Here is a 57,671-nt window from a genome sequence, read left to right as displayed (position 1 = left end):
GCGCTCGCCCGGCTGCTGCGCCGCCGCACCGGTCTGCGGCTGCGCGACCTGGGGCCGCTGCGCGCCGCCCGGCGCGAGCCGCTGCTCGCCCTCGGGCTGACGGACCGGCGCAGCGGCTATCCCCTGCAGATGGTGGTGCGGGCGGCCGACGCGGGCTGGCGGATCGCCGAGCACGACGTGCCGTACCACCCGCGCACCGGCGCATCGAAGGTGACGGGCACCTGGCGGGGCACCTGGCAGGCGGTGCGGGACATGAGCAACGTCCTGAACGAGGCGGAGGTGCGCGCGTGACCACGCTGCTCGTCATCGCCAAGGAGCCGAGGCCGGGGCGGGTGAAGACCCGGCTCACCCCGCCTTTCACTCCCGAGGAGGCGGCCGCGCTGGCCGAGGCGTCCCTCGCGGACACCCTCGACGTCGTGGCCCGCACCCCGGCCCGGCGCCGCGTCCTGGTCCTGGAGGGCGCGCCGGGCCCCTGGCTGCCGCCCGGTTTCGAGGTCGTACGGCAGTGCGCGGGCGGCCTCGACGAACGGCTGGCCGCGGCCTTCGCGGGCTGCGACGGCCCGGCCCTGCTCATCGGCATGGACACGCCCCAGGTGACTCCGGAGCTGCTCACGGTGGACTTCGCCGACTGCGACGCGTACTTCGGGCCCGCCGAGGACGGCGGCTTCTGGGCGCTGGGTCTGGCGGCACCGGACCCGTCCCGGCTGCGCGGGGTCCCCATGTCGACGCCCCACACCGGTGCGGCCCAGCGCGCCCGGCTGACCGGACTGCGGGTACGGGAACTGCCGCCGCTGCGGGACGTGGACACGGCGTCCGACGCGGAACTGGTCGCGCGGGCGGCACCGGACGGACGGTTCGCGGCGCGACTGGCACGGCTGGCGGGGGTGGTGCGGTGAGGGGGCCGCGGGCCGGCGTCGCGACACGGCCCACGACGGACACGGCACCCGGGCGGCGGGACGGCGAGACGGGGGCCGGGCCCGAGGCGGGCGAACCTCCCGCACGCGGCGGTGCCGACAGCCGGCGGCCGGGGACGGACGGGATCGGGCACCAGCGGCGGGACACCGGCCCGACGCCCCGAGAACCCGGCTCGACCACCGGAAACAGTGACGCGGTCCTCGGGCCGCAGGCGACGGACGGCACCCGCGACGACGGCACCTGGTCCGCCGACCCCTATGCCCGGGCTCTCCGCGCCGGCCGGGGGCCGCTCTTCCTGCGTCGCTCCGACGGATGGCTGCTCCCGCTCGAACTGGAGCGCTGGTGCGCCGCCGCGGACGCGGCGGACCTGGAGGTGTTGCGGCGCTGCGAGGGTGCGGTACTGGACGTCGGCTGCGGTCCGGGGCGGCTCGTCGCCGCGCTCGGGGCCCGTGGCCGGCGGGTGCTCGGCATCGACGTGAGCGAGGCGGCGGTCGCGCGGACCGTCGCGCTCGGCGGGCAGGCTCTGCGCCGGTCCGTCTTCGAGTCCCTGCCCGGGGAGGGCCGTTGGGGCACCGCGCTGCTGATCGACGGCAACGTCGGCATCGGCGGCGACCCACCGGCCCTGCTCGACCGGACGGCCCAACTCCTGACGCCAGGAGGCCTGTTGATCGCCGAGACAGTCACCGGTCCGGACCTCGACGAGCGCGTCCAGGTGCATGTCACCGACGCCCGGGGCGCCGTCGGCAGCCCGTTCCCGTGGGCCCGGCTCGGCACCCCCGCCCTGCTGCGGCACGCGGACCGCACCGGCTGGGCGCCCGTGGATCAGTGGACGGCGGGCGGCCGTTCCTTCGTCGCCCTGCGCCGCCGTACGACGAGGACGACCGCCGAGCCGCCGAAGAGCGCGGCCGTCACCAGCAGCCAGCGGGCCAGGAACCCGTCCGGGGACAGGCCGGTCGCCGAGGCGTAGCGGTCCGCGACCTGTCCTCTGATCAGCGGGAACCACACGAGCAGGAGCAGCAGGGAGAGGGCGGCGGGGACCCGGACGTACAGGACGTGCCGCCCCGCCGTCCTCACCAGTGCCCGGTCCGCCGCCGCGTACAGCGGCAGCAGCACCAGGTCGTGCAGGACGGCCGCCCCCACGAACCACAGCGCGACCCCGAAGAGGTCCCCTGCCAGCAGCCGCACCCCCGCATATCCGGCGAGGGCGAACGAGCAGACGAGCAGCAGGAGTTGGAGAGGACTGCCGAGAGGGATCCGCATCACAGGTCTCCGAACGTCAGCCGCGCCACCCACTTGGTGTTGAGCACACCGGGCGCCGCGGGCACGATGATCCGGGCCGGGTGGCCGTGGTCGGGGGTCAGGTCCTCGCCGTTCACGGACAGGGCCAGCAGGGACCGCGGGTCGGCGACCTGGTTGGCGCGCAGGGCGGCCCGCCGGAAGGCGCCGTGCCGTTGCAGCGACTCCACGAAGAGGTCCGGCGGATCGTCCTCGTACCCGACGAGCGCCGCGAGGTCCCGCAGCCGCACCCCGCGCCACCACTGGTCGGAGGTCGACCAGCCCTCCACACAGGCGATGGGCAACGCCGAGCTGTGCAACGGGAGTTGGAGGAGCTGGGCGCGAGCGAGGCGCACGGTACGGCCGTCGCGCCCGGTGACGACCAGCCGCCACGCCTCCTCACCCGTCTCCGCCGGGTCGATCCCCGCGTACGCGGCGGTCTTGTTGATCTGGAAGCCGGCAGGGCCGGATGCCGGCTCGGCGCCGCCGTGCGGGGCGAGGAGGGCGGTCCGGCGCAGGACGCCGTCGAAGCTCCGCCCGGCCGTGGTGACGAACAGCAGCAGCGAGGCACCGCCGACGAACCAGAGCGCCCCGCGCCGCGACACGGTCGGCTCGGCGAGAGGGTTCGGTGACACCAACTCGGATTTCTCCTCGCGGAGTTGACGCAGGTTGCGGAGCGCGAGCGGCGTCTTCAGCACGGCGTGGGCGACGAACGCGGTGAAGAACACCCACGCCCCGTAGAAGTGCAGCGGGTAGAAGGAGCCCGGGAAGACGTAGTCCAGCTGGACGTTGAGCACCCCGGTCACGAACTCGAACAGGGCCCCGCCGACCAGCAGCAGCAGCGAGAGCCGCTCCAGGGCGTGCGCGAGCGAGCGCGCGGGCGGCAGCGTGAACAGCTTCGGGACCACCGACCACAGCTTGGCCAGCAGGACGGGGATCAGGGTGATGCCGAGGGTGACGTGGACACCCTGGGTCAGCCTGTACAGCCAGTGCGGGTCGGTCGGCCAGGAGAAGAGGTAGAAGCCGAGGATCCCCTTGTCGGGGGTCTTGTCGTTCACCGGCGACAGGTCCGGGTTGTAGGCGGCGTACGACAGCAGCCCCGTCACGAACAGCAGCGTGATGCCGCCGAGGAGCACGACACCGAGGACCGAGGTGAGCCAGGGGCCGCGCAGCGGGCTGCGCCAGAAGGAGGGGGCGAAGGGAGACCGTGCCATGCCCCGACGGTAGGTCCGCGGGACCCCGGAAACGGGTCCGCGAACCATGACGAAAGTCTGACGTCGTCGCATGTCAGCCGTCCGGAGGTGAGTGTGCGGCCTAGCGTCGTCCGCGTGAACCGGGACCTCCTTCGTGACCTGTACGCGGCCGTGTGCGCCGCGATCCTCGTGCTGGCCGCCGTACTGGTCGGCCGGGCGATCCAGCACCGGAACGGCTCCTTGCGCGTCGACTGGCCGCCTCTGCTGGCGAGTTGGAGCCCGCATGTCGGTCCCGGCACCCCGGCCGCGGTGGTCGTCGCGGCCGTCCTGGTGGCGTACGGCCCCTCGCTCGCCGCCCGTCTGTCCTGGCGCCCGCTGCTGCTCGCCGTCTGGGGCGCGGGGCTGGCCTGGACGTGGTCCCTGGCCCTCGTGGACGGCTGGCAGCGGGGCGTCGCCGGGCAGTTGACCACCAGGAACGAGTACCTTCCGGCCGTCGGTCGCTTCCACGACATCCCGGCCGCCCTGCGGGACTTCACCCGGCACATCCTGATCGAGGCGCCGGACAACTGGGGCGCCCATGTCGCCGGGCATCCGCCGGGAGCGACCCTCACCTTCGTCCTGCTCGACCGGATCGGGCTCGGCGGCGGGGGCTGGGCGGGGACCTGGTGCGTCACCGTCGGCACGACCGCGGCGGTCGCGGTCCTGGTCACCGTACGGACCCTCGCCGACGAGTCGCTCGCCCGCCGCGCCGCGCCCTTCCTGGTCCTGGCCCCGGCCGCGGTCTGGGTGGGCACGTCGGCCGACGGGTACTTCGCGGCGGTGGCCGCGTGGGCGGTGGCCCTGCTCGCCCTGGCGGTGCGCGGGATACGGCCGGTGCTGTACGGCTTCGGTTCGGGGCTGCTGTTCGGGCTGACCGTGTATCTGTCGTACGGCCTGACGCTCATGGTCGTCGTGGCGGGGGCGGTGCTGCTGCTGGGTTCCTCGCGCCGGCCCCTGGTGTTCGCCCTGGCCGGTTTCGTGGTCGTGCCGGTGCTGTTCACCGTGTCGGGGTTCGCTTGGTGGGAGGGGTACCGGCTCCTGGTGACGCGGTACCACCAGGGAGCGGGCGGGGTGCGGCCGTACGGGTACTGGGTGTGGGCGAACCTCGCGTGCACGGTGCTGATCGTGGGGCCTGCGACGGTGGCGGGGGTGCGGCGGGCTGTCGTTCGGCTGCTGCACGGTGGGGGCTGGTCGCGCAGTTCCCCGCGCCCCTGGAGCCAGTGGCCGGACCGTGGCGATCTCCGGCTCTGTCTGCTGGTGATCAGCGCTCTCCTCGCCCTTCTCCTCGCCGACCTGTCCGGGATGAGCAAGGCGGAGACCGAGCGGATCTGGCTGCCGTTCGCTGTGTGGCTGCTGCCCACGTGCGCCTTTCTGACGCGCCCGCGTGCATGGCTCGTGGGCCAGGCCGTCCTGGCGCTGCTCCTCAACCACCTGTTGCTCACCGGGTGGTGACGGCCCTGTTCGGGCCGGCCGTGCACGGCCGGCCCGAACAGGTGGGGGGTGGGGTCAGCAGGTGGCGACGCCGTCCAGCCAGGCCGGGCCCTTGATGTAGATGTTGGTCAGCCACGAGCCGTCGGTCAGCTTCGACCAGGCGTCGTTGGTGTAGCCGTCGGCCGTGACCTCCTGGGCGTGCTTCTGGCAGACCACGTTGACCGTGGTCGGCTGGGCGAAGTAGTCGACCACGCCGGCGTTGACGTTCGGCTCGCTGTGGGTGCGCACCCCGGTGCCCCAGGTCTGGAACGCCTTGCTGCCGCCGGACGGCGGCGGGGTGCTGCTGCCGCCGCAGTCCGGGATGCCGGGCAGCCAGGCCGGGCCCTTGATGTAGATGTTGGTGACCCATGAGCCGTCGTCGAGCTTGGCCCAGGCGTCGTTGGTGTACCCCTCGGCGGTCACGGTCTCCGCGTGCTGCTGGCACTGGACGGACACCTGGGTCGGTCCGGCGAAGGTGTCGACGACGGCGGAACCCACGCTCGGCGACCGGTGGGTACGCACGCCGGTGCCCCAGGTCTCGAAGACCGTGCCGCCGTTCGCGGGCGGCGGGACGGGGGTGCCGGAGCCGTTGACGCGGATCGCGCCCGCGTAGTCGCCGCCGGTGCGCACGGCTGTGACCCTGATGTGGGTGCCGGACTCGTAGGCCTCGACCATCTGTCCGCCGCCCAGGTAGATGGCGACATGGTGGATGTGGCCGTTGCCCCAGAACATCAGGTCGCCCGGCAGCAGCGGGGCGGTGCCCTGCCCGGCGGAGAACCGGGCGGCGGCCTGCGAGCTGTTGAACTGGTCGTTGGCCGTGCCGTTGAGCAGGTCCTTGCCGGTCGCCCGGTAGTAGGCGTACCGCACCAGGCCCGAGCAGTCGAAGCCTTTGCGCTCGCCGTCGTGGAGGCTGTCCGGGTCGGAGCCGTCGTAGAAGCCGTAGCTGGCGCCGGGTGTGGCCGCGTGGCCGCCGCCCCAGCTGTACCAGACGCCGACCTGCGAACAGGCCGCGTCGACGGCGGCCTGCGCGGTGGCCGAGGCGCCGGGTGCGAGGACACCGCAGGTGGCGTCCGCGGCCGCCGGGGCGGCGTGGGCCGGGGCGGAGAAGAACGCGGTGAGCGCCAGCGCCGAGGCGCCCAGGATCGCGCCGCTGGTCCGACGGCGCGTGCTGATGGTCTGCAAGGGACTCTTCCTTCGTCGAGGTGGCGTCGGCGGGAGGCCGGCGACGCCGGTGGGAGACGCGGTGGGAAACCCGGGTGGCACACCCCACCCCCGTGGAGGTGTGCCACCCGGGCCAGGGTCTGTCCGGCGGATCAGGCCGGCTGCAAGAAACGGTGCTGCTCGGTGCAGGTGAGCGGGGCTGGGTGCGTCTGGCTGCAAGGCGGAGGAGGGAGTCGACGCGGAGCGTCGGCGAGTGACGACAACGCGGCAGACGGGCGTGCCCAGCCCCGCGACGCCGGCATGATCCGCCGGACAGGCCCTAGTGGTGGAGGGCGGCGCGCATCTTGGCGAGGCCGCGCAGGCGGTTGCGCTGGACCGTGCCGCGGTGGGCGCCGAGTCGCTCCCCGGCCGTGTCGTGGGTGAGTCCCTCCAGGTCCACGAGGATCACCGCGGCGGCCTCCTTCTCGGAGAGCATGCCGAGCAGCGCGAGCGCCGTCGCCGAGGCCTCGTAGGAGGCGAGTCCGCCGTCCCAGCCGGCTTCCGGCAGCTGGTCCGTGGTGCGCTCGCGACGGGAGGGGTGCTGCCAGGAGTCGCGCAGCAGGTTGAGGGCGACGGCGCAGGTGTAGGCGTACGGGTGCTGCTGCCGTGTCAGGCTCTGGGAGCGGGCCCGCCGGGAGAGCCGCAGATAGGTCTCCTGGAGCAGGTCGTCGGCGTCGTGCGGATTGCCCGTCAGGGCCAGCAGCCGCTTTCGCAGGCGTGGCATGTCGGCCGTGAAGGACGCGTCGAAGTCCCCCGGGCTCATCCGGTTGTCGGTCTCGCGCGGTGGTGGTGGACAGGTGGCATGGCTGTGGTGCATCTGTTTCCCCCTTGTGGTGCATCCCTGTGGTGATCCCTGAGTGATCCCCGGTGTTCCCTGCGGTGGTCAGGCCGGAGGGCGGGGCGGGGCGGCGGGGCCGTAGCGGGCGGCCGGTACGCGGCGCAGCAGGGCCCAGTACCGGTCGCCGTACGACCAGTGCCACCACTCGGTCGGGTAGTTGACGAACCCGGTCGCGGTGAGCACATGGCCCAGCAGGGCCCGGTGCTCACGTGCCTCGGCTCCGATGCCGGGGGCGTCGGTGCGGCAGGCGCCCGCACTCTCCTCCGGGGTGGCGTTGACCTCCGTGCCGAGCGGCAGTTCACGGCCCGCGTGGTCGCACAGGGTCAGGTCGACCGCGCCGCCGCTGACGTGCGGGGCGACCTCCGGCGGCGAGATGTACGCGCTCGCCAGCTCGCGGATCCGCTCGGGAAGCGCGTCCGGGTGCGCCTGCCGCATGGTCGCCGCGTACTGCTCGAAGTACCGGCGCTGGAGGTCGGGCGGCCGGTACCCCTCCACCACCAGCAACCGGATCCCCGGGGGCAGCAGCCGCTGCGCCCGCACGAGCCGCTGCAGCGCGCCGGCCCTCAGATGGGCGTAGCTCCCCGCGTCGTCGGCCTGCCGGGAGTCGACGAGCAACTGCCCGTCCTCCCGCAGGTCGACGAGCGGTTCGCCGCACTCGTCGTGCGTCACCGCGGCAACCCTGGGGTCCGCGAGCGTGATGATGTCTGTCACGGGAAGAGCGTCTCGGGGTCCTCTGCAAATGCTCTGCAGATCGCCTGCAAGCGCCGGCCCAGGGGTTCTGCAGGGCCTCGCGGCACCCACGTCTCCCGTCTACGCCGGTCCTGCGCCTCCCGGTCCTCCCCCGGCTACCGGTCCCGGTCCTGCTGGTCCTCCCGCGCCTCCCCCGACTCCCGGTCGCGCGCCTCCCGGTCCTCCCGCGCCTCCCGGTCCTGCCGTGCTTCCCCCGACTCCCGGTCGCGCGCCTCCCGCGCCCCCGACTCCCGGAAGACGCGCATCGCCTCGGCACGGGCCCCCGCGGCCGCGCCCGGCTCCCCGGTGGTCTCCCACACCCGCGCCAGGTCCCACAGCGTCCGCGCCCGCCACAGCGGAAGCCGCAACGCCTCCCAGAGCGACAGGGCCCGCTCCAGCGGGTCGCGTGCGCTTCCGGCGTCACCGGCGGCCAGATGCCACTCGCCGAGTGTCCGCAGCACCAGTGCCTCGCCGAACCGGTCCTGGCGCTCCCGGGCCAGTTCCAGACACCGCCCGAGCCGTTCGCGCGACACGTCCAGGAGGCCCCGCCGCAGCTCCACCTTGGCCAGGGACTGCTCCGTGTACATCATGCCGAAGGTGTCGTGGAGGTCGGCGAAGACCCGCAGCACGTCCCGCAGCAGCCGCTCGGCGTCCGCGTACTCCCCCTCCGCCCGGTGGCACAGGGCCACCGCGCGCAGCACCAGCGCCTCGCCGTGCCGGTCGTCCTCCGCCCGGTACAGCTCCAGGGCCTGCGCGAAGGCCTCGCGGGCGGCTGGGTCGTCGCCCTGTTCCCGGTACACGTAGCCGAGGCCGTAGAGCGCCCGGGCCCGTGCACCGCGGTCGTCGAGCCGCCCGTAATGCTCCAGTGCCGCGCCGAGCAGCTCCGCCGCCTCGGCGTAGCAGGCCTGTTCGCGCCGGGCCGTGGCCATGCCGAGGAGGGCCTGGGCCTTTCCCTGCGGTACGTCGTCATGGGCCTCGAACAGCCGCAGGGCGTCCCGGAAGTAGGCGTAGGACTCCTCGAACTCGTCCTGTTCGTAGCGCAGTTGCCCGAGTCCGGTGAGCAGCCACGCCTCGCCCTCGCCGTCTCCGCTGCGCCGCACCGCCGCCATGGCCGCGGTGTGGGAGCGGGACCAGGCGTCGAACTGGTTGTACAGCGCGACCGAGCTCGCGATCAGCGCGCCGGCGAGGTCCCGGGCGGCGCGGTCCATGCCGTGGTCGGCGCAGTACTCCACCGCCGCCAGCAGATTGGCCTGTTCGGCGGCGAACCAGGCGTTGGGCCGCCTGAGCAGCTCCTCCTCCGCCTGCGGATCGAGCGGGTCCAGGGGCCGTACGGCGGCCGGTTCGGGGAAGTACCGTGCCGTGCCGCCGGGGCCCCGCGCCGCGGCCTTCGCGGCCAGCCCCAGCCAGCACCCCACCAACCGCCCCACGGAGGCCGCCCGTTCCTCGGCGCTCTCCTCCGACAGGCAGCGCTCGCGGGCGTGTTCCCGGGCCAGGTCGTGGATGCGGTACCGGCCACGGCCCGTGCCGTCCACGCCGATCACATCGATGAAGTGGCAGTCCACCAGCCGCTCGACGGCCTCCTCGGCCTCTTCCGTGCCGATGTCCAGCAGGGGCGCGGCGATCCAGGCCGCGAAGTCGGGCAGGTCGAGCAGGGCCAGCCGGCGCAGGGCCCGCCGCTCCTGCGGATCTAGGTCGGCGTAGCCGAGTTCCAGGCTGGTGCGCAACTCCAGGTCGCCTGCGCGTAGTTCGTTGAGCCGCAGCCGCTCGTCCCGCAGGCGGGCGGCGAGCCGGCCGGGCACCCAGTGGGGCCGGGCCGCGAGCCGGGCTCCGGCGATGCGCACCGCGAGCGGCAGCCGGCCGCACAGGGAGACGATCTCGGCGGTCTGTTCCGGCTCCGCGCGGACCCGGTCCGCTCCGGCGACCCGTCTGAGGAGTTCCAGTGCCTCCTCCTCGTCCGGGACGGTCAGATCGAGGTGGGCCGCACCCTCCAGGGCCACGAGACGGCGCCGGCTCGTGACGAGCACCGCGGAGCCGGGACCGGGCGGCAGCAGCGGCCGCACATGTGCCTCGCCGGCGGCGTTGTCGAGGATCAGCAGAATGCGGCGGTGCCCCGTGTACGTGCGGTACAGACCTGTCAGTTCCTCGACGGAGCTCGGCAGCGTCGCCGGTTCGGCGCCCATGGCCCGCAGCAGCCGGGCGAGGGCGTCGGCGGGTTGCAGCGGGGCGGTGTCGGCGGCCCGCAGGTCCACGAACAGGCGGCCGTCGGGGAAGAGTTCGGCGGTGCGGTGGCCGACGTGGACGGCGAGCGCGGTCTTGCCCGTTCCGGAGCGGCCGGAGATCACCCCGATCGGCGGGGCGGTGCGGCCGGGGTCGTCGACCCGGCCCAGCAGCGAGACGGCCCAGTCGACCTGGTCCGACCGGCCGACGAAGTCGGCTATGTCCGGGGGGAGGTGGGAGGGGGCGGGGCTCGGGACCGGCGCGCCCGGCCCGGTGCCCGCCGCCGCGGCAGGGCCCGTGGTCCGCTGCCGGTCCCTCGCAGCGGCGGCTTGCCCGGCAGGGGGGCGCGGGCCGGGGTCCGGCGGTGCGGGGTCGCGGGGGCGGGGGCGGGAGCCGGTGCCCAGCAGCACGGGGTCGTCGGTGAGGACGGCCTTGTGCAGGGCCCGCAGTTCCGGGCCGGCGTCGATGCCCAGTTCCTCGCGCAGGACCTCCCGGCCCTCCTGGTAGGTGCGCAGGGCGTCGGAGACCCGTCCGGTGCGGAACAGGGCGGTCATCAGCTGGCCGCGCGGCCGTTCCCTGAGGGGGTGGGCGGCGACGTGTGCGAGCAGGGGCGCGATCGTGCGGTCCGCGCGGCCGAGCTCCAGCTGGAGCCCGAAGGACTCCTCCTGGGCGACCAGCCGCAGTTCGGTCAGCCGGGCCGCCTCGATCCGGGCGAACGACTGGTTGAGCCCTTCGAGGGCGTCCTGCCCCCGCCACAGCCCCAGCGCCTCGGACAGCAGCTCGGCGGCCTCTTCCGCGCGTCCCCGGGCGGCCTCGGCCCGGCCGGAGCCGAGCAGTTCCTCGAAGCGGCGGGCGTCGACCTGGGAGGCGTCGAGATCGGCGACGTATCCCGGCGGGCGGGTGCGGATCACCTCCGCCTCGCCGACGCGGGCCAGGGCGCGGCGTACCGCGGAGACGTGGGTGGCGACGAGGGCGCTGGCGGTGGCGGGCGCCTGCTCGTCCCAGACACAGTCCACGAGCCGTTCCGTGGAGAGCACCTCGCCCAGGTGGACGACGAGTGCGGACAGGACCGCCAGGGGTCTGACCCCGCCGAGCGGGGCCCGCCGGTTCCCCTCCCACACCTCCACCGGACCGAGAAGACGTACCTGGAGCATCGTTCCCCGATCGCCGTACCGCCCGCCCCACGGATGCGTGTTCGACGATATCGACGGGCGGTGTCCGCGGACGACGGGACCGGTGCGGACCTGGCCGGATCCGGCCAGGCGGCAGCCCTGGGACGACCGCTCGCAAGGGCCTGGCACCCGGCGTGGAGGAGCCTGCCTCCCGGCTTCTCCCAGAACGGCGGTTGACTGGATTTCGACGGTGCGCAGAGATGCCCCTCACCTGAGGGACGGCCGGCCGGGGGCGCCCGTATGAGGGTTCCGCGGAATTTTTCGCACGGGCGGGAAACGTCTGTGCGTCACGGGTCTTACGGACTCGGGGCGGACCTGCTTCCCACCGGCGCCCCACCCCGTCCTCGCCCACCCGCCCGCGCTCCTTCGACTGCCGGACATTTGAACGTCACACCGAGCGGGAACGTTTCCCTCGTCCCCTCTGCATCGCCTTGCCTCCGTCATGCCCCGTGTCCCGCACGGGGCATGACGCGAAAGGACGACGTGCGCCGTGTCCCTGCTTCCGCTCGAAGGTCCCCCGGGGCCGCTCCCCGCCCCCGCCCCGGCCCCGCTCCCGGCCTGCGCCTCGAATCCCGTTCCCGCCGGTTCCCGCCGCTCGCTGACCCGTCTCACCCGCCGCCTGCTCACCGCGCTCCCCCTCGTGTTCATCGGCATATGGGCGGTGCTGGACTGGCGTGCCCTGTACGACGGCGCCGCGCGGCTGACCTCGGCCGACCCCGGCTGGCTGCTCGTCGGGCTCTTGTACACCTGCCTGGGCTGGATCTCCGCCTCCGTCGTACGGCAGGGCGCGCTGCCCGAGCGGCTGCCGCCGGGGCTCCTGGTGGCCTCGCAGTTCGCCGCCGGTGCCGCCAACCACGTGCTGCCAGCGAGCCTCGGCGCCCACGCCGTCACCCTGCGCTTCCTCCAGGGGCAGGGCATCCCGCTGGCCCGCGCCACCGCCTCGCTCGCCCTGTACGCGCTGGTCAGGCCGATCGCCAAGACGCTCGTCCTGATCGGCTTCCTCATCGCGCTGCCCGGTCTGCTGCGGCTCGGTGATCTCGTCCCGGACCGCCGCATGCTGTTCCTGCCCCTGGTGGCCGCGGGGCTCGGACTCGGCGCCACGCTCCTGCTGCTGACCCTCGTCCGCCCGCTGCGCCGCCCGGCGGTCACGTTCGTGCGCACCGCCCTGACCGACGCCCGCCGTCTGCACACGATGCCCAGCCGGATCCTCGCCCTGTGGGGCGGCGCGGCCGCCGCGCCACTGCTCCAGGCGAGCGTGATCCACGCGGTCGGCGCCTCGCTCGGGGTGACGCTGTCCTGGGCGCAGGTCGCGTTCGCGTACCTCGCCGCGAGCAGCGCGGTCGGGTCGGTGCCCGCGCCCGGCGGCATCGGCCCGGTCGACGCGGCCATGGTCTTCACCCTCGCCGTCTACGGCGTCCCGGTGAGCCTCGGCACGGCGACCCTCATCGGCTACCGCGTCCTGACGGTGTGGCTGCCCCTGTTGCCCGGGGTGCTGTGCATGTCGGCCCTCGTGCACCGGAAATTTCTGTGAACACCCGGCGACCTCCGCCCCATTGAATGATGCATTCAACACTTCTAGCATCCTCAGGTGGATTCATTCATCAATCTCAGATGTATGGCCGCCGCCCTGCTGCTGGCGCTCGGCCTCGCGGCCCCCGCGGCCCCCGCCTCGGCCGCGCCCCGGCAGTCCGTGCCGGAGGTATGGCCGACGCCTCAGAAGATCACCGTCGGACCCGGTCGGCTCCCCGTCCCCGACCGGGTCGTCGAGGTCGTCGGACCCGGCACCGATCCGTCCGCCCGAAGGGTCGTCGAGGCGGCTCTCCGGGCGGCCGGAGCCGGCCACGTCACGAAGGTCGACGCCGGTGACCGGCCGCCCCTCTCGGGCCTGACCGTCTACCTCGGCGGCCCCGGTGAGAACAGCGCCACCGCCCGGGCCCTCACCCGCCTGGGCGCCGCCTCCCCGTCCGGCCTCGCCTCCGGCGGCTACGTCCTGGCCGCCGGCCGCAGCCACGGCCGGGCCCTGCTGGCCCTCTCCGCCGTCGACACCACCGGCACCTTCTACGCCGCCCAGACCCTGCGCCAACTCCTCGACGGCAGGCGTGAGTTGCCCGTGGTGAAAGTCCGCGACTGGCCCACCGCCGCCCTCCGCGGAGTCATCGAGGGCTTCTACGGCACGCCCTGGACGCACGCTGAGCGGCTCGCCCAGCTCGACTTCTACGGCCGTACGAAGCAGAACGTCTACGTCTACTCCCCCAAGGACGACGACTACCTGCGCGCACGCTGGCGTGACGAGTACCCGGCGGCGGCGCTGGCTCAGCTGAAGGAACTGGTCGACCGGGCGGACGCCGACCACGTCCGCTTCACCTACGCCCTCTCCCCCGGCCTGTCCGTCTGCTACTCCTCCGACGCCGACGTCAAGGCGCTCACCGCCAAGTTCGACTCGCTGTACGCCATCGGCGTCCGCTCCTTCGCGATCCCGCTGGACGACATCAGCTACGCGAAGTGGAACTGCCCCGAGGACGAGCGGGAGTTCGGCACGGGCGGCGCTGCGGCCGGGGCCGCGCAGGCCCATCTGCTGAACACCGTCTGGAAGCGGTTCTCCGCCGCACACACCGGACTTCAGCCCCTGGAGATGGTCCCCACCGAGTACTCCGACCTCGCCGACTCCCCGTACAAGAAGGCCCTCAGGGAGCAGCTGGACCCGTCCGTGGTCGTGGAGTGGACCGGCGTCGGCGTCATCGCGCCCACCCTCACCACCGACCAGCTGAAACAGGCACGCGAGGTCTACGGCCACCCGATCCTGGTCTGGGACAACTACCCGGTCAACGACTACGTCACCAGCCGCCTCCTCCTCGGCCCCTACACGGGCCGCGAACCGGGCGTGGCGAGCGCGGCCACGGGCGTGACCGCCAACCCGATGGTCCAGGGCGAGGCGAGCCGGATCGCCCTGTTCACCTCGGCCGCCTATCTGTGGAACCCGAACGCCTACGACCCGCGCAGGGCGTTCCTCGCCTCGGTCCGGGACCTCGCCGGACCCGGGTCGGCCAAGTGGCTGCGGATCTTCGCCGAGAACAACTACTCGTCCCAGCTGGACTCCACCGAGTCCCCGACCCTCACGAAGCTGATCGCCGCCTTCCGCGCGGCCTACGAGCAGGACCGCGGGCTCGATCAGGCCGCGGGGGCGCTCTCGGACTACTTCGCCGACATGGCGGCCACGCCCACCGAGCTGCGCGCGAACCTCGACAACCCCGGGTTCCTGGACGAGACCTCCGCCTGGCTCGACAAGCTGGGACGCTACGGCAGCGCGGGCGAGACGGCCGTAAGACTGCTGCTGGCCCACAAGGCCGGTGACGCGGAGGCGGTCTCGACGTACTGGAACCAGCTCAAGCAGGACCGCAAGGAGTTGGACGCCGTCCCTCAGCAGGTCTCGCCCGGCGTCATGGACCAGTTCCTCTACACGACGACGCTGGAGAACGCCCCCGACCCCGGCGTGGACGCCTCCTTCTCACCCAGGGCGATCTCGCTGAAGCCCGGAGCCTCCGCCACGGTCACCCTGAAGCTGTCCGACACGCAGACCGGAACGGTCCGTTGGAAGCTCGACGTGCCCGAGGGCGTCACCGCCACCCCCTCCGAGGGCACGGCGACCACCCCGGCCTCGGTCACCGTCACCGTCACCGTCACCGTCACGGGCGGGACCGAGGGCGTGCACTCGATCGTGGCCGAAGGAACCGGCGTTCTCGACCGCGCCCTCCCCGTCCAGGTCACCGACGGCACCGGCATGCCCCGGGCTCTGACCGCGAACTTCAGTGGTGCGTCGGTGAGTTCGATCGACCTGAGCTCCGGCACGACGACGAACATCGCCGTCGGCGCCAACCCCGGTGAGGTCGTGGTGAGCGCGGACGGCCGTACGGCGTACACGGCCGGCCAGGGCTCGAACTCGGTCAGTGTGATCGACGTGGCGAGCGGCAAGGTCACGGCGACCGTCGCCGTCGGCAAGGTCCCCGCCGGTCTCGCGCTCACCCCGGACTGCGGAACCCTCTGGGTCGCCAACTACACGGACGGCACAGTGCAGTCGATCGACACGGGCACCCTGAAGCCGGGCACACCGATCCCGGTCGGCGCCGGCCCCGAGAACCTGGCCATCACCCCTGACGGCAGAACCCTGTACGTGGCGAACATCCACGACAACACGGTCAGCCCCGTCGACCTCACCACAGGCAAGGCCGGTACGGCGATCCGGGTCGGCCCGAGCCCGTTCAACGTCGTGGCCGCACCTGACGGAAAGACGGTGTACGTCTCCAACTCGGGCGGCTCGACGGTGACTCCGATCGACACGGCGACCAACGAGCCCGACGCGACCCTCCTGGTCACTGGCCAGGCGTACGGCCTCGGTCTCTCACCGGACGGCCGCACCCTGTGGGTGAGCCCCAGCAACGGCGACACCATCACCCCGGTGGACACGGTGACGGGCGCCCCGGGCACCCCGGTGAAGGTCGGCAGGTCCGCCTTCGACGTGACCCTCGACTGGAACGGCAGCACGGCCTACGTCACCACGGCGGACGGCAACGCTCTCATCCCCGTGGACACGGCAACGAACGCCACCGAGTCACCACTGACGACGGGCGCGTATCCCCTGGCGGTCGCCCTGACACCAGTACCTGTGGAGTGACGGCAGAGCACCACACATAGGGGCGCGGGGAACTGCGCGACCAGCCCCCACCGGCCCGCAGCTCCCCGCGATACCCCAGAAACCCCTACGTGGCGGTACGCCGAACCCGCCCCGCGTACCGCTTCTCCAACTCCAAGTTGCCCTCAAAACCACCAGGCACGTTGGCCGACACATAGACCGGCGGCCGCTCCCCCGCAGCAAGCAACAACCCGGAAGCCTCGGCCACCACCATCTGCACCAGCATCACCCCGGTCAGCGTGGACAGCGCCCCCACCGCCCCACCCCCCGGCAACGACACCAACGCGTCCCCGACCGGCGCCGCGTTGTCCAGCACCACATCCGCCAGGTCCACGAGCTTCTTCCCGCTCTCGTGCCCCGCGGGCACCGCCCCCGTGTGCGTGAGGGAGGTGATCGCGAGGATCTTGTGTCCCCGCGACTTCGCGTGCAGGGCCATCTCCACGATGACGTTGTTGACACCGGAGTTGGAGATGATCACGAAGAGGTCCTGGGCCTGGGGGGCGGCGAGGTCGTACAGACGGACCGCCACCCCCGGCTCGCGCTCCAGCAGCGGGTCGTCGAGCACGCTCGGCGCGTCACCGCCGTAGAGGACCAGGTCGGACATCTGGAGCCGGTTCGTGGGCACGAGCCCGCCCGCGCGGCCCGCGACCTCCAGGACCATGGCCTGGGAGTGGCCGGTACCGAAGGCCTGGATCACACCGTCGGCGCGGATGCAGTCGGCGATCAGTTCGGCGGCGCGGCGCACGTCCTCGCGGGCGGACTCGGTGACGTGACGGAGGACGTCCAGGCTCTCTTCGGCGAAGCGCTGGGCGCTGACTGACTCGACGGACACACGACACTCCCCACTGATGGATTGAACCACCATTCAACCACCCATCGGTGAATCAATAAACCGCATCGCGGTCCTGGTATTCAATCAGCGGCACTAAGGGTGGCTGATACCTTCTTTCCATGCCTCCGACCGACGTCACCACACTGATCCGCACCGAGCTGCCCCGGCTGGCCGGTTCCCTGCGGAAGGTCGGCGAGCTGATCCTGGAGGATCCGGCCGCCGTCACCCACTGCTCCGCCGCCGAGCTGGGCCGCCGCACCGGAACCTCGCAGGCCACGGTGACCCGGTTCTGCCGGGCCATCGGGCTCGACTCCTACCAGCATCTGCTGATCGAGCTGGCCCAGGAGCGCGGTCGCGGCGAGGTCTCCGACTGGGGCTCGGCCGAGATCGGTCCCGACATCTCCCCGGACGACAGTCTGGAGCGGGTGGTCCAGGTGGTCGGCAGCGCGGATCTGCGCGCGATCCAGCAGACCATCGAGCGCATCGACCTCGACGCCCTGGAGCGCGCGGCCCAGGCGCTGGCCAAGGCCCGCCGTATCGACGTGTACGGCGTCGGCGGCAGCGGCGCGGTCGCGCAGGAGACCGAGACCCGACTGTTCCGTATCGGCTGCCAGGTGCGGGGCTGGACCGAGGTGCACGGCGCGGCCACCTCCGCGGCCCTGCTCACCCCGGCCGACGTGGCCATCGGCATCTCCCACTCGGGCGCCACCCGCGAGACGCTCGAACCCTTCGAGATGGCCAAGGAGCGGGGCGCGACCACCATCGCCATCACCACCGACGCGCGCTCCCCGCTGGCCAAGGCCGCCGACATCCGGCTGATCTCCGCCACCTCGGAGACCAGTTTCCGCACCGGCAGCATCGGCGGCCGGCACTCCGTCCTGATGATCGTCGACTGCCTGTACGTCCGGGTCGGCCAGGTCGCCTACCAGCGGGCCAGCTCCTCCCTCGCCCTCACCGACCACATCACCCCGCAGCATGCGGTGAAGTCGCGCCGCACGCGGTGACCGTGTCCGATCGTGCATGGATGAACCACCGAGATCACGCGAAGATGGTTGTTTGAATCATCCTCTCGATGCCAGGATGGGGCTCCCCCGAGTCATCTCGTAGGAGCCCCATGCGTGTCACCTCTGTTGAGTCGACCGAGCTGTTCGTCGGTACACCCGAGCGACCGCTCCAGGTGGTGGCGGCCGGGATCGAGCACGTCCCGGGCCGCTCGGTCCGCGTGACGGTCGGGGGACGCGGCGGCATCGGGGAGACCGTCGTCACCGTCGGCGAGGACGGCACCGTACGCGCCGAGATACCCGTGACCGGCGCCGGCGGACCGATCACGGTCACCGCGACCGACGGGGACGAAACCGCCGACGGCACCGGCGAGTTCACGGTCGCCGAGCCCGGCTGGACCATGTTCATGGTCAGCCACTTCCACTACGACCCGGTCTGGTGGAACACCCAGGGCGCCTACACCGAGACCTGGGACGTCGCCGACGACCCGGCCGGTACCGGCCTGCCCGCCCGCACCTTCGACTCGCGCGGCCAGTCCGGGATGAGCCTGGTCCGGGCCCACTCCGACCTGGCCCGGCGCGACCCGGCGTACACCTTCGTGCTCGCCGAGGTCGACTACCTCAAGCCGTACTGGAACGCCTTCCCCGAGGAGCGCGGCTTCCTGCGCGAGCTGATCCGCACCGGCCGCGTCGAGATCATGGGCGGCACCTACAACGAGCCGAACACCAACCTCACCGGCGCCGAGGCGACCGTACGCAACGCCCTGTACGGCGACGGGTACCAGCGCGCGATCCTCGGGGCGTCCCCGCAGACCGCCTGGCAGCTGGACGCCTTCGGGCACGACCCGCAGTTCCCCGGGCTGATGGCAGACGCCGGCGTGACCTCCAGCTCCTGGGCGCGCGGACCCTTCCACCAGTGGGGCCCCACCCTCTCCGTGTTCGGCGAGGAGCCGCGGGATCCGCGGCGGATGCAGTTCCCGGCCGAGTTCGACTGGATCGCCCCATCGGGGCGCGGAATCCTCACCGCGTACATGGTCAACCACTACGGCGTCGGCTGGCGGATCGACAACGCGCCGACGCTGCCCGAGGCGGAGGCGGAGGCGTACAAGCTGTTCCAGGGGCTCAAGAAGGTCGCCCTCACCCGCAACGTGCTGCTCCCGGTCGGCGGGGACTACGCGCCGCCGTGCCGCTGGGTGATGGACATCCACCGGGACTGGAACTCCCGTTACGTCTGGCCGCGCTTCGTCTCCGGTATCCCGCGGGACTTCTTCGCCGCCGTGCGCGCGGAGCTGGACGCCGAAGGCCGCAGGGCCTCGCCGCAGACCCGGGACATGAACCCGGTCTACACCGGCAAGGACGTCTCCTACATCGACACCAAGCAGGCCCAGCGGTACGGCGAGACCCTGCTCGCCGACGCGGAGGCCTGGGCGACGCTCGCCTCCCTCGTCACCGGCCACCCCTACCCGGACGCGGCCCTCGACAAGGCGTGGCGGCAGCTGGTCTACGGCGCCCACCACGACGCCATCACCGGCTCGGAGTCGGACCAGGTGTACATCGATCTCCTCACCGGCTGGCGGGAGTTGGCCGATCTGGCCGAGACCGTGCACGCCGACGCGACGAAGGCGCTGGCCGACCGGGTCGAGCCGGGCACCGGCCCGGACCTGGTGGTCTTCAACTCCGTCACCTGGGAACGACAGGACGTCCTGACCGTCGACGACCCGGGCCTGGTACCGGTCGGCGACGACTTCCAGCCGCTGCCCGCCGTACGCGAGGAGGACGGCACCCTGCGGGTCGTCGTCCCGCAGGTCCCCGGCATGGGCCTCAAGGCGCTGCCCCTGGCGGCCGGTTCGCTCCCCGAGTGGACCCCCGCCGAGGGCACGTCCATCCGCAACGAGTTCTACGAGGTGACGGTCGACCCCGGGCGCGGGGGCGCCGTGAGCAGTCTGCGGGCCGTGACCGAGGGCGGCCGGGAACTCCTGCCCGCCGGGGACATCGGCAACGAGCTCGTCGTCCAGGAGGAGTTCCCGAGGCACCCGCGCTTCGGCGAGGGCCCCTGGCACCTCACCCCGACCGGCACGACGGCCGCCCGCAGCGGGGAGGTGCCCGCCGACATCGACGTCGAGCACTCCCCGGCCGGGTCCCGGATCACCGTCCGCGCCGATCTCGGGCTGTTCAGATACACGCAGAAGCTCACCCTCTGGACCGGCGTCGACCGGCTCGACGTCTCCACGACGATCGACGGCTACGACGGCGAGGACCGCCTCATCCGGGTCCGCTGGCCCTCCGACGTGCGGGGCGGGCTGCCCGTGCACGAGGTCGCCGACGCGGTGATCGGGCGGGGCTTCGGATTCGTGGAGGTGGACAGCGAGCGGTTCCCGTGGACGCTGGACAACCCGGCCAACACCTGGTTCGCCCTGGGGTCCACGGCCCGGGTGGCGCTGCGGGACGACTCCGGCGCGCTGCTGGGCCGACGGGCCGTCGGTGTGGCCGAGTTGGTGTACGCCGACTGGGACGAGGCGGGTGAGCTGGGCGCCCCGCTCGCGGCGGCCCTGGTCCGCGCGGGCGTCACCGCGACCTCGACCATCGCCGGTGGCCCCCGCTACGGCGACCTCGAAGTCGACTCCAACCTTCCCGACCTCCGGATCGCCGTCGGCGGCCCCGCGCGCAACTCCCTGGTCGCCGAGGCGCTCGCCATGGACCCGGCCGCCGACCGCGAGCTGCGCCGCCAGATCGCCGCACAGGGTGTGGCGTCCGTGTGGGTCGCGCCACGGGCCTCGCTGCGCGAGGAGTGGGTGCCCGGCGCCGACCTGCGCGACCTGGAGCGGCTGCCGTTGCTGGTGATCGCCGGCGCCGATCCTTCGGGGGACGCGAAGGCCGTCGACACGCTGATCGCCGATCTGGCGGACTTCACCGTCACGGCCACGGCGGCGGGCGGCGGCGAGGCACTTCCGCCCGGTGACGCCTGGGACGGACGCGGCTTCGCCGTCCTGAACCGGGGCACGCCCGGCTGTGTGGTCACCACCTCGGGCGACCTCTACATGTCCCTGATGCGCTCCTGCACCGGCTGGCCGTCCGGCATCTGGGTCGACCCGCCCCGCCGCACGACCCCCGACGGCTCGGGCTTCCAGCTCCAGCGCTGGTCGCACACCTTCGAGTACGCGGTCGTCGCGGGCGAGGGCGACTGGCGGGACCTGCAACTGCCCGCGCGGGGCCATGAGTTCAACCATCCGCTCACGGCCAGGGTGCGCGGCGGCAGCGAGTCCGCGCTCCTGCCCCGCAAGCTGTCCCTCCTGGAGGTGGAACCGGCCCGCGAGGTGCTCCTCGACGCCCTCAAGCCGCTCGGCTCCCCGCTGGCCCGGGGCAGTGTGGCACCGGCGGATCCGGGACGCGGGGTCGTGGTCCGCGTGCACGAGGTCAACGGACGGCCGGTGCGGGCCCGGGTGCGCGGGCCGGTCGCCTGGACCGAGGGCGCCCGGGCGGACGTACTGGAAAGGCCCGGCGAGTCCCTGACGCCGGACAACAAGGGAGCGCTGGAGGCCGGGCTCACCGGCTTCGAGGTGGCCACCGTCCTGGCCACGCCCCCACAGGCACCCGAGCCGACGACGGACCCCGGCATCGCCGCCCACGAACCGGCCCAGCCCGTCCACACCCGCTACTGGCTGCACAACTCCGGACCGGCCCCGCGCGGCAACATGCCGGTGTCCGTCTACGTCTCCCCCACCGCCCTCACGGCGACCGGCCCCGTCACCGCGACGGTCCGGATCGGTTCGGAGCTCACGGACACCTCGACGAACGGCACGGTCGTCTTCGACGTACCGCCCGGCTGGTCGACCGAGCCCGCCGAACTGCCGTACGCGCTGGGCCCCGGCGGCTTCTCGCTGGCCGAGGTCACGGTGACCCCGCCACCGGACGCCGAGCCCGGCCGCCACTGGCTCACGGCCCGGCTGACGTACGGCGGCCAGACCTACGAGGACGTCGTCGGCCTCGACGTGCCGGGCTCCCCCCCGGCCGGTCCGGGACTGACGTGCGAGCTGAACGCCGACCGGGTCACCGTGCGTCGCGGTGAGCGGGCTCAGGTTCCGGTGAGCCTGCGCAACACCACGCTGGGCCCGGTCGGCGGGCAGCTGTGGGCGGTGTCGTCCTGGGGCACGTGGCCGGGCGTGACACCGGGCCTCCAGGGCTTCACGGTGCCGGGCGGTGAGCAGCGGGAGTCCGTGATCGAGGTGGACGGTTCGTCGATCCCACCGGGTTCGTACTGGCTGATGGCGAAAGCGGCGTGGAACGGCCAGGTGGCGTACACGAAAACCGTCGTACTGGAGGTGACGGAGTGACGGAACACGCGGCACTGGTGGCCGGCGACCCGATCCCGACAGAACGGGTGAACTCCTTCCTGGGAAGTGCGCCCCTCAGGGGCGCGGGGCTGTATCAATTTGCGGCTCCGCCGCGGGGCGCGACCAGCCACAACGAACCCGCACCCGCCAGACGACAGACGGAACCCCCCTCTGTCGCGAGACAACGACGCCGCTGGGCCACACAAGTGATCGTCACCGACGAGCTCGCCCGAAGGGCATGCGCGGCCCGAGGCCTGAAACCCCCACCCGAAGTTTCCCCGGCCAAGCCTCTCACCCTGGCCGAATCCGACGTCGCAGACCTCGGCAGCATCGTCGCCGCAGCCCTCGCCCACTCCCAAGCCGCCCGTGCCCTCCTCGCCGCCCTGGAGTCCGAACAGACGGTCCCGGAGACCGCCGTACAGGACTACTACGCCCGCAACCAGGACCGCTTCCTCACCCCGGACGCGCTGAGGCGAGGCGTCACCCCCTTCGACGGGGCGGCCCCGGAGGACCTGCTGCCCTACGACGCGGTCCGCGAGGGCATCTCGCGCGAGCTCCGCAAGGCGGCCGGGCGCCGGGCGTTCTTCGGTTGGCTGGACCAGGCGAGAGGCACTGTCGTGTACTCCCACGGGCACGAACACCCCGCAGACCCGTCCCACCCGGACCACGAACACCGTCACTGATCTCCTACGGAACCTAAAAGCAACACGGGAAACCATTGACCTCCGATGAATTCTGGTCCACCTTTTCATCAATCGGAGTCGGAGTTGGTTCATTGAACCAGCCGTGGAGGGGCATCACATGCGCGCAAAGAGACTGACCCGCACCCTGACCTGTATCGCCGTCCTGTCACTGACGGCCGCGGGCTGCGGACTGTCCGGCGGAGGATCCGACAGCGGTGACGCCACCGCCGGCGGCTGCAAGGTCGACAAGGGCAACGTCGGATCGGGCAAGCTCACCGGCGAGGTCAAGGGCGACATCACCTTCCAGACCACCAACCTGAAGAAAGACTTCGGGGACTTCTTCAACGGGGTGATCAGCGACTTCGAGAAGGCCCACCCCGGCACCAAGGTCAAGTGGATCGACGACCCCGGTGACAACACCTTCACCAGCCGGACCGTCGCCGACGCCCAGGCCTGCACGATGGCCGACGTCATCAACGTCAACGCGCCGACGGCGACCGCCCTCACCAAGGCCGGCTACCTGCTCGACATCGGCACCAAGGACCCGGACGCCGTCAAGCCCTTCGTCCCGTCGTTCTGGAAGACCGCCACCTTCGCCGACGCCTCCGGCAAGTCGATCCACACCACGCTGCCCTGGTACACCGGTGGCGTCCTGCTGACGTACAACAAGGACCTCCTCGCGAAGGCGGGGGTCGACCCGGCGAAGCCTCCGACCAGCATCTTCGGGCTTTTCGCCGACTACGAGAAGGTCGCGAAGGCCGCCGACGGCAAGTACTTCGCCACGATGGCCAACCCGATCTGGCGCATCCCCGCCGACTTCGACCAGATGGGCATCAAGGTCCTCTCCGCCGACGGCAAGTCCGCCGTCTTCGCCGACGACCCGCGCACCACCCAGTGGGTCGCGTGGATGGCGAAGCTGTACAAGGAGGGCGCGATGCCGAAGGACTCGCTGTCCTCCAGCAACGACCCGTCCACGCTCTACAGCCAGGGCAAGGTGGCCTACGGTTCGACGAACCCGAGCTTCGTGCGGTTCGTGAAGCAGAACAGCCCCTCCGTCTACGACAAGACGGCCGTCGGCCAGCAGCCCTACGACGCGCTCGGCCGCGCCTCCGCCGGCGCCCCGCAGTACATCTCGGTCGCCGCGACCAGCAAGCACGCGCCGGTGGCGCTGTCGTTCGCGGAGTTCCTCACCAACGCCGAGAACCAGACGGCCTGGTGCAAGGATCCGGACGTGGTGATCTTCCCGACCACCACCAAGTCGCTGGACGACCCGTTCTTCCAGAACGTCACCGGCAGCGACCCGTTCTCGCAGGCCCGCAAGCTGGTCGCCGACCAGCTCAAGACGGCCTCCACCAACCAGACCAACCTCTCCCCGGCCGTGCAGAACGCCATCGTGTCCCAGGTGCAGCTGGCCATGCAGGGCAAGAAGAGCGCCGCGGACGCCGTGAAGGACGCCCAGGAGAAGTCGAACGAGCTGCTGAAGCAGGGCAGCTGACGGTGACGGCACAGATCATGAAGCCGGTGCCCGACGTGGAATTCCCGACCCCCACGCCGGGCCCGGCCCCGTCCCGCCTCCGCCGGCTCGCCAGGGCCGCGCTGCCCGGCCCCGCTCCCGGCGCCAACGGAGCGGCCATGTACCGCCGTTGGTGGCTGCCGTGGCTGTGGACCGCCCCCGCGATCGCGTGCGCGGTCATCTTCGGGGTGTTCCCGTTCCTGAACACCGTCCTGCTGTCGTTCACCGACGCCAAGCCGCTCGGCGGCACCGCGGGTTTCGTCGGACTCGACAACTACACGCGGATGCTCCAGGACGACGACTTCTGGCTCGCCACCCGCAACAGCATCCTGTACGCGGTGATCGTCGTGCCGCTGATGGTGCTGCTGCCGCTGATGCTGGCCGTCCTGGTGGAGAAGAACCTCCCGGGCATCGGCTTCTTCCGCTCCGCCTTCTACACGCCGGTGCTCGCCTCCAGCGTGGTCGTGGGCCTGAGCTGGCAGTGGCTGCTCGCGGACGACGGACTGGTCAACACCTGGCTCCAGAAAGCCCACTTGATCAGGTCGGCGATCCCGTTCCTCTCGGACTCCTGGCTGATCCTGCTGTCCGCGATGGGCCTGACCCTGTGGAAGGGCCTCGGCTGGTACATGGTCTTCTATCTGGCCGCACTCGGGAACGTGCCCAAGGAACTGCACGAGGCCGCGCAGATGGACGGCGCCGGTGCGGTGCGCCGCTTCTGGCACATCACGATCCCGGGAGTCCGGCAGGCCATGATGCTCGTCGGCACCCTCACCGGCATCGGCTCGCTCAGGGTCTTCACCGAGATCTACATGCTCGGCAGCTCCACCGGCGGCCCCGGCGGCGCCGACCGCACCCTGCCGTTCTACATCCGGGACGTCGGACTGGACCCGATCACCGGCAACGCGGGATACGGCTCGGCCGTCAGCGTGGCCCTGTTCGCGCTGACGCTGGGGCTGACCCTGCTGGCGCAGCGTCTGACCAAGGAGGACGAGTCATGACGACGAGCGCCGTCGAGACCAAGGGCCGTCGCCTGATGCCGCGTTGGCGTGACTACGGCCGCCCGCGCGAGCTCGTCGTCCGCTATCTGCTGCTCCTCCTGGTGCTCGGCCTCACCGTGGGCCCGCTGCTGTGGCAGCTGCTGGCCTCCTTGAAGGGCACGAGCGAGGACGTCTTCGGCGCGGACGCCACCCTGCTGCCGCACCACCCGACGCTGCGCGCCTACCGGACGGTCTTCGACCAGGTTCCGGTGTGGTCGTACATCAGGAACAGCCTGACCGTGGTCGCCCTGTCGGTCACCAGCCAGCTGGTCTTCTCCACGACGGCCGGCTACATGCTCTCCAAGCCCGCCTGGAAGGGCCGCAAGGCGGTCTGGGTGGTGCTGGTCGCCTCCATGATGTTCCCCTTCGAGTCGATCATGGTCTCGCTGTTCATCAGCATCCGCGACCTGGGGCTGGTCGACAGCCTGGCCGGCGTGTGGCTGCCCGGGTTCGTCGGCGCCATCAACGTCCTCCTCATGCGCGGCGCGTTCCTCGCGGTCCCGCGCGAGATCGAGGACTCGGCGATGCTGGACGGCGCGAACGAGTGGCAGCGCTTCCGCCATCTGTATCTTCCGTCCGCGTGGGGCGCGATCATGGTGGTCGTCATCAACACGTTCATCAGCGCCTGGGACGACTTCCTGTGGCCGCTGATCGTGCTGCGCTCGGAGAGCAACATGACGCTGACCCTGGGCCTTTCACGGCTCCAGTCGTCGTCGTTCGGCTACGACCAGCGGATGGTGATGGCCGGTTCGGTGATCTCGGTGGTCCCGGTGCTGGTGCTGTTCGTGATCACCCAGCGGTGGTTCTACAAGGGCGTGTCGTCGGGGGCCGTCAAGATCTGACCCCGGGCTCCGAGCGCCTCCCGTGCGGACGCGGCGACCCTGATCTCGACCGTGCCGTGGATGCCGTCCAGCGGCAGGGTCACCGTACGGCGCTCGCCCGGGGCCAGGCCGACACCCTCGAACGCGCACAGTTCGAGGGTGCGCGGCCAGGTGGGCGTGATCAGGCGGCGCAGGTAGACCTGGACGACCGAACGCCCGTACCGCCGACCCGTGTTGGTGACGTCCACCTCGACCGTGCGTCCCGTGAGGCGTGGCTCGCCGTACGCGAAACTCGTGTACGACATCCCGTGCCCGAAGGAGTACCGCGGCTCGGCGCTCTCGTCGACGTATCCGCCGTACTCGGTGTCCTTGTGGTTGTAGTGGACGGGGAGCTGGGCGGCCGAGCGGGGGACGGACAGGGGCAGGCGGCCCGCCGGTTCCGTGAGTCCGAGCAGCACCTCGGCGATCGCCTCGCCGCCCCAGGGGCCGGGGTACCAGGCGGTCAGCAGGGCGGGCGCGGTGTCCGGGACGACGTGCGGGCGCCCTTGGACCAGCACGACCGCGGTCGGCGTGCCCGTCGCCACGACGGCGTCCAGCAGTGCGTACTGGGCTGCTCCGAGCCGCAGTCCGGCCAGGTCGACGCCCTCGCCGCAGGTCATCTCGGAGACCGCTTTGAGCGCGGCCCCGTTGGCGTCGAACTCGGTCCCCGGGGTACGGGCGCTGCTGCCGCCCAGCACCAGCACGGCGAGGTCGGACGCGGCGGCGTGGGCGATCGCCGCCGGGATGCCGGAGCGGTCGTCGCCGGTGAGGGAGCAGCCGGGGGCGTGGCGGATGTCGAGGCCGGGCGGGGCGAGCCCGCGCAGGGCGTCGAGGACGCTGCTGCCGGTGCCGGGGCGCTGCGGGGCCGTGTAGTCGCCCAACTGGTGGGCGGTGGTGGCGGCTTGGGGGCCGAGCACGGCGATCCGGGAGACGTGGCCGCCGATGGGGAGCACCCCGTCGTTGCGCAGGAGGGTGACGGCGGCCCGGGCCACCTCCTTGCTGAGCTGCTCTCCACCGGCCGGCGCAGCGGCCGTCACGGGCTGCGGCTCGAACAGCCCCAGCCGGAACTTGAGGCGCAGGACGCGGGCGACGGCCGTGTCGAGGTCGGTCTCCTTGACCAGCCCTCGTTCGACCGCCTCCTCCAGGTGGGTGAAGCCCTCGTCCCAAAGGCTCAGATCCACACCGGAGTTGAGCGCGAGGGCGCCCGCGGAGACCTTGTCGCCGGTGATCCGGGCCAGCCGGTCGACGGCGAGTCCGTCGGCCATGACGAGCCCGTCGAAGCCCCACTCCTCGCGCAACAGACCGGTGAGCAGGGCGCGGTTGCCGGAGCAGGGCAGGCCGTCGACCTCGTTGTACGCGGCCATCACGGCGGCGGCACCGGCGCGCACGCCGGCCCGGGCGGCGGGGAGGTGGATCTCCTGCAGTTCACGCCAACCCAGCTCCGACTCCGCGGAGTTGCGGCCGCCGACGGTGGCTCCCTGCCCTGCGAAGTGCTTGAGGACGACGGGGGCCTTGTCGGGAGCGAAGTCGGTGCCCGGGCCCTGCATCCCCCTGACGAGCGCTTCGGTCAGCCGGGCGGCCAGGTACGGGTCCTCGCCGAAGCACTCCTCGGTACGGCCCCAGCGCGGGTCACGGACGATGTCCAGCGCCGAGACGAGGGCCACGTGGCCGCCCCGGGCACGCAGTTCGGCGGCGGCGTGGGCGGCGGCGCGCTCGTACAGGCCGGGGTCCCAGCCGGCGCCGACCGCCAGGTTGACCGGGAGGACCGTCCCGTCGAGGGCCATGAGACCGTGCGGGACCTCCTCGACGAACAGCGCCGGGATGCCGAGCCGGCTCCGGGCCACGACGTGCCGCTGCACCAGCTCGGCGAGAGCGGCCCCGTCCTGGGCGCCCGGTCCGCTCCCGTGGTCCACGCCGGACCAGGCGTCGGCGCGCTGGAGGCCGTACAGGGCGCCGAGTCCCTCGAAGCGGTCGGTCTCGGCGTGCAGGGCCTCGGTGAGCTCGAAGCCGCCGTCGGGGGTGCGGCGGTAGGCGTCCCAGCCGTACATCCGCTGGTTGAGCTGGCCGACCTTCTCGCGCAGGGTCATCCGGGAGAGGAGGTCCTGCACGCGGGCGTCGGTCGGCGCGGTGGGGTCGCGGTAGACGGCGTCGCTCATGACAGGTGCGCCAGCCGTGCGAGGGCGACCGCTCCGGCGCAGCCGTCGGCCACCCAGTCCAGGCTCAGGCCGTGCGCGCGGAGGCGTTCTGCCAGCGGGCCGGTGAGCGGCCCGTCGGGACCGAGGAGCCCGCCCGTGGCGACGATCCGCTCACCGGGGCGCGGTTCCAGCGCCCGTACGGCCTCCAGCAGGTGGTCCGCCGCCTCGCTGAGGATCGCCTGCGCCACGGCGTCCTTCTCGGCGGCGGCCTCGGCCACCAGCGGGGCGAAGCGGGCCAGCCGGATCGGCGGGTCGGCCATGACGGCGGGCAGCAGATGGCGGCGGAAGTCCTCACGCCGGGCGCGTTCCCAGCCGGGGACGCCGGTCGGGTGGGCTCCGGTATCGCTCGGCGGGACGGCGCCGCCACGGTCGTACGAAGGGATTCCGCCCTTCGGGAGGACGTCGACGGGCAGGTTCAGGGTGCGGCCGACCCAGCCGGCGAGGACCGTCGGGCGGCCGCGGCCGTCGGCCATGCGCAGGGCGGCGCGGACCGCGCTGCGGCCGATCCAGAAGCCGCTGCCCTCGTCGCCGAGGAGCCAGCCGTCGCCGTCCACGGTGGTCGTGGCGTGCCGGTCGGTGATGCGCATGGCGACCGCGCCCGTGCCCGCGACCAGGGCGAGGCCCTCGGAGGGGGTGCCGGGGGCGGCGGCGAAGGCGGCCTCGATGTCGCTGCAGACGCCGACGCGGACGGCCGGTACGCCGAGGCGGCGCAGGGCCTCGGTGAGGGCCGTGCGGGCCCTGCCGGTGCCGGGGTCGTCCTCGGAGGCCGCCGTGGCGCCCGCGAAACCGCCGGTCACGGCCACCACCCGGGCGCGGGCCTCCTCGGGCACCACCCGGGCGAGCGCCTCGGTGAGGTGGTCGGTGAGCTGCGGGACCGGGACCGTCATGGCGTTGCCGGGTCCGCCGGCGCCCTCGCCCAGCACACGGCCGTCGTCGGCGTCGGCGAGGACCACGCGGGTGCGGGTGCCGCCGGCGTCGAGGCCGATGACCAGGTCGCGCCGGTCGCGCGGATCGTGGTTCAAATCATTACCCATCGATGACTATGGTGATTGATACATTCGCGCAGGACAAGAGCTGGACAAGAGCAGGACCCGAGGAGGATCCCATTCCCACGCTCCGCTTCGGCGTCAACTACACGCCCCGCCACGGCTGGTTCCACGCCTGGCACGACTTCGATCCGGTCCGCACCCGCGAGGATCTGGCCCAGATAGCCGGGCTCGGCCTCGACCACGTCCGGGTCTTCCACCTCTGGCCGCTCCTGCAGCCCAACCGCACGCTGATCCGCACCGCGGCCGTGGACCAGCTGGCGCAGCTGGTCGACCTGGCCGCCGAGGCGGGCCTCGACGTGCTGGTGGACGGCGTGCAGGGCCATCTGTCGAGCTTCGACTTCTATCCGGAGTGGACCCGCAGCTGGCACCACCGCAACGTCTTCACCGACCCGGAGGCGATCGCCGCCCAGGCGGACCTGCTCCGCACCCTCGGCCGGGCCCTGTCCGGCCGCCCGAATCTCATCGGCCTCCAGCTGGGCAACGAGCTCAACAACCTCGTCGAGCACAACCCGGTGACGCCGGCGGAGGTCGACCACTACCTGGACTCGCTGCTGGCGGCCGCCCGGGACGGCCTCGGCGCCGACGGCGGCCTGGTCACGCACTCCGCGTACGACGCGGCCTGGTACGGCGACGACCACCCCTTCACCCCGGAGGCCTCGGCCCGCAAGGGCGACGTCACCACGGTCCACCCCTGGGTCTTCTCCGGTGGCTGCGCGAGCCTGTACGGCCCCCGTTCCCCCCAGGTCCTGCACCTCGCCGAGTACGGCACGGAACTCGCCACGGCCTACGCCGAGGACCCCTCCCGCCCTGTCTGGATCCAGGAGACGGGCGCCCCCGAACCCCACATCCCGGCCGCCGACGCCCCGCACTTCGCCCGCGAGACGATCCTGAACGCGGCGGGGTGCGCGGGCCTGTGGGGCGTGACCTGGTGGTGTTCCCACGACGTGAGCCGGTCCCTGGCGGACTTCCCGGAGCTGGAGTACACGCTGGGGCTGTTCGACGCGGAGGGGCGGCCCAAGCCGATCGCGGAGGCGGTGGCGGCGACGGTCTCCGAACTGCGCGCGGGTTCGCCGTCGGTCGAGCCGCGCGACACGGCCCTGGTCCTGGACTGCACGCCGCACACGCGCTCGGTGTCGGGTCCGGGCGGGGCGTACTTCGAGGAGTGGATGCGGTTGCGTCAGCAGGGGGTGCGCCCGGCGGTGGTACGAGCGGAACGGGCGGGGGACGAGACCTACCTGTCGGCGAGAGGAATCAAGGAGCTCATAGCCCTTCCGTGACGGTGAGCCCCTTCAGGGGAAGGCAGATCACCGCGCCACGGCCAGTACTTCGGCCACCGCCCGCAGATTGACCTTCCCCCGCCCGTAGGAACACACCGCCCCGTCCTCCGCCAGCCCCGTGGCGACCCGCACCGCGCCCGGCCTGCGGACCAGCAGCTCATCCCGCACGCGGGCCTGCCACGGGTACAGGCCCGCATCACACGTGGCCACGACCAGCGGCGCACTCCGGGCCTCGGCCAGAATCACCTCGACGAGCGCGGAGGGGTCGACCGGCTCCCCGGCCACCGCCGTCCCCGTGGCCGTCGGGTCAACGGCCAGCACCTGGGTCAGCAGATCCTCCCCACCCCAGTTCAGCGCGGGATGCGGCGCCGGAAACAGGTCGACGACGTGTGCGCCGGCCACGGGTACCGGGAGCGCCTGCGCGCGCACCGCCCGCCGAGCCGCCTCCAGCCCCGCCCCCCAGTCCCACACGGCGACCTCGGCGGTCGGCGTCGCGTACCGCTCGACCAGCCGCTGAACCCGCCCGGCGGCCTCCAGCACCCGCTCCTCGCCCAGCACCCCGTCCCGCAACGCCTCCAGCAGCGCGTCCCGGCACTCCAGGGTGACCCCGAGATCCGCCACGGCGACGATGACCTGGTCCGCCCCGGCGGCCAGGGCGATCCGCGCGCCCGCCGCCTCCCCGTACAGGTCGGAGATCGCCTTCATCTCCAGCGCGTCGCTGACCAGCACCCCGTCGAAGTCCAGCTCGCGACGCAGCAGGTCCCCGAGGATGCGCCGGCTGAGCGTGGCCGGCCGGTTGGCGTCCAGTGCCGGAAAGACGACATGCGCGCTCATCAGCATCGGCACGCCCGCGGCGATCGCGGCCCGGAAGGGGTCGAGGTCGAGTTCGTCGTACGGCCGCGGGTCGACGGCGAGTTCGCGGTGGCTGTCGGTGAGCGTGCCGCCGTGCCCGGGGAAGTGCTTGGCGCAGGACGCGATGCCCCGCGCCTCGGTGGCCGCGATCCAGGCGCCGAGGTGCCGGGACACCAGCGCGGTCTCCTCGCCGAAGGCACGCGTGCGCACGATCGGGTTGTCGGCCTGTCGCTGGACGTCGGCGACGGGGGCGTAGGAGGCGGTGATGCCCAGCGTGGCCAGGTGCCCGGCGAGGGCGTCGGCGCAGCGGGCGGTGAGGTCCGGGTCGTCGACGACGCCGAGGGCGTAGGAGCCGGGGACCTCCGGGGCGCCCACGGCGTCCAGGTGGCCGATGCCGCCGCCCTCGTTGTCGATGGCGACGAGCAGGTCGGGGCGCAGGGCCCGCAGCGTGTCGGTGAGCCGGCGCACCTGTTCCGCGTCGCGCACGTTGCGGGTGAACAGGATGACCCCGCCGAGACCGCGGTCGATGAGCCGCTTCAGGGTGTCGGGGACGGCCGTGGTGCCTTCGAAACCGGCGACGAGACAGCGGTGGGCGGCCTCGTCGAGGTCGACGGGGAGGGCGGTGCGGGCAGACGGGCGGTCGGTGTGGGTCACCCCCGGAATCCTCTGGCTCGCTCAGCCGAAAGTCAACAGACCAATGGTTCGGTCATTCATCCCCCACCTGTTCCTGGAGGTTGTTCCTCGCACGGTCACCCGGTCAGCCAGGCGCGGATCGCCGCGGCCGTGGAGTCGGCGTCCTGGTGGACGAGGGAGTAGTGGTCGCCGGGGACGTCGGCGGTGTCGTGGGGCAGCGGCCAGTGCGGCAACCAGTCGCCGTCGGGGTCGGCGCGCCGCATCTCTGTGGTCGGGTGGCCGCGAAGCAGCAGCGTCGGCACGGGCGGGGCCTCGGCGGCCGGCTCGAGATTCCAGCCCTCGAGCACGCGCGCATAGCCACCGCCCGCGATGAGCAACGAGTCGTCGAACTCCTCGACCACGTCCTCCGGCAGGGCGGCACCCGCGGCCATCAGGGCGAGTGCGCGGGCGTCTCCGCGCTGGAGGACACCCACGTGGGAGTCGAGCAGCACCAGCCCGGCCGGCGGCTCTCCGGTGTTCGCCAGGTGGCGGGCCACCTCGTGCGCGATCACACCGCCGGCGCAGTAGCCGACCAGTACGACCGGGCCGCCCCGGGCGATCTCGCGCACCGCGTCGGCGTGCGCCCGTGACAGCGTCCGCATCGAGTCCGGAACCGCCCTGCGGGCGCCGAATCCGGGGTGCTCCAGCAGGTACAGGTCCCGTTCCCCGTCGAACTGTCCGGCCAGCCCGGTGGGGACCCGGTGGAAGGGCGCCAGGTAGTCGGGGAGGTAGGCGAGGGCCGCGGCGCGTCCCCGTCCGCCGGTGCCGCCGTGGGCGAGCCGGACGGGTCCGACGACGTGCCGGGCGCGGTCGTCCGCGGTGAAGGACGGCAGGGCGTACGAGGCGACGTACCGCAGGGTCATCGCCTCCAGCGGACCCTGCTCGCGCAGGACGCGGTGGTAGAGGGTGCTGAACCGGTAGGCGGGTGACGGCACTTGGGCCGCCGTGTCCGTCACCTCAGCGTCATCGGTGTCCTCCGGCAGCGCGCCCGCCTCTCCCAACCTGCCGAGGAGGTGCGCCGACAGCCCCTCCAGCGTCGGGTGTTCGAGGACCACCGTCGGCGCCAGCCGCACCCGGGTGAACGCGCTGAGCCGGTTGCGGAACTGAAGGGCGGTCAGCGAGTCGAAGCCGAGCTGCCCGAACTCCCGGTCGGCGGGGAACGCGTCCGCGTCGGGGAAGCCGAGTACCGCCGCCAGTTCGGCGCGGAGCAGACCGGCCAACACGCCCACGCGGTCGGCCTCGGGAGTCGCGGCGAGCTTCTCGCGCCAGGCACCGGGAGCCTGGTCGGCCGCCGGTGACACGGCAACCGGGGCCGGGCGCGCCGGGCCCCGGTCCGCGAGCAACGGCAGCGGCGAGCCGCCCTGCGGGGCGCGGGCGAACGGGACGGGCACCAGCACCGGTGCCGCCGTGCGCAGCGCGGAGTCCAGCAGTTCGACGCCCTCGCGCTCGGTGATCGCGGGCACCCCGCCCTCGGCCGACAGGTGCGGTGCGACCCGGCCCGCCATGCCGTCGTCGTGCGCGGTGCTCCACGGACCCCAGGCGAGCGACCGCGCGGGCAGCCCGCGGGCGGCCCGGTACTCGGCGAGCGCGTCGAGGAAGCCGTTGGCGGCCGCGTAGTTGGACTGTCCCGGCCTGCCCAGCACTCCCGCGGCCGAGGAGTACAGCACGAACGCGGACAGTCCCAGGTCCGCGGTCGCCTCGTGCAGATGCCAGGCGGCGTCCGCCTTGGGCGCCAGCACTTCGGCCACCCGCTCCGGCGTCATGCCGTCCACCACGCCGTCGGCCACGACCCCGGCGAGATGGAACACGCCGGTCAGGGGCGGCTCGCAGGAGTCGACCAGCGCGTCGACGGCCCTCCGGTCGCTCACGTCACAGGCCACCACCCGTACGCCCGCGGCGAGTTCGGCGGCCCAGTCGGGGGTACGGCCGCCTCGGCTCGCCAACAGCAGGTGCCGGACCCGGTGTTCGGTCACGAGGTACCGGGCGAGGCTCGCGCCGAGCGCTCCGGTGCCGCCGGTGATCAGTACGGTGCCGTCGGGGTCGAGGGCGGGGGGAGCGGCACTCGCGGGACCCGTGGTGACCAGCCTGGGCACGAGGACCGTGCCGTCGTGCACGGCGAGTTGGGGTTCTCCGGTGCGCAGGGCGGCGTCCAGTGCCGCGGGCGTGGCGGTGCCGCCGCGCAGGTCGACCTGCGCGATCCGGCCGGGGTGCTCGGACTGGGCGCTGCGCAGGAACCCGGCGACCGCGGCCTGCGCCGGGTCCGGGTCGTCCCCGGTGGCGTGGTGGGTGAGCACCAGCAGCCGGCCCGGACGGGTGTCGGCGACCCAGTCGTGTACCCGGGCGAGGACGGCCGTGACGAGGTCCCGGGTCCGGCCCGGCATGTCGTCACGGGCCCGGCTCGACAGGTCCGCCGCATCGAGCAGTTCGTGCTCGGTGCCGGCGTGCCCGGCTTCCGCGGCACGTCGCCAGGCCACCTTGTACAGCTCGGTGGGCCGGACCTTCGTCACCCGGGTGACCAGGGACTCGACGGTGGCCAGCGGCCGCCCGTCCACGCCGGTCAGCGTCACCCGTACCTCGTCGGCCCCGAGACGCTCCAGACGTACCCGCGCGGCGGCGGCGCCGGTCGCGTGCACGGTCACGCCGGTGCAGGCGAGCGGAACCCGCGCCTCGCCCGGCCCCTCGACCAGCAGCGCGGCGTGCAGGGCGGCGTCGAACAGCGCGGGGTGCAGGGTGTACGAGCCGGCGTCCGCCGCCTCCTGAGGCCGCAGCGCCACCTCGGCGAACGTCTCGTCGCCGCGCCGCCAGAGCCTGGTGACCGCGCGGAAGGCGGGCCCGTAGTGGTGCCCGTACGCGGCGAGTCGCTGATAGTCGACGGCGAGCTCCTCGGCGCCGGCGGGTGGCCACGGCGTGTCCTGAGCGGCTTCGGGAGGCGTACCGACCGGGGCGACCGACGCGCCGGCATGGCGGGTCCACGTCTCGTCCGTTCGCGCCCACACGGTGACCGGACGGTTCCCCTCCCGGTCCGGGGCGTCCGCGACCACCTGGATCCGCACCTGCTCGGACCCCGGCAGCACCAGCGGCTCGTGGAGGACCAGCTCGGACAGCCGTAGCGGCCCCTCCGCCACGTCCGCCCCCGCCGCCCGGAAGGCCAGCTCGGCGAAGACCGTCGCGGGCACCAGCACCCGGTCGCCGATCACATGGTCCGCGAGCCAGGGCTGCCGCGCGGTGGACAGCACGCCGCTGTACCGGGTGCCGGGCCCGTCGGCGTCCGGCTGTGCCTCGCCGACCAGCTTCCGGTCGTCACCGCCACGGTGGTCGCGGGCGTCGAGCCAGTAACGCTGCCGCTGGAAGGGGTACGTCGGCAGCGGCCGCCGCCGGGCGCCGGTTCCGGCGTACCGGGACCGCCAGTCCACCGGCACCCCGTGGACGTGCAGCTCCGCCAGAGCGACGGCCGCCTCGGCACCGGACGTGAACAGGGCTCCGGAGTCCGGTTCGACGCACTCCTCGGCCGCCGTGATCAAGGCCGCCGACGGCCCGGCCTCCACGTACGCCGTGACCCCCGTCCGCGCCAGCCATTCCACCGCGTCGGCGAACCGCACGGTCTCCCGCGCCTGCCGTACCCAGTACTCGGCGGTCCGGATCGCGTCCGGCTCCGGGCGGCCGGTCAGCGTCGACACCACCGGTACGGACGGCCGGTGGTAGGTGACCGACTCGGCGACCTCCCGAAACCCGTCCAGCACGGGGTCGAGCAGCGGCGAGTGGAAGGCGTGGCTGACCTTCAACCGGGTCGCGGTACGCCCGAGCCGGTCGGCCAGAGCGGACACCGCCTCCTCGTCGCCGGACAGCACCACGGACTCGGGTCCGTTGACCGCCGCGACGGCGACCCGGGCACCGGGCACCTCGTCGAGCCGCTTCAGCACGTCGGCCGGCGACGCCCGTACGGCCACCATCGCGCCGCCTGCGGGCAGTTCGGCCATCAGACGGCCCCGCGCGGCCACCAGCCGTACCGCGTCGGCCCGCGAGAACACGCCCGCGATGTGCGCGGCGGCCAGTTCGCCGATCGAGTGGCCCACCAGGAAGTCCGGCCGCACACCGCAGTCGGCGAGGAGGGTGTGGAGGGCGACCTCGTAGGCGAACAGGGCGGGTTGGGCGTAGTCGGTGCGGTGCAGGAGGTCGCTGTCGGGGTCGTCGATCACCTCCCGCAGGGGCCGGTCGAGCAATGGGGCGAAGGCGTCGCACAGTTCGCCGAAGGCGCGGGCGAACACGGGAAAGTCCGAAGCCAGTGCACGGCCCATGCCGGTCCGCTGGGCCCCCTGGCCCGCGCAGAGCAGCGCCACCTTGGAGGTGCCGCGTGCGGTGCCCTTGCGCAGCGCGGGGCTGTCCGCACCTTCGGCCAACTCCCTGAGGCCGGCGAGGAGTCCGCCGGTGCCGGTGGCCAGTACGGCGGCGCGGCGCTGGAGCGGGGCGCGGGTGGTCGCGAGCGAGTACGCGACGTCCAGGGCCGCCGCTTCCCCGTCGACTTCGGCCAGCGCGGTGGCCAACTCCCGGGCGTGGGCGCGCAGTCCGGCCTGGTCGCTGCCGCCGACGAGCCAGGAAGTGACGGTGCGCGGGCCCGAGCGGACGCTCCGGGGCTCCTCCTCGGCCGTCGCCGGCTCCTCGATGATCACGTGCGCGTTGGTGCCGCCGATCCCGAACGACGAGACCGCCGCCCGGCGCGGCCGTTCGCGTTCCGGCCAGGACCGGGCCCGGTCCAGCAGCCGTACCGCCCCGTCCGACCAGTCGACGTGCGGCGACGGCTGCTCCGCGTACAGCGACCTGGGCAGTTCGCCGTGGCGCATCGCCTCGATCATCTTGATGACGCCGGCCACCCCGGCCGCGGCCTGGGTGTGCCCGAAGTTCGACTTGACCGAGCCGAGCCACACCGGGTCGCCGGGGTCGCGGCCCTGGCCGTACGTGGCGAGCAGGGCGCCCGCCTCGATGGGGTCGCCGAGCGCGGTCCCGGTGCCGTGGCCCTCGACGACGTCGACGTCGTCCGTGTTCAGCCCGGCATCGGCCAACGCCAGCCGGATCAGCTCTCGTTGGGCTTCGCCGTTCGGGGCGGTGAGGCCGTTGGACGCGCCGTCCTGGTTCACGGCCGAGCCGCGCAGCACCGCCAGGACCGGATGGCCGTTGCGCCGGGCGTCCGACAGCTTCTCCAGCAGCACCAGGCCGACCCCCTCGGCCCACGCGGTGCCGTCGGCGCCGTCGGCGAAAGACCGGCAGCGGCCGTCCGGCGACAGCCCGCGCTGCCGGCTGAACGCCACGAACGGCTTCGGACTGGCCAGCACGGTCACCCCGCCGGCCAGCGCGAGGGTGCACTCTCCGGCGCGCAGGGCGGCCGCGGCCAGGTCCATGGCGACGAGGGAGGACGAGCAGGCCGTGTCGACGGTCAGGGCCGGGCCGCGCAGGCCCAGCACGTAGGAGATCCGCCCGGAGGCCACACTGCCGGACGAGCCGACGGCGATGTGCGACTCCAGCGCGTGTGCCGAGGCCTCGGCGCCGTATCCGCCGTGCATCAGACCGACGTAGACGCCGGTGGCGCTGCCGCGCAGCGAGGGCGCGGGGATGCCCGCGCGCTCCAGCGTCTCCCAGGCGACTTCGAGCAGCAGCCGGTGCTGCGGGTCGGTGGCCGTGGCCTCGCGCGGCGAGATGCCGAAGAACAGCGGGTCGAAGTCGGCCGCGTCGGTGAGGAAGCCGCCGCGTCGGGTGTACGTCGTCCCGAGCCGGTCGGGGTCGGGGTGGTACAGGGCGTCGACGTCCCAGCCCCGGTCGGCCGGGAACTCCCCGGTGGCGTCCACCTCGTCGGACACCAGCCGCCAGAGGTCCTCGGGCGAGCGCACCCCGCCCGGGTAACGGCAGCCGACGGCCACGATCGCGATGGGCTCGGCGGCGGGGCCCCGGCGGGGGTGTGCCGTCTCGCGGGCACCGCCGTGCAGGCGCTCGTCCAGGTGTGCGGCGACGGCGGCGGGGGTCGGGTGGTCCCAGACCAGGGTGGCGGGCAGCCGCAGTCCGGTACGGAGGCTGAGCCGGTGCCACAGGGTCATCGCACCCATGGAGGTGAGCCCGAGGTCGGCGAAGGCGGTGTGCGGGTCGATCGCCGCGGCGTCGGTGACGGGCGCCTCGGGGCGGGCGGTTGCCTCACGGCCGACGGACCGGTCACGGCCCACGGTCTGTTCACGGTCGGCCGCGGCTTCCCGCCCCTCGACCGCCGTCTCTCGCCCGGCAGCGTTCCACCGGGGCCCCGGGGCCCCGAAAGCCGGGGCTCCCGCGGCCGTCACACCCCCGTCGGCGGCGCCACCGATCGCCGCCGTCTCCACGCACACCAGCTCGGTCAGCACCGCCCGACGCTCCGCCGGGATCCGGTCGGCGAGGCCCGCGAGGGCCTCCTCGGACGGGCGCGCGGCCAGGCCCTCCCTGAGGACCGCCCGCCGGGGCTTGCCGGCCGCGGTGCGGGGGATGGCCGGCGTGAACAGGACGTCCTCGGGCACCTTGTGCGCGGAGAGCACCTCGGCGCAGGCCCGCAGCAGTCCGCCCGTGTCGAGGTCCCGCTGCGCCGGTACGACGAACGCGACCGGGACCTCGCCGAGCAGCGGATGCGGCCGCGCCACCACGGCCGCGTCCAGCACCCCGGGCAGCCCGCGCAGCACCTGCTCGACCTCGACGGGGTCGACGTTCTCCCCGCCCCGGACGATCCGGTCGTTCGCGCGCCCGGTGACGGTCAGGTACCCGTGCTCGCCCAGCCGCCCGAGGTCGCCGGTGCGGTACCAGCCGTCGCCGTCCACCCCCGTCCCGTCGTGGTGGCCGAGCATGAGGCCGGGCCCGCGCACCCAGATCTCCCCCTCGGCGCCCACGACCTCCGCCCCGGTCCCGGGATCGACGAGCCGCACCTCCATGCCGGGCAGTACCGCGCCGCTACTGCCCCGTACCCGCGGCCCGGACAGGGACTCCATCGCGATCTTGCCGCAGGTCTCGGTACTGCCGTACCCGTCGAGAAGCGGTGCCCCGAGCCGGCCCTCGACCCGCTCCCGCAGCTCCGGCTCGCTCGGTGCCCCGGCCGTGACACAGACCCGCAGCGAGGGCACCTCACCGAGTCCGGCGTCCAGCAACTGCTCGTAGGTGAGCGGCACTCCGCCCAGCACGGTCGGCTCGAACTCCTGGACCATCCGCACCAGCGCGGCCGGTTCGCGCATCGCGGTGATCCGCGCGCTGCCGCCCGCCACGGTCGTTCCGAGTACGCAGAGCGAGTGGGCGTAGGTATGTGCGAGCGGCAGCGGCCACAGCAGCCGGTCGGCCGCCGACAGTCCCAGCCGGGGCACATAGCAGGTGACCGGCGACCAGAGCGCGGAGCGCTGACTGGCGACGGCGGCCCTGGGGGTGCCCGAGGTGCCGGAGGTGTAGAGCAGCCAGGCGGGCTCGTCCAGGCCGAGGTCGTCGCGGGGTTCGGGTGAACGGCCGTCCGCCACCAGGTCGTCGAAGTGCGCGACTCCTTCCGGCGCCGGGCCGTCCCCGGTCACCACCAGGCGCGGTGACCGCTCCCCGACCACGCTGGCGATCCGCGCCAACTGCCGCCGGTCGACGACCAGTACGTCCGGATCGCAGTCGGCGAGCAGCGCCGCGAGCTCGGCATGGGTGCCCCGCGGACTCAACGGCACCCCGACCGCGGCGGCCCGGACGGTGGCGAGCAGCCCCTCGACCAGCTCCACGCTGTTGTCGAGGCAGAACGCCACCCTGGCCCCACGCCCCACCCCGAGCGCGCCCGCCAACCGTCGCGTCCGGAACTCCAGTTCGGCCCAGCTCACCGCCCGCCGGTCGTCGGCGAACGCGAGTTTCCCGCCGTACCGCGAGGAGTTCTTGACCAGCAACTCCGCCACGGGCCGGACCTCGGCCACTGCCCCGACGCGCATCGGGCCTCCTTCTGGATCACCGAATCCGCACCGTATCCCGCCCGCGCGCCCGACACCGCATCGCAAATGGGGGCCGGGCGAGCGGAGTTGGCGGAACCAGCCACCGAACTCGGCACACCCGGCCCCCGTACTCCCGCCCCTCGGCAGGATCAAGAACCGGTCATGCGGCCGAAGCGGGCCGCACCGCCACCGACAGGGGGGACGGCGGCCGGACCCGCGGGCCGACTCATCGGCCGCTCGCCGCACGGGAGTTCTGGGCCGGGCCTGCCGCCCCCACGGCAGGGATCGCGACGGCCCTCCGCACGCCATCACCCACGGCCCCGGCAGCGAGCCGGCCGCGGCGACCGGAACGCCCGGGCCGCGACCGCTGCGCGTCAGCTCTCGTCGGCCGTCAAGCGCAACGAGATGCTGTTGATGCAGTACCGCTGGTCGGTGGGTGTCGGATACCCCTCGCCCTCGAACACGTGGCCGAGATGTGAGCCGCAGCGGGCGCAGCGCACCTCCGTCCGCACCATTCCGTGCGAGCGGTCCTGGATCAGTTCGACGGCGTCGGTGTCCTTCGGGTCGTAGAAGGACGGCCAGCCGCAGTGGGACTCGAACTTCGTGGTGGAGGTGAAGAGTTCGGCACCGCAGGCGCGACAGGAGTACACGCCGGTGGTCTTGGTGTCGGTGTACTCACCGGTGAAGGCGGGTTCCGTGCCGGCCTGGCGGAGTACGGCGTACTCGGCCGGGGTCAGCTCCGCGCGCCACTGCTCGTCCGGCTTGTCGACGTCGTACGACATGACTCTCAGCCCCTTACTTCGCGAGACGGTCCAGGATCAGCGGGCCGAGGTCGGTGACATCGCCCGCGCCCATGGTGAGAACGAGATCACCCGCCCTCGCCATTCCCGCGACCACCTCCGGCACGTCCGCCTTGTCGTGGACCGGCGTCACGTCCGCGCCCGTGGCCCGCGCCGCCTCGATGATCAGCTCGCTCGTCACCCCGGGGATCGGGTCCTCGCGGGCCGGGTAGATGTCCAGGACCAGCGAACCGTCCGCGAGGGCGAGCGCGTCGCCCATCTCCTTGCCGAGCTCCTGCGTCCGCGAGAACAGATGGGGCTGGAAGACGACCAGGATGCGGGCGTCACCGGCGGCCGCGCGCATGGCCTCCAGGTCCGCCGTCATCTCGGTGGGGTGGTGGGCGTAGGAGTCGATGACCTGCACCCCGGCCGCCTCGCCCTTCAGCTGGAGGCGCCGCTTGACTCCGGTGTACGCGGCCAGGGCCGGCGCCAGTCCGGCCGCGGGGATCCCGAGCGCCACGCCCGCGGCCAGGGCGGCCACCGCGTTGTGGGCGTAGTGGCGGCCGGGCACGGAGACGGTGAAGGTGAGCGGCGAACCGTCCAGCTCGACGGTGACCTCGCTCTTGAGGCCCTGCGCGACGACCGAGAGCACGCGCACGTCGGCGTCCTCGGCGTCGCCGTACGTCACCACGCGCACGCCGCTCGCCGTGACCCGCCGGGTCAGTTCCCGGGCGCCCTCGTGGTCCGCGTTGATCACCAGCGTGCCGCCCTCGACGACCCGGCCGACGAACGTCTCGAAGGACTCGTAGATCTCTTCCATCGACGCGTAGTTGGCGTGGTGGTCCAGCTCGACGTTGAGGACGATGGCGACCTCGGGGGCGTACTTGTGGAAGCTGCGGTCCGATTCGTCCGCCTCGGCGACGAAGATCTCGCCCTCGCCGTGCAGGGCGTTCGAGCCGGGGGCGTCCAGGTCGCCGCCGATCGCGTACGAGGGCTTCAGGCCCAGCTCGGACAGGGAGACCGCGAGCATCGAGGTCGTGGTCGTCTTGCCGTGCGTCCCCGCGACCGCGATCGGCCGCAGGCCGTCCATCAGCGAGGCGAGGGCGTCGGACCGGTGCACGACGGGGATGCCGAGCTCGGCCGCCCGGGCCAGCTCGGGGTTGTCGGCCCGGATCGCCGACGACACGACGACACAGGTGGCGTCGGACGCCAGGTGCTCGGCCGCGTGCCCGATGTGCACGGTCGCACCGAGCGCGCGCAGGGCCTCCGCGGTCGCGGACTCCTTGGCGTCACTGCCGGCGACCTTCGCCCCGCGCTGCGCGAGGATCTTCGCGATCCCCGACATCCCGGCCCCACCGATCCCGATGAAGTGCGGTCGGTCCATGGCGGTAGGAAGGCCGGGTGCCATGCGTGTGTCTCCCCAAGGTGGTGCGGTACGGATGCGGGGTCAGCCTATGCCTTGCTGTGCGAGAACAGCTTCAGCACCGGTACGCCCACCTTGTGACGGGCCCGGGACGCCCAGTCGCGGTGGAAGAACTCCTCCACGTAGTGGGGGTCCGTCAGCACGATCACCTCGTCCGCGCCGATCTCGCCGACGAGGGACTTCAGCGCGTCCAGGGGGTGGTCCTCGATGAGCCGCCCCTCCGCCTCGCTCCCGGAGGCTCTGAGCGCCTGCAGGGACACCTCCAGGGCGCGCTCCCCCACCCCCTTCGCGGCCTCGCCCTCGGGCGTCTCCCGCTCCCGTACGGCCTCGTCCAGCTCGCCCAGCGCCACGTCGTCGATGGCCCGCAGCAGCCGGTCGGCCTGATCTCCGCGCGGCTGGAGCAGCACATGGAACGCGACCGACTCGTCGCCGTGCAAGGTGGTGACGAACTCCACGTCGGCAGACGTCAGAGCCTTCTCGATCATCAAAACGCTGGTGAACACCGGGCGTCCCCTTCTCTGCGCTCTGCGGAAACCATCCTGCCCCGTGATCGCACGGGTACTGCCGGATTCAGTGTGCCCGCCGGAAGCCAACCGGAACGACAGATTCCGCCGATGTCGGGCTCAGCGGTACCGATCGCACCCGCATCCGGGCGGTCAGGTCCTGCGATACCTGCTGAAGAGGAATCCGTCCTCCTCCAGCAGGGAGGCCAGTGCGAACCGCGAAGGGACCGCCACCGACGGTCCTCCCGCGATCCGCTGCGCGTCCCCCGCGGTGAGCATCGGGGACAGGGTGAGACAGAGCTCGTCGAGCACCCCGGCGGCCACCAGCTGACCCAGCAGCCGGGGGCCGCCCTCGGTCAGCAGCCGGGTGTGCCCCAGCTCGGCGAGCGCCCGTACGGCCCGCGCGGGGTCCACGCCGACACCGTCCCCGGCGATCACCACCCGCGCGCCCGCCTTCTCGGCCGCGGCGATCCGGTCCGGTGCCGCCGCGGCACCCGTGAGGATCAGCGTGGGCACGACGGGCGAGGTGTACAGCGGCAGCGAGAAGTCCAGGTCCAGGCTCGCGGTGATCACCGCGATCGCCGGGACCGGGCTCTGTCCTGCCGCCTCCCGCATCCCGGCGAACTCGTCGCGCACGCGTGCGGGCCGGTAGCCCTCCTGCCGGACCGTTTCCGCACCGGCGATCACCACGTCCGCCAGCGCGCGCAGCGTCCCGAAGATCCGCATGTCGGTCGCGGTGGAGATGGGCTGCGAACGGCCGTCGTGCTGGGCGGCGCCGTCGAGCGTGGAGACCATGTTGGCGCGCAGCCAGACCTCGGGGGTGCCGGGGCCGGGGCCGAGCTCGGGGTACGCGTAGGCGGCGGCCAGCTCGGCGAGGCTCCAGTCGTGGCCGGCCTCCCCTTCCTGGCTCCGGATCACTGTCTCGTCGGTCACAGGGAACAGGCGTCGCATGTCGTGCAGTGTGGCACGGCGCTTAGCATGGTGAACCGTGTCTACTTCCCCCGCCGCGTCCGGGTCCGGTTCGATGACCGACACCGCCCCGCCGTCCCTGTGCGACCGTGAGCCGCACGTCCCCGCGGACCGGCTGGTCGCCGAGATGGTGCCGCCGCCGCGGTTCGACTCGGTGCGTTTCGACACGTACATCCCGGACCCGAACCAGCCCAGCCAGACCGAGGCCGTGCGGGTCCTGGAGGGCTTCGCGGCGGGTCTCGGCGGCGCGCACGCGATCGGCGGCGGCAGGCGCGGCTTCCTCGGACTCGGCAGGCCCAGGGCCCCGAAGACCCCGGCGGGCCCCCGCGGCGTCTACCTCGACGGCGGCTACGGCGTCGGCAAGACCCACCTGCTGGCCTCCCTCTGGCACGCCACCCCCGCCGAGCCCTCCCTGAAGGCCTTCGGCACCTTCGTCGAGCTGACCAACCTCGTCGGCGCCCTGGGCTTCCAGAAGACGGTCCAGACGCTCTCCGGCCACCGTCTGCTGTGCATCGACGAGTTCGAACTGGACGACCCGGGCGACACCGTCCTGGTCTCCACCCTGCTCGGCAAGCTGGTCGACGCCGGCGTAGCGCTCGCCGCCACCTCCAACACCCTGCCGGGCAAGCTCGGCGAGGGCCGGTTCGCGGCCGTCGACTTCCTGCGCGAGATCCAGGGCCTGGCGGCACACTTCCGCCCGCTGCGCATCGACGGCGAGGACTACCGCCACCGCGGGCTGCCCGAGGTGCCGGCGCCGTTCACCGACGAGGAGGTCACCAAGGCGGCGTACGCCACCGAGGGCGCCTCGCTCGACGACTTCCCGAGCCTGCTGGCACACCTCGCCAAGGTCCACCCCAGCCGGTACGGCGCCCTGACCGACGGGCTTGAGGCGGTCTGCCTCACCGACGTGCAGCCGGTGCCGGACCAGTCGACGGCACTGCGGCTCGTGGTGCTCGCGGACCGCCTCTACGACCGCGAGGTACCGGTGCTGGCCTCCGGGCTGCCCTTCGACCGGCTGTTCAGCGAGGAGATGCTGAACGGCGGCTACCGCAAGAAGTACTTCCGCGCGATATCCCGGCTGACCGCGCTGGCGCGCGACGCCAAGGGTCTCGTCGCGTAATCACGGCGAAACGTCGCACGTCAAGGGCCAGTTCGCGTCAGCGACCCGGCGCGCTTCAGCCTCTCTTCAGCCGGAAACGCTAAGTTAACCCAGCAAACGACTTTGCCGAGTTAAGGTGTTTCTTGACCAGTCATTGACCAATGGTTGGTCTGGACTAGAAGCGTGAACTGCCGAGAGGGGGACGCGTGTTCCGAGGTGCGACGGCACGGACCGTGGTAGCGGCCCTCGCCACCCTTCTTCTGGCGCTCCCCTTCTTCGCGTCCACCGAGGAATTCGCAACCGCGCACACAGGCCGTCAAGCTGAGGCCAAGGCTCAGCCCGGAACCAAGCTCTCCGGCAAGGCGTCACGCGCCGAAGCCTCCGGCAAGCGCCACTGCAACCACGTCGGGAACCCGACCGGTCCCCTGCGCACCCGCGACCGGCACCGCGCCGTCGACCTCGCCCCCGAGGGGCCCGAGCGCTCACTACCGGCTCGGGAGCCGGCGGCCACGCCCGAGCGGGTCGCAGCAGGCGAGTTCCTCCTGTCGAGACCCTCGACAGCCCACGCTCCGGCGGCACTTCAGGTTTTCCGCTGCTGACAGCAGAGCAGTGCCACCTCTGTTCCCCCACCTGTCATGTAAACCGACGCGCCCCCACGGCGCGCCAGGTAACCCGACGCGCCCCCACGGCGCGCCAGGAGGAGTCACCACATGCAGCCCCTCATCGACAACGCCCGTACGTTCGGACAGCGCCCTGAGGAGTTCGCCAAGCTGGCCGAAGGCCAGTCCCCCCAGGTTCTGTTCATCACCTGCTCGGACTCCAGGGTCGTACCGGCCCTGATCACCGGCGCCCGACCGGGCGAGCTCTTCGAGCTGCGCACCGCGGGCAACATCGTTCCCCCCTACGCCTCCGAGCCCCCCACCAGCGAGGCGGCCACCATCGAGTACGCCGTGGAGGTGCTGGGCGTCCGCGACATCGTGGTCTGCGGGCACTCGCACTGCGGCGCCGTCGGCGCCCTCGTCCGCGGCGACGACCTGGACGCGGTGCCGGCCGTCCGCGACTGGCTCAACCACGCCACCCCGCGTCCGGCAGGCACGACCGAGGACCCGGAAGTGGCCGAGGGTGTGCAGAACCACGTCCTGGCCCAAGTGCTGCGCCTGCGGTCGTACCCGTTCATCGACAAGAAGCTGGCGGAGGACCAACTGACCCTGCACGCCTGGTACTACGAGGTGCACACGGGCGCGGTGCGCGTCCACCGCGCCGAGACCGACGCGTTCGAGGGTCTGTGATCGCCGTGCTGACCAAACACCCTCACCTGCGGCAGGACTTCGCCGCCTCCCTGGTCGTCTTCCTGGTCGCGCTCCCGCTCTGCGTGGGCGTGGCGGTCGCCTCCGGTGTCCCGGCCGAACTAGGCCTCGTCACCGGCATAGTCGGCGGCATCGTCACCGGTCTGATGCGGGGCAGCAGCCTCCAGGTCTCCGGGCCCGCGGCCGGTCTGACGGTGCTCGTCTACGAGGCGGTCGACGAGTTCGGGCTGCCCGCGCTCGGCGTCATCGTGCTGGCCGCCGGTCTGCTCCAGCTCGCCATGGGCGCCCTCAAACTGGGGCGCTGGTTCCGGGCGATATCCGTCTCGGTCGTCGAGGGCATGCTGGCCGGTATCGGCCTGGTGCTCATCGCCGGGCAGCTGTATTCCGCTGCCGGGCTGAAGGCGCCCACCTCCGGCATCGACAAGATCCTGGGGCTGCCCGGCGCCGCCGTCGACGCGCTCGGCAGCACCACGGCACTCGCCTCGCTCGCCGTCGGCGCGGGCACCGTCGCGGTGCTCGTGCTGTGGAAGAAGCTCCCGAAGAAGGCGCAGACCGTGCCCGGCGCACTCGCCGCGGTCCTGCTCGCCACCCTGGTCACCCAGGTCTTCGGTCTGTCGATCGCCACCGTCGAGGTGAACGGCCTGCTGGACTCCGTCCAGCCGCCCGGCACGGACGCCTTCGGTGAACTGGCCGGCCCGGCCATCTTCGGCACGATCATCGCCTTCACCCTGATCGCCTCCGCCGAGAGCCTGTTCAGCGCCGCGGCCGTGGACCGGCTGCACGACGGTCCGCGCACCGAGTACGACAAGGAGCTCATGGCCCAGGGCGCGGGCAACGCGGTGTGCGGCGCGCTCGGCGCCCTGCCCATGACCGCGGTCATCGTGCGCAGCTCCGCCAATGTCCAGGCGGGCGCGAAGACCAAGGCCTCCCGGGTCATGCACGGCGTGTGGCTGCTGCTGTTCGCGGCTCTGCTGCCGTCGACGCTGGCGCTCATCCCGCTGCCCGCGCTCGCCGGCATCCTGGTCCACGCGGGCTTCAAGCTGATCCCCTTCCGGGGGATCGTGTCGCTGTGGCGCGGCCACCGCGGTGAGGCGCTGATCCTGGTGGTCACGGCCGTCTCGATCGTCGCGGTGAACATGTTCGAGGGCGTGCTGATCGGTCTGGCCCTGTCGGTCGCCAAGACCGCGTGGGAGGCCTCGCACCTCAGGCTGGAGATCGTCGACAAGGGCGCGGGCCCGATCCAGGCGCACCTGTCGGGCAACGCGACCTTCCTGAGGCTGCCGAAGATCCTCGACAGCCTGGAGTCGCTGCCCCAGGACCGTCCCGTCGAGCTGGACCTCTCCGGTCTGCACCACCTGGACCACGCCTGCCGTACGGCCCTGGAGAACTGGGCCGAGCGGCACAGCGCGGTCGGGACGGAACCGGTCCGGGTCACGGAGCCGGAGCTGGTGAAGGCCCCCACGCCGTAGTGCTCTCCCGCCCGGTCCGGGGCCGAGCGTGGCCCCGGACCGGGAACCGGGCATATCGTTGCAGGAGCAGACATACAGACCTCTGGACGAGGAAGTCGGAATGCTCCAGGAACTGGTGACGGCGGCCGTGGCGGCCGGTGCCGCGGGGGTCGTCTACCTCGCGGCGGCGGCGCGGGTCGTCAGGCAGTACGAGCGCGGGGTGGTCTTCCGCCTCGGGCGGCTCGCGGGTGAGGTGCGCGAGCCCGGGTTCACGGCGATCGTGCCGTTCGTGGACCGGCTGCACAAGGTGAACCTGCAGATCGTCACCATGCCGGTGCCGGCCCAGGAGGGCATCACCCGGGACAACGTGACGGTGCGCGTGGACGCGGTCGTCTACTTCCGGGTCGTCGACGCGGCGAGCGCCCTGGTCAAGGTCGAGGACTACAAGTTCGCCGTCTCCCAGATGGCCCAGACCTCGCTGCGCTCGATCATCGGCAAGAGCGAGCTGGACGATCTGCTGTCCAACCGCGAGAAACTCAACGAGGGCCTGGAGCTGATGATCGACAGCCCGGCCGTCGGCTGGGGGGTCCAGGTGGACCGCGTCGAGATCAAGGACGTGTCGCTGCCGGACGCGATGAAGCGCTCGATGGCCCGGCAGGCGGAGGCCGACCGTGAGCGGCGGGCCCGGATCATCAACGCGGACGCCGAACTCCAGGCCTCCAAGAAGCTCGCGGAGGCCGCCGAGCAGATGTCCGAGCAGCCCGCCGCGCTCCAACTCCGGCTGCTGCAGACGGTCGTGGCGGTGGCCGCCGAGAAGAACTCGACGCTCGTCCTGCCCTTCCCCGTGGAGCTGCTGCGCTTCCTGGAGCGGGCGCAGGAGCACCCGACCGGGACGTGACGGGCGGGGACACGCTACGCGCGTGGTTCACGGGGGCCGACCCAGATGATAGACACAGCGAGGTCACAGTCCTGTCCGCCAGCAGGAAGGTTGCTTCGCCATGTCCGCAACACGACGTCAGGTCCTGGCCCGTTCCGGTGCCTTGGGCGTGGGCATCGCCTTCACCGGCGCCCTCTCCGAACTCTTCGCCGGCACCGCTGCCGCCCAGTCCCTCGGACACACCGGCTACGGCCCCCTCGTCCCCGACCCGAAGGGCCTGCTGGACCTGCCGAAGGGCTTCCGCTACAAGGTCCTCTCCCGCGAGGGCGAGCAGCTCCGCTCCGGCGAGGGCAAGGTCCCGTCCAACCACGACGGCATGACCGCTCTGCCCGGCAGACACGGCCGGGTCCACCTGGTCCGCAACCACGAGAACCGCCCCACCGCGGCGATCGCCGTTCCCACCGTCGAGGGCCTGACCTACGATCCGGCCGGCAAGGGCGGCTGTACGGCCCTCACGCTGGACTCCGGCAACAACGTGCTCTCGGAGTGGGTCGCGATCGCCGGCACGGCCGTCAACTGCGCGGGCGGGCCCACCCCTTGGGGCACCTGGCTGACCTGCGAGGAGACCGAGGACAGGGCCGGCACCAACGGCTACACCAAGGACCACGGCTTCATCTTCGAGGTCGACCCGGTCGATCCGCACCGCTCGGGGGCCGTACCGCTGACCGCGATGGGCCGCTTCCAGCACGAGGCCATCGCGATCGACCCGAAGCGCGGCATCGTCTACGAGACCGAGGACGCCTTCCTCAAGCCCTTCGGCCTCTTCTACCGCTTCCTGCCCAACAAGCCGGAGGGCGGCCTCGGTTCGCTGCGCGCGGGCGGGCGGCTCCAGGCGATGCGGGTGCCCGGCGTGCCGGACCTGTCCGCGATCCAGGAGACCGGTGCCTGCTTCGAGGGCATCGAGTGGGTCGACGTACCGGACCCGCTGGCCGCCGAAACCCCCGTCCGGTTCCAGGACTTCGGTCCGAAGGGCATCACCCATGCCCAGAAGCTGGAGGGCTGCTACTGGGGCGGGAAGTCCGTCTACTTCGTGTCCTCGTTCGCGCACAGCGCCGATGGCTCGGCCGCCGACCACTTCGGGCAGATCTGGCGCTACGACCCCTCGGCGCGCCGGCTCACCCTGGTGATCGTCTTCGGCCCGGACACCGACGTACAGCTGCCCGGCGAGTCCCCGGACAACATCTGCCTCGCCCCGAGCGGCGGCCTGATGGTGTGCGAGGACGGCAGCGGCGCCCAGCACGTCTTCGGCGTGACCCGGCACGGCGAGGTCTACGCGGTGGCCCGGGGCCGGCAGAACATCGGCACGCCCGAGGCACCGGAGTGGGGCGAGTTCGCCGGCGTCACCTTCTCCCCCGACGGGCAGACGATGTACGTCAACTGCTACACGCCCGGGACGACCTTCGCGGTGACGGGGCCCTGGCGCAGGTAGCCGTCCGCCACGACGGCTGGCGCGCCCCGGTCCCCCGGCGCAGGATCGAGGGGCCGGGCCCGGGCCGGAAGGGGTGCCCCATGGCGAAGAAAGGCTCGAAGACCCGCGCGGCGAAGAAGGGCGGGCACGACCTCGCCCTGCGCGAGCTGCTGCGCGTACCGGGCGGCAAGCCGGTGGACCTGGCAGCCCACGGCGCCCGGGAGACCCCGGCCGGCCCGCGTGACAAGCAGGCGGGCCGGGCCGCGATGACCGAGCTGGCCACGCCACTCGCCGACCTGCAGGAACGTCTGTGGGCGGCGAGCTCGGCGGGCGACCGGCGCCGGGTCCTGCTGGTGCTTCAGGGCATGGACACCAGCGGCAAGGGCGGCACGGTCAAGCACGTCATCGGCCTGTTCAACCCGTCCGGCTGCCGTATCCACGCCTTCAAGGCGCCCACGCCGAAGGAACTCACGCACCCCTTCCTCTGGCGCATCAAGAAGGCCCTGCCGCAAGCCGGTGAGCTGGGCATCTTCGACCGCTCGCACTACGAGGACGTCCTCATCGCCCGCGTCCGCTCGCTCGCCCCGGCCACCGAGATCGAGCGCCGCTACGACGAGATCAACCGATTCGAGAAGGCCCTCACCGACGACGGCGTCACCGTCGTCAAGTGCTTCCTGCACATCTCGTACGAGGAACAGCGCGACCGGCTGCTCAAGCGCCTCGACCGTCCGGACAAGCACTGGAAGTTCAACGTCTCGGACATCGACGAGCGCGCCCTGTGGCCCGCCTACCAGCAGGCGTACGAGACGGCCCTGGAGCGCTGCTCGACGCCGCACGCCCCGTGGTACCTGGTCCCCGCCGACCGCAAGTGGTACCGGAACTGGGCGGTCAGCCGGCTCCTCCTGGAGCACCTGTCGGAGCTGGACCCGCACTACCCGGAGGCCGACTTCGACGTGGCGGAAGCCCGCAGGCGGCTGCTGGAACAGTGAATCCCGGGGTACTCGGGGCGCATGACCGAGAACCGGCACGTCAAGGGCTCGTACTGGCTGGAGACGGCACCCGGCGGGCCCCGGCCGCCACTGACCGAGGACCTCGACGTCGACGTGGCCGTCATCGGGGCCGGCATCGCCGGGCTGAGCACGGCGTGGGAGCTGACGCGGGCCGGCCGGCGGGTGGCGGTCCTGGAGGCCGGGCAGGTGGCCGCCGGGGTCACGGGACACACCACCGCCAAGCTGACCGCCCTGCACACACTGATCTACGACAAGCTGCGCCGCACCCGCGGCCCGGAGGGCGCCCGGCTGTACGCCCGCTCGCAGAGCGAGGCGATCGAACGGGCCGCCCGGATCGCGGACGAGCTGGGCGTCGACTGCGACTGGGAGCAGCGCAGCGCCTACACCTACGTCCGTGACGAGAGCCGGGCCGAGGAGCTGCGGGCCGAGGCGGCGGCCGCCCTGGAGGCGGGACTGCCGGCGTCGTTCGTGACGGAGACCGGGCTGCCGTTCCCGGTGGCGGGCGCGGTACGGGTGACCGGGCAGGCGCAGTTCCATCCGCGCAAGTACCTGCTGGCCCTCGCCGAGGACCTCGTCGCCTCCGGGGCGGCCGTCCACGAGCACACCGCCGTCCTCGGGCTGGAGGAGGGCCGGCCGTGCCGGCTGTCGACCGACACGCGGGCCACGGTGACGGCCCGGGACGTCGTGGTCGCCACCCACTACCCGATCTTCGACCGGGGCCTGCTGTTCACCCGGCTCTCCCCGCGCCGCGAGCTGGTCGTCGCCGGGACCATCGACCGGGAGCGGGATCCGGACGGCATGTTCATCACGCCGGACGAGGGCACCCGCTCGGTCCGCACGGCTCCCTGGGATGCCGGCCGGCGCCTGCTCATCGTCACCGGCGAGCACTTCACGCCGGGCACGGGCGACACCCGGGCCCGGTTCGACGACCTCTCCGCCTGGGCCGTCCGGCACTTCCCCGGCGTCGAGCTCACCCATGCCTGGGCCACCCAGGACAACGACCCCACCGACACCGTGCCGATGGTCGGCCCGCTGCACCCGGGGGCCCGGCACACCTATGTCGCCACCGGCTTCGGCGGCTGGGGCATGAGCGGGGGCATCATGGCGGGCAGCCTGCTCGCCGCCCGGATCACCGGCGAGGAGTGCGCCTGGAGCGACCTGTACGACCCGCGCCGCCTGCTCTCACAGGTCCGCGAGGCCCCGTCCTTCCTGAAGACCCAGGCGCAGGTGGCCCGTCACTTCGTCGGCGACCGCCTGCGTCCCGCGCCCCCGCTGGAGGCGCTCCCGCCGGGAGAGGGCGCCGTGGTCCGCGTGAACGGCGACCGCCTCGCGGTCTACCGCGACGACGACGGCGCCCTGCACGCCGTCTCCGCTCGCTGCACCCACCTCGGCTGCCTGGTCTCGTTCAATGGGGCCGAGGACGCCTGGGAGTGCCCCTGCCACGGCTCCCGCTTCGACACGGACGGCAAGGTGATCCAGGGACCGGCGACCAAGCCGCTGGAGCGGCGGGACATCTGAGCGGGTGACGTCACGGCCGGGGTGAGGGGCGTATGAGATAGTTCGCCCTATTTTCATATGGTGATCACTCTTGTACGACGCGTCACCGCCGCCTGCGTCCTCGGCGCCGCCCTCACGGCCTGCGCCGCCACTCCCCACCCGGCCCCTCGGACGGCCCGCCCGGCCCCCTCCGCGACCTCCGCGCCCGCGGCCTCCGCGCCACCCACGCTCGCCCCCGGCCCCGGAGGCCTGACCCCCGTCTTCAAGAACGGCTCCCGCTCCCGCGGCAGGACGGTCGCGCTCACCTTCGACGCCGACATGACCGCGGATCAGGGGGCCCGGGCGGCGGCCGGCGAGCACTTCGACAATCCCGGGCTGATCGCGGCGCTGCGCGCCCTGAAGGTCCCGGCCACCGTGTTCATGACCGGGCGGTGGGCCGAGGAGTACCCGGAGCAGGCCCGCTCCATCGGGCGGGACCCGCTCTTCGAGGTCGCCAACCACTCCTACAGCCACTACGCCTTCACCGACCACTGCTACGGGCTGCCGACGGTCTCCGGTGACCGGATGCGCGCGGACGTGGAGCGGGCGTACGCGGCGCTCCGGCGAGCGGGCGTGCCGGACGCGAGGCCGTACTTCCGTTTTCCCGGCGGGTGCTACGACCGGCGGGCGCTGAAGGCGCTGACCCCGGTCGGCGTGACCGCCGTCCAGTGGGACGTGGTGAGCGGCGACGCGTTCGCGACCGACGCGGAGGCCGTGTCCCGGCAGGTGCTGGAGGGGGTGCGGCCGGGGTCGGTCGTGGTCATGCACTGCACGCGCAGTGCCGCGCCGACGACGGAACGGGTGGTACGGACGGTGGTGCCGAAGCTGCGGGAGCGGAGGTTCCGGTTCGTGCAGGTGTCCGAGCTGATCGGGTCCTAGGCTGGAGGTATGAGCGAGGACCACCGCACGATCGGCGACGTGCCGAAGCCTCCGGTCGCCGACGGGCCGCCGTACGCCGAGTGCGTGCTGTGCCGGGAGCCGACGGAGTACCCGGAGTCGTACAAGGCGATCACCCTCTGCCCCGCCTGCGAGTGGCAGGAGGCGCAGCGGACGGCTTGTTCGGGGTGACCTTAGGGTTGTCCGGGTGAGCCACGACGTGACGCCCCCGACCGACAGCCCCTTCCGCCCCGAGCCGACCGCTCGCGACCAGGCACCCCAGTTCGTACTGCCCCTGGTCGCCCGTATCGAGAAGGCCGCTCCGCCCGCCCGGACCGACGCCCTCGAGACCGCTGCCCGCGCCGTTCTCGTCATGCTCGCCGACGCGCGCTCGGTCGGCGACGGGGAGTGGGCCGAGGCCGTACGGGACTGGCAGGACGCCCGCATCCGCAAGGTCGTACGGCGGGCCCGGGGAGCCGAGTGGCGGCGGGCCGAGGCGTTGCCCGGGATCACCGTGACGGGGAAGACCGCGGAGGTACGGGTGTTCCCGCCCGTGCCGCTCGACGGGTGGCCCAAGGAGCTGGCCAGGCTCCAGGTCTCCGGTACCGATCTCGACGACCCCGAGCCGCCCGTCGAGGCGGATGCGACCGCTCCCGTGCTGTGGCTCAGCCCGGACCTCGACATGTCGGCCGGCAAGGCGATGGCCCAGGCCGGTCACGGCGCCCAACTGGCCTGGTGGGAACTGTCCGACGAGGAGCGGGACGCCTGGCGGGACGCCGGGTTCCGGCTCGCCGTACGGACCGCGGATCCCCGACACTGGGCCGAACTCACCACCGGCGGGCTGCCGTTGGTCCGTGACGCCGGGTTCACCGAGATCGCGCCCGGCTCCTGCACGGTCGTCGCGGACCATCCGGCGCTGCGATGACCAGGGTCGACGGGCGCGTCGAGCGGGGCAACCGGACCCGGCGGACCGTGCTGCGACGGGCCGTCGACATCGCCTCGGTCGAGGGGCTGGAGGCGCTGTCCGTGGGGCGGCTGGCCGGGGAACTGGAGCTGAGCAAGAGCGGGGTGTTCGCGCTGTTCGGCTCCAAGCTGGAGTTGCAGCTGGCGACCGTGCGCGAGGCCTCGCGGATCTTCGTCACCGAGGTGCTGGAGCCGGTGTCCGAGGCGGCCGACGGGGTCGACCGGCTGCGGGGCCTGTGCGAGGGCTGGCTGCGGTATTCGGAGCAGCGGGTCTTCCCGGGGGGCTGTTTCTTCTACGGCGTGATGGCCGAGTTCGACGCGCGTGAGGGAGTGGTCCATGACGCCCTCGTCGAGGCACAGCGCGCCTGGCTCGCGGAGTTGGAGAGGTGCGCCGAGCGGGCGAGGGCCGCGGGTGAGCTGGACGCGGACACCGATCCGGCGCAACTCGCCTTCGAGGTGGTCGCGTTGATGGAGGCGGCGAACGCGATGTCGGTGCTGCACGGTGAGTCCGCTCCCTATGCCAGGGCGCGGCGGGGCATCGCCGCACGGCTGCGAGACCTCCTCCGAAACTAGTAGCACGATCGTTCGTCTAGTTTTATGGTGGTCGTACGCCCTGGACCTGATCACCGAGGAGTGCTGATGGACGTGGTCGAGCTGAACCGGATCGCCGTACAGGAGGCTGCGCGGGTGGTGGAGCTGGCCAGGGACGGGGACTGGGCGCGGGACACCCCCTGCGCGGGGTGGGACCTGCGGCGGCTGGTGGCGCACATGACCGCGCAGCACCACGGGTTCGCGGCCGCCGCACGCGGCAGGGGCGGCGAGTTGGGCTACTGGCGGGAGGCGGAGGAGGAGGCCGAGCCCGCCCGGGCGCATCGCGCGGCCGCCGACGCGGTGCTCTCGGCGTTCGCCGAACCGGGCGTGCCGCAAAGGGAGTTCGTGCTGCCGGAACTGGGCGGAGGGTTCGCCGGCCGTACGGCGATCGGCTTCCACCTCGTCGACTACGTCGTGCACGCGTGGGACGTGGCGGCCGCGCTCGGGGTACGTCTCCGGCTGGCCGACGAGGTGTGCCTGGCGGCACTGGCCGTGGCCCGACGCGTTCCGACGGATCCCACAGGCCGTGGGCCGGGATTCGCGTTCGCCCCCGCGCTGAAGGTTCCGGAGGGGGCCGGGCCGTTGGAGGAGACGCTGCGGCTGCTGGGCCGCGAGCCCGAGGCGTGGCCCGGGACCGGTGTGTGACCTCGCCGGGCATGGGGGGGCCAGGCCGTTGGAGGAGGCGCTGTGGGTGTCGGGCCGGGGGCCCGAGGCCTGGCCCGGAACCGGTGTGCGACCTCGCCGGGCAGGGGGGCCAGGCCGTTGGAGGAGGCGCTCTGGGTGTCGGGCCGCGAGCCCGAGGCGTGACCCGGAACCGGTGTGTGACCTCGCCGGGCAGGGGGGCCGGACCGCTGGAGGAGACGCTGCGGCTACTCGGCCGGGGGCCCGAGGCGTGGCCCGGAACCGGTGTGTGACCTCGCCAGGCAGGGGGGCCAGGCCGCTGGAGGAGGCACTGCGGCTACTCGGTCGCGAGCCCGAGGCCTGGCCCGGGACCGGTGTGCGACCTCGCCGGGCATGAGGGGGCGGGCCGTGGAAGGAGGCGCTGTGGGGGTCGGGCCGGGAGCCGGAGCCTGGAGCGGACGGGTGGGGGACGTCGTCTGCCCGAACCTCAAATGTTGCTCTGAACGTCCCCCCGGCACGGTTCGGGCCCGGACCCCAGGGCCATACCTCCGTCACGCCGAGCGGGAGAGGCCGAGGGGGACGGACCATGGAGCGACTGGGCACGGGGATCGGGTGGCGGCCGGAGATCGCGGACGCCGTGGAGGGCATGCCGGGCATCGACTGGGTCGAGGCCGTGGCCGAGAACGTGTGCCCCGGGCACCTGCCCGAGTCGCTGCGGCGGCTGCGCGAGCGCGGCGTCACCGTGGTGCCGCACGGCGTCTCGCTCGGCCTCGGCGGCGCGGAGCGGCCCGACGCGGGGCGGCTCCTGGCTCTCGCCGAGCGGGCGGAGGCACTGGGATCGCCACTGGTCACCGAGCACATCGCGTTCGTCCGCGCGGGCGGCCCGCTCACCGCCTCCCCACGGCTGGAGGCCGGGCATCTGCTGCCGGTCCCGCGCACCCGGGACGCCCTGGACGTCCTGTGCGAGAACATCCGCATCGCGCAGGACGCGCTCCCGGTTCCGCTCGCCGTGGAGAACATCGCCGCACTGATCGCGTGGCCGGGTGAGGAGATGACCGAGGGGCAGTTCCTGTACGACCTCGCCGACCGGACGGGGGTACGGCTGCTGATCGACGTGGCCAACCTGCACACCAACCACGTCAACCGCGGCGAGGACCCGGCCGAGGCGCTCGCCGAGCTGCCCCTGGAGGCCATCGCGTACGTCCATGTCGCGGGCGGGTTCGAGCGGGACGGCGTGTGGCACGACAGCCATGCCCACCCGGTTCCGCGGCCGGTCCTCGACATCCTCACCGACCTCGCGTCCCGGGTCTCGCCGCCCGGGGTGCTGCTGGAGCGGGACGAGAACTTCCCCGAACCGGCCGAGCTGGAAGGGGAGTTGGCGGCGATCCAGGAAGCGGTCGAGAAGGGGGGCGGCGTGCGGGCCGGCGGTGCGTGGCGCGCCGCCGCCTCCGCGGAGCCGTCGACCGTCTCGACCGACCCCGCCCGCCAGCGGCTCGCCCTCGCCCAGACCGCCCTGCTCTCCGCGCTCGTGGCGGGGACACCGGTACCGGAGGGGTTCGACCGGGTGCGGCTGGGGGTGCAGGCGCGGGCCCTCGCGGGGAAGCGGGCGGATGTGGTGGCCAAGGTGGCGCCCGAGCTGCCGGTGATCCTCGGGGCGGGTTACCGGCCGGCGTTCCTGGCGTACGCGCAGGGGGCGCCGATGACCGACGGGTATCGGAGGGACGCGCTCGACTTCGCCGGACACCTCCTGCTGGGCGAGGAGGTGAGGGACGCCCGGGTGCGGCGGGAGCTGCGGGAGTGGTGGCTGGAGCGGTCCGGACCGGCACCGAGGTCCCGGAGGCCGGGGGTCAGGCTGGCCCGGGCCACGCGCAGGGCTCTGCTGCGGCGCTGAGGGGGCGAGGGGAGGGTCTGTCGCTCACCGGCGCCGGGGGGTGCCTCGCTCCGCCCCGCGGTCGGCGAAGGGCCGCACGGACCCGGCAGTAATATGTCAGTCCCGCACCTGAAACCCACTAGCGTGCGGTGCCGCAACAGGAGGCACCATGCGACCGCGACCGCCCGTCAAGGGGCGAGGCATCTTCTCCGGCACCGGGGTCATCATCGCCGGGCTGACGGCGACCCTCGTCGCCCTGCTCATCCCGATCTGGTCGTACGCCGACCGCTCCGGCACGGGACTGAGCGTGCTCAACGCCGGGACCGTGACGACGCCGTACGGGCCGCTCTC

41 protein-coding genes (2 of these 41 only partly in view) are annotated in these 57,671 nt (G+C 72.8%); 27 read left to right on the top strand and 14 right to left on the bottom strand.

Translation table 11 applies throughout. The features are described from left to right. The 3 genes in view from ABZT06_RS05040 to ABZT06_RS05030 are tightly spaced (each overlapping or abutting the next) and all read left to right on the top strand, a layout consistent with a single transcriptional unit that may run on beyond the window. Positions 1-291: the final stretch of a glycosyltransferase family 2 protein gene (locus ABZT06_RS05040; protein WP_355734940.1), read on the top strand. Its footprint begins 414 nt before the window's first position; the window shows 291 of its 705 coding nt (coding positions 415-705); the start codon falls outside the window, past its left edge; its stop codon occupies positions 289-291. After that, positions 288-896: a DUF2064 domain-containing protein gene (locus ABZT06_RS05035; protein WP_355734937.1), complete on the top strand. Its 609-nt coding sequence runs from the start codon at positions 288-290 to the stop codon at positions 894-896. Before ABZT06_RS05040 ends, ABZT06_RS05035 begins: the two co-directional genes overlap by 4 nt. Further along, on the top strand, positions 893-1,882 hold the full coding sequence (locus ABZT06_RS05030) for a methyltransferase domain-containing protein (RefSeq protein ID WP_355734934.1): 990 nt from the start codon (positions 893-895) through the stop codon (positions 1,880-1,882). The genes ABZT06_RS05035 and ABZT06_RS05030 overlap by 4 nt, the downstream gene beginning before the upstream one ends. A 292-nt stretch (positions 1,883-2,174) precedes the next feature. Here the strand turns inward: ABZT06_RS05030 and ABZT06_RS05025 are convergent, their stop codons facing one another. After that, complete coding sequence (locus ABZT06_RS05025; protein WP_355734931.1) at positions 2,175-3,404, bottom strand: molybdopterin-dependent oxidoreductase; 1,230 nt, start codon at positions 3,402-3,404, stop codon at positions 2,175-2,177. Positions 3,405-3,518: 114 nt separating this feature from the next. Here ABZT06_RS05025 and ABZT06_RS05020 point away from each other — a divergent pair, with 114 nt between their 5' ends. Then, entirely contained in the window at positions 3,519-4,874 is a 1,356-nt protein-coding gene (locus ABZT06_RS05020; RefSeq protein ID WP_355734928.1) for a hypothetical protein, read from the top strand. A gap of 54 nt (positions 4,875-4,928) precedes the next feature. Here the strand turns inward: ABZT06_RS05020 and ABZT06_RS05015 are convergent, their stop codons facing one another. The 4 genes from ABZT06_RS05015 to ABZT06_RS05000 all read right to left on the bottom strand — a co-directional run bounded on the left by ABZT06_RS05015 (position 4,929) and on the right by ABZT06_RS05000 (position 11,030). Beyond that, positions 4,929-6,074 (bottom strand): C40 family peptidase, encoded by a 1,146-nt coding sequence (locus tag ABZT06_RS05015; RefSeq protein ID WP_355734925.1) that lies wholly within the window; start codon positions 6,072-6,074, stop codon positions 4,929-4,931. A gap of 298 nt (positions 6,075-6,372) precedes the next feature. Continuing rightward, positions 6,373-6,909, bottom strand: coding sequence for an RNA polymerase sigma factor (locus ABZT06_RS05010; protein WP_355734922.1), 537 nt, complete (start codon positions 6,907-6,909; stop codon positions 6,373-6,375). Positions 6,910-6,975: 66 nt separating this feature from the next. Then, complete coding sequence (locus ABZT06_RS05005; protein WP_355734920.1) at positions 6,976-7,641, bottom strand: M15 family metallopeptidase; 666 nt, start codon at positions 7,639-7,641, stop codon at positions 6,976-6,978. Between the two features lie 134 nt (positions 7,642-7,775). Next, a complete protein-coding gene (locus tag ABZT06_RS05000; RefSeq protein ID WP_355734917.1) occupies positions 7,776-11,030 on the bottom strand; it encodes a BTAD domain-containing putative transcriptional regulator in 3,255 nt (1,084 codons plus the stop codon). A gap of 508 nt (positions 11,031-11,538) precedes the next feature. On the opposite strand from ABZT06_RS05000, the gene ABZT06_RS04995 reads away from it, so the two are divergent. Both ABZT06_RS04995 and ABZT06_RS04990 read left to right on the top strand, forming a co-directional pair. Further along, entirely contained in the window at positions 11,539-12,579 is a 1,041-nt protein-coding gene (locus ABZT06_RS04995) for a lysylphosphatidylglycerol synthase transmembrane domain-containing protein (protein ID WP_355734914.1), read from the top strand. 84 nt (positions 12,580-12,663) lie between these two features. After that, positions 12,664-15,717, top strand: coding sequence for a beta-N-acetylglucosaminidase domain-containing protein (locus ABZT06_RS04990; protein WP_355734911.1), 3,054 nt, complete (start codon positions 12,664-12,666; stop codon positions 15,715-15,717). A gap of 85 nt (positions 15,718-15,802) precedes the next feature. On the opposite strand, the gene ABZT06_RS04985 is transcribed toward ABZT06_RS04990, so the two are convergent. Next, on the bottom strand, positions 15,803-16,567 hold the full coding sequence (locus ABZT06_RS04985) for an SIS domain-containing protein (RefSeq protein WP_355734908.1): 765 nt from the start codon (positions 16,565-16,567) through the stop codon (positions 15,803-15,805). A gap of 119 nt (positions 16,568-16,686) precedes the next feature. On the opposite strand from ABZT06_RS04985, the gene ABZT06_RS04980 reads away from it, so the two are divergent. From ABZT06_RS04980 to ABZT06_RS04955, 6 genes are all read left to right on the top strand, one after another. Further along, positions 16,687-17,571 carry a MurR/RpiR family transcriptional regulator gene (locus ABZT06_RS04980; RefSeq protein ID WP_355734905.1) on the top strand — a complete coding sequence of 295 codons (885 nt, stop codon included), beginning with the start codon at positions 16,687-16,689 and terminating at the stop codon, positions 17,569-17,571. 110 nt (positions 17,572-17,681) lie between these two features. Beyond that, positions 17,682-21,899 (top strand): NEW3 domain-containing protein, encoded by a 4,218-nt coding sequence (locus ABZT06_RS04975; RefSeq protein ID WP_355734902.1) that lies wholly within the window; start codon positions 17,682-17,684, stop codon positions 21,897-21,899. Further along, a complete protein-coding gene (locus ABZT06_RS04970; protein ID WP_355734899.1) occupies positions 21,896-22,582 on the top strand; it encodes a peptidyl-prolyl cis-trans isomerase in 687 nt (228 codons plus the stop codon). The genes ABZT06_RS04975 and ABZT06_RS04970 overlap by 4 nt, the downstream gene beginning before the upstream one ends. A gap of 118 nt (positions 22,583-22,700) precedes the next feature. Next, complete coding sequence (locus tag ABZT06_RS04965; protein WP_355734896.1) at positions 22,701-24,077, top strand: extracellular solute-binding protein; 1,377 nt, start codon at positions 22,701-22,703, stop codon at positions 24,075-24,077. A 17-nt stretch (positions 24,078-24,094) separates the two neighbouring features. Further along, positions 24,095-25,093 carry a sugar ABC transporter permease gene (locus tag ABZT06_RS04960; protein WP_355735545.1) on the top strand — a complete coding sequence of 333 codons (999 nt, stop codon included), beginning with the start codon at positions 24,095-24,097 and terminating at the stop codon, positions 25,091-25,093. Then, positions 25,090-25,974, top strand: a complete 885-nt coding sequence (locus ABZT06_RS04955; protein WP_355734893.1) for a carbohydrate ABC transporter permease — start codon at positions 25,090-25,092, stop codon at positions 25,972-25,974. Before ABZT06_RS04960 ends, ABZT06_RS04955 begins: the two co-directional genes overlap by 4 nt. On the opposite strand, the gene ABZT06_RS04950 is transcribed toward ABZT06_RS04955, so the two are convergent. Both ABZT06_RS04950 and ABZT06_RS04945 read right to left on the bottom strand, forming a co-directional pair. Further along, the gene (locus ABZT06_RS04950) at positions 25,938-28,148 is read right to left on the bottom strand and encodes a glycoside hydrolase family 3 N-terminal domain-containing protein (protein ID WP_355734891.1); all 2,211 of its coding nucleotides are present in this window, start codon (positions 28,146-28,148) and stop codon (positions 25,938-25,940) included. The genes ABZT06_RS04955 and ABZT06_RS04950 overlap by 37 nt on opposite strands. After that, the gene (locus ABZT06_RS04945) at positions 28,145-29,221 is read right to left on the bottom strand and encodes a BadF/BadG/BcrA/BcrD ATPase family protein (RefSeq protein WP_355734888.1); all 1,077 of its coding nucleotides are present in this window, start codon (positions 29,219-29,221) and stop codon (positions 28,145-28,147) included. Before ABZT06_RS04945 ends, ABZT06_RS04950 begins: the two co-directional genes overlap by 4 nt. An 8-nt stretch (positions 29,222-29,229) precedes the next feature. Between ABZT06_RS04945 and ABZT06_RS04940 the strand changes: the two genes are divergently transcribed. After that, complete coding sequence (locus ABZT06_RS04940) at positions 29,230-30,513, top strand: glycosyl hydrolase (protein ID WP_355735542.1); 1,284 nt, start codon at positions 29,230-29,232, stop codon at positions 30,511-30,513. 27 nt (positions 30,514-30,540) lie between these two features. Here the strand turns inward: ABZT06_RS04940 and ABZT06_RS04935 are convergent, their stop codons facing one another. The 6 genes from ABZT06_RS04935 to ABZT06_RS04910 all read right to left on the bottom strand — a co-directional run bounded on the left by ABZT06_RS04935 (position 30,541) and on the right by ABZT06_RS04910 (position 43,636). Beyond that, positions 30,541-32,019 (bottom strand): glycoside hydrolase family 3 N-terminal domain-containing protein, encoded by a 1,479-nt coding sequence (locus ABZT06_RS04935; RefSeq protein WP_355734885.1) that lies wholly within the window; start codon positions 32,017-32,019, stop codon positions 30,541-30,543. A 95-nt stretch (positions 32,020-32,114) separates the two neighbouring features. Continuing rightward, positions 32,115-39,980: a type I polyketide synthase gene (locus tag ABZT06_RS04930; RefSeq protein WP_355734882.1), complete on the bottom strand. Its 7,866-nt coding sequence runs from the start codon at positions 39,978-39,980 to the stop codon at positions 32,115-32,117. 374 nt (positions 39,981-40,354) lie between these two features. Continuing rightward, positions 40,355-40,762: a peptide-methionine (R)-S-oxide reductase MsrB gene (gene msrB / locus ABZT06_RS04925; protein WP_355734879.1), complete on the bottom strand. Its 408-nt coding sequence runs from the start codon at positions 40,760-40,762 to the stop codon at positions 40,355-40,357. A 13-nt stretch (positions 40,763-40,775) separates the two neighbouring features. After that, positions 40,776-42,167, bottom strand: coding sequence for a UDP-N-acetylmuramate--L-alanine ligase (gene murC, locus ABZT06_RS04920; RefSeq protein WP_355734876.1), 1,392 nt, complete (start codon positions 42,165-42,167; stop codon positions 40,776-40,778). Positions 42,168-42,211: 44 nt separating this feature from the next. Further along, on the bottom strand, positions 42,212-42,685 hold the full coding sequence (locus ABZT06_RS04915) for an indole-3-glycerol phosphate synthase (protein ID WP_355734873.1): 474 nt from the start codon (positions 42,683-42,685) through the stop codon (positions 42,212-42,214). A 153-nt stretch (positions 42,686-42,838) separates the two neighbouring features. Further along, on the bottom strand, positions 42,839-43,636 hold the full coding sequence (locus ABZT06_RS04910; RefSeq protein WP_355734870.1) for a pyrimidine reductase family protein: 798 nt from the start codon (positions 43,634-43,636) through the stop codon (positions 42,839-42,841). Positions 43,637-43,709: 73 nt separating this feature from the next. Here ABZT06_RS04910 and zapE point away from each other — a divergent pair, with 73 nt between their 5' ends. The 14 genes from zapE to ABZT06_RS04840 all read left to right on the top strand — a co-directional run. Next, positions 43,710-44,774: a cell division protein ZapE gene (gene zapE, locus ABZT06_RS04905; protein WP_355735540.1), complete on the top strand. Its 1,065-nt coding sequence runs from the start codon at positions 43,710-43,712 to the stop codon at positions 44,772-44,774. A gap of 689 nt (positions 44,775-45,463) precedes the next feature. Beyond that, positions 45,464-46,042, top strand: coding sequence for a carbonic anhydrase (locus ABZT06_RS04900; protein WP_355734867.1), 579 nt, complete (start codon positions 45,464-45,466; stop codon positions 46,040-46,042). Continuing rightward, the gene (locus tag ABZT06_RS04895; RefSeq protein WP_355734864.1) at positions 46,039-47,529 is read left to right on the top strand and encodes a SulP family inorganic anion transporter; all 1,491 of its coding nucleotides are present in this window, start codon (positions 46,039-46,041) and stop codon (positions 47,527-47,529) included. The genes ABZT06_RS04900 and ABZT06_RS04895 overlap by 4 nt, the downstream gene beginning before the upstream one ends. Before the next feature lie 100 nt (positions 47,530-47,629). Next, on the top strand, positions 47,630-48,406 hold the full coding sequence (locus ABZT06_RS04890) for a slipin family protein (RefSeq protein WP_355734861.1): 777 nt from the start codon (positions 47,630-47,632) through the stop codon (positions 48,404-48,406). Positions 48,407-48,506: 100 nt separating this feature from the next. Next, positions 48,507-49,874 carry a PhoX family protein gene (locus ABZT06_RS04885; protein ID WP_355734858.1) on the top strand — a complete coding sequence of 456 codons (1,368 nt, stop codon included), beginning with the start codon at positions 48,507-48,509 and terminating at the stop codon, positions 49,872-49,874. An 80-nt stretch (positions 49,875-49,954) separates the two neighbouring features. After that, positions 49,955-50,842, top strand: coding sequence for a polyphosphate kinase 2 family protein (locus ABZT06_RS04880; protein ID WP_355734855.1), 888 nt, complete (start codon positions 49,955-49,957; stop codon positions 50,840-50,842). 21 nt (positions 50,843-50,863) lie between these two features. Beyond that, entirely contained in the window at positions 50,864-52,381 is a 1,518-nt protein-coding gene (locus ABZT06_RS04875; RefSeq protein ID WP_355734852.1) for an FAD-dependent oxidoreductase, read from the top strand. Between the two features lie 57 nt (positions 52,382-52,438). After that, entirely contained in the window at positions 52,439-53,278 is an 840-nt protein-coding gene (locus ABZT06_RS04870) for a polysaccharide deacetylase family protein (protein WP_355734850.1), read from the top strand. Between the two features lie 9 nt (positions 53,279-53,287). Then, positions 53,288-53,467 carry a hypothetical protein gene (locus ABZT06_RS04865; protein ID WP_355734847.1) on the top strand — a complete coding sequence of 60 codons (180 nt, stop codon included), beginning with the start codon at positions 53,288-53,290 and terminating at the stop codon, positions 53,465-53,467. A 16-nt stretch (positions 53,468-53,483) separates the two neighbouring features. Beyond that, positions 53,484-54,200, top strand: a complete 717-nt coding sequence (locus ABZT06_RS04860; RefSeq protein ID WP_355734844.1) for an aminoacyl-tRNA hydrolase — start codon at positions 53,484-53,486, stop codon at positions 54,198-54,200. Next, a complete protein-coding gene (locus ABZT06_RS04855) occupies positions 54,197-54,811 on the top strand; it encodes a TetR/AcrR family transcriptional regulator (RefSeq protein WP_355734842.1) in 615 nt (204 codons plus the stop codon). Before ABZT06_RS04860 ends, ABZT06_RS04855 begins: the two co-directional genes overlap by 4 nt. Positions 54,812-54,877: 66 nt before the next feature. Then, a complete protein-coding gene (locus ABZT06_RS04850; RefSeq protein WP_355734839.1) occupies positions 54,878-55,474 on the top strand; it encodes a TIGR03086 family metal-binding protein in 597 nt (198 codons plus the stop codon). Between the two features lie 562 nt (positions 55,475-56,036). After that, on the top strand, positions 56,037-57,341 hold the full coding sequence (locus tag ABZT06_RS04845) for a DUF692 domain-containing protein (protein ID WP_355734836.1): 1,305 nt from the start codon (positions 56,037-56,039) through the stop codon (positions 57,339-57,341). A gap of 148 nt (positions 57,342-57,489) precedes the next feature. Continuing rightward, positions 57,490-57,671 carry the 5' end (the start) of a DUF4142 domain-containing protein gene (locus ABZT06_RS04840; RefSeq protein WP_355734833.1) on the top strand. 607 nt of this gene lie beyond the right edge of the window, so only the first 182 of its 789 coding nucleotides appear in the window; its start codon is at positions 57,490-57,492; the stop codon falls past the right edge of the window.

The organism is Streptomyces sp. NPDC005483 (genome assembly GCF_040606035.1).
In the GTDB taxonomy this organism is placed as follows: domain Bacteria; phylum Actinomycetota; class Actinomycetes; order Streptomycetales; family Streptomycetaceae; genus Streptomyces.
Note: the sequence above shows the minus strand (reverse complement) of the source record. Positions and strands in the feature narration are given on the sequence as shown.

What these genes read in the sequence shown, in the direction of transcription:
- ABZT06_RS04975 (WP_355734902.1), top strand. Translation starts at nt 17,682, where the DNA reads ATGCGTGTCACCTCTGTTGAGTCGACCGAGCTGTTCGTCGGTACACCC.
- msrB (WP_355734879.1), bottom strand. Translation starts at nt 40,762, where the DNA reads ATGTCGTACGACGTCGACAAGCCGGACGAGCAGTGGCGCGCGGAGCTG.
- ABZT06_RS04965 (WP_355734896.1), top strand. Translation starts at nt 22,701, where the DNA reads ATGCGCGCAAAGAGACTGACCCGCACCCTGACCTGTATCGCCGTCCTG.
- ABZT06_RS04990 (WP_355734911.1), top strand. Translation starts at nt 12,664, where the DNA reads ATGGCCGCCGCCCTGCTGCTGGCGCTCGGCCTCGCGGCCCCCGCGGCC.
- ABZT06_RS05025 (WP_355734931.1), bottom strand. Translation starts at nt 3,404, where the DNA reads ATGGCACGGTCTCCCTTCGCCCCCTCCTTCTGGCGCAGCCCGCTGCGC.
- ABZT06_RS04845 (WP_355734836.1), top strand. Translation starts at nt 56,037, where the DNA reads ATGGAGCGACTGGGCACGGGGATCGGGTGGCGGCCGGAGATCGCGGAC.
- ABZT06_RS04950 (WP_355734891.1), bottom strand. Translation starts at nt 28,148, where the DNA reads ATGAGCGACGCCGTCTACCGCGACCCCACCGCGCCGACCGACGCCCGC.
- ABZT06_RS04880 (WP_355734855.1), top strand. Translation starts at nt 49,955, where the DNA reads ATGGCGAAGAAAGGCTCGAAGACCCGCGCGGCGAAGAAGGGCGGGCAC.
- ABZT06_RS04960 (WP_355735545.1), top strand. Translation starts at nt 24,095, where the DNA reads ATGAAGCCGGTGCCCGACGTGGAATTCCCGACCCCCACGCCGGGCCCG.
- ABZT06_RS04875 (WP_355734852.1), top strand. Translation starts at nt 50,864, where the DNA reads ATGACCGAGAACCGGCACGTCAAGGGCTCGTACTGGCTGGAGACGGCA.
- ABZT06_RS04910 (WP_355734870.1), bottom strand. Translation starts at nt 43,636, where the DNA reads ATGCGACGCCTGTTCCCTGTGACCGACGAGACAGTGATCCGGAGCCAG.
- ABZT06_RS04855 (WP_355734842.1), top strand. Translation starts at nt 54,197, where the DNA reads ATGACCAGGGTCGACGGGCGCGTCGAGCGGGGCAACCGGACCCGGCGG.
- ABZT06_RS04865 (WP_355734847.1), top strand. Translation starts at nt 53,288, where the DNA reads ATGAGCGAGGACCACCGCACGATCGGCGACGTGCCGAAGCCTCCGGTC.
- ABZT06_RS04885 (WP_355734858.1), top strand. Translation starts at nt 48,507, where the DNA reads ATGTCCGCAACACGACGTCAGGTCCTGGCCCGTTCCGGTGCCTTGGGC.
- ABZT06_RS04955 (WP_355734893.1), top strand. Translation starts at nt 25,090, where the DNA reads ATGACGACGAGCGCCGTCGAGACCAAGGGCCGTCGCCTGATGCCGCGT.
- zapE (WP_355735540.1), top strand. Translation starts at nt 43,710, where the DNA reads ATGACCGACACCGCCCCGCCGTCCCTGTGCGACCGTGAGCCGCACGTC.
- ABZT06_RS04850 (WP_355734839.1), top strand. Translation starts at nt 54,878, where the DNA reads ATGGACGTGGTCGAGCTGAACCGGATCGCCGTACAGGAGGCTGCGCGG.
- ABZT06_RS04980 (WP_355734905.1), top strand. Translation starts at nt 16,687, where the DNA reads ATGCCTCCGACCGACGTCACCACACTGATCCGCACCGAGCTGCCCCGG.
- ABZT06_RS04870 (WP_355734850.1), top strand. Translation starts at nt 52,439, where the DNA reads ATGGTGATCACTCTTGTACGACGCGTCACCGCCGCCTGCGTCCTCGGC.
- ABZT06_RS04900 (WP_355734867.1), top strand. Translation starts at nt 45,464, where the DNA reads ATGCAGCCCCTCATCGACAACGCCCGTACGTTCGGACAGCGCCCTGAG.
- ABZT06_RS05010 (WP_355734922.1), bottom strand. Translation starts at nt 6,909, where the DNA reads ATGCACCACAGCCATGCCACCTGTCCACCACCACCGCGCGAGACCGAC.
- ABZT06_RS04930 (WP_355734882.1), bottom strand. Translation starts at nt 39,980, where the DNA reads ATGCGCGTCGGGGCAGTGGCCGAGGTCCGGCCCGTGGCGGAGTTGCTG.
- murC (WP_355734876.1), bottom strand. Translation starts at nt 42,167, where the DNA reads ATGGCACCCGGCCTTCCTACCGCCATGGACCGACCGCACTTCATCGGG.
- ABZT06_RS04945 (WP_355734888.1), bottom strand. Translation starts at nt 29,221, where the DNA reads ATGGGTAATGATTTGAACCACGATCCGCGCGACCGGCGCGACCTGGTC.
- ABZT06_RS04940 (WP_355735542.1), top strand. Translation starts at nt 29,230, where the DNA reads ATGGTGATTGATACATTCGCGCAGGACAAGAGCTGGACAAGAGCAGGA.
- ABZT06_RS04890 (WP_355734861.1), top strand. Translation starts at nt 47,630, where the DNA reads ATGCTCCAGGAACTGGTGACGGCGGCCGTGGCGGCCGGTGCCGCGGGG.
- ABZT06_RS05000 (WP_355734917.1), bottom strand. Translation starts at nt 11,030, where the DNA reads ATGCTCCAGGTACGTCTTCTCGGTCCGGTGGAGGTGTGGGAGGGGAAC.